The 57,671-nt window shown below is 47.1% G+C and carries 43 protein-coding genes (2 of these 43 running past the window's edge); 8 read left to right on the plus strand and 35 right to left on the minus strand.

The genetic code is table 11. The features are described 5' to 3' along the window. The 7 genes from V6668_RS27070 to uvrB form a co-directional block, all read right to left on the minus strand. On the minus strand, positions 1 to 2,489 hold the 5' portion of the coding sequence (locus V6668_RS27070) for a DEAD/DEAH box helicase (RefSeq protein WP_076319175.1). The gene continues 1,162 nt to the left of window position 1, outside the view; the window shows 2,489 of its 3,651 coding nt (coding positions 1-2,489); it begins with the start codon at positions 2,487 to 2,489; the stop codon falls past the left edge of the window. A gap of 110 nt (positions 2,490 to 2,599) precedes the next feature. After that, positions 2,600 to 5,113 carry a U32 family peptidase gene (locus tag V6668_RS27075; RefSeq protein WP_017692029.1) on the minus strand — a complete coding sequence of 838 codons (2,514 nt, stop codon included), beginning with the start codon at positions 5,111 to 5,113 and terminating at the stop codon, positions 2,600 to 2,602. A 502-nt stretch (positions 5,114 to 5,615) separates the two neighbouring features. Beyond that, positions 5,616 to 7,568 carry a stalk domain-containing protein gene (locus V6668_RS27080; protein ID WP_338707138.1) on the minus strand — a complete coding sequence of 651 codons (1,953 nt, stop codon included), beginning with the start codon at positions 7,566 to 7,568 and terminating at the stop codon, positions 5,616 to 5,618. Beyond that, a complete protein-coding gene (locus tag V6668_RS27085) occupies positions 7,555 to 8,724 on the minus strand; it encodes a S1C family serine protease (RefSeq protein ID WP_036667713.1) in 1,170 nt (389 codons plus the stop codon). Before V6668_RS27085 ends, V6668_RS27080 begins: the two co-directional genes overlap by 14 nt. 462 nt (positions 8,725 to 9,186) lie before the next feature. Continuing rightward, a complete protein-coding gene (locus tag V6668_RS27090) occupies positions 9,187 to 9,399 on the minus strand; it encodes a hypothetical protein (RefSeq protein WP_017692026.1) in 213 nt (70 codons plus the stop codon). A gap of 338 nt (positions 9,400 to 9,737) precedes the next feature. Continuing rightward, on the minus strand, positions 9,738 to 12,596 hold the full coding sequence (uvrA, locus tag V6668_RS27095) for an excinuclease ABC subunit UvrA (protein WP_036667714.1): 2,859 nt from the start codon (positions 12,594 to 12,596) through the stop codon (positions 9,738 to 9,740). A 506-nt stretch (positions 12,597 to 13,102) separates the two neighbouring features. After that, complete coding sequence (gene uvrB / locus V6668_RS27100) at positions 13,103 to 15,094, minus strand: excinuclease ABC subunit UvrB (protein ID WP_338707140.1); 1,992 nt, start codon at positions 15,092 to 15,094, stop codon at positions 13,103 to 13,105. Positions 15,095 to 15,263: 169 nt separating this feature from the next. Between uvrB and V6668_RS27105 the strand changes: the two genes are divergently transcribed. Beyond that, the gene (locus V6668_RS27105; RefSeq protein ID WP_036612388.1) at positions 15,264 to 16,061 is read left to right on the plus strand and encodes a flagellar motor protein; all 798 of its coding nucleotides are present in this window, start codon (positions 15,264 to 15,266) and stop codon (positions 16,059 to 16,061) included. Then, positions 16,045 to 16,887: a flagellar motor protein MotB gene (locus V6668_RS27110; protein WP_338707142.1), complete on the plus strand. Its 843-nt coding sequence runs from the start codon at positions 16,045 to 16,047 to the stop codon at positions 16,885 to 16,887. Before V6668_RS27105 ends, V6668_RS27110 begins: the two co-directional genes overlap by 17 nt. Positions 16,888 to 16,987: 100 nt before the next feature. Here V6668_RS27110 and V6668_RS27115 read toward each other — a convergent pair whose 3' ends face one another. Genes V6668_RS27115 through V6668_RS27125 form a run of 3 tightly spaced genes read right to left on the minus strand, consistent with a single transcriptional unit; the run spans position 16,988 to position 20,303 of the window. Beyond that, the gene (locus tag V6668_RS27115; RefSeq protein WP_338707143.1) at positions 16,988 to 18,166 is read right to left on the minus strand and encodes an ABC transporter permease; all 1,179 of its coding nucleotides are present in this window, start codon (positions 18,164 to 18,166) and stop codon (positions 16,988 to 16,990) included. Continuing rightward, complete coding sequence (locus V6668_RS27120; RefSeq protein WP_338707144.1) at positions 18,159 to 19,355, minus strand: ABC transporter permease; 1,197 nt, start codon at positions 19,353 to 19,355, stop codon at positions 18,159 to 18,161. The genes V6668_RS27115 and V6668_RS27120 overlap by 8 nt, the downstream gene beginning before the upstream one ends. Before the next feature lie 12 nt (positions 19,356 to 19,367). After that, positions 19,368 to 20,303, minus strand: coding sequence for an ABC transporter ATP-binding protein (locus V6668_RS27125; RefSeq protein ID WP_076319181.1), 936 nt, complete (start codon positions 20,301 to 20,303; stop codon positions 19,368 to 19,370). 211 nt (positions 20,304 to 20,514) lie between these two features. Between V6668_RS27125 and V6668_RS27130 the strand changes: the two genes are divergently transcribed. Beyond that, a complete protein-coding gene (locus tag V6668_RS27130; RefSeq protein ID WP_076319182.1) occupies positions 20,515 to 21,726 on the plus strand; it encodes a sensor histidine kinase in 1,212 nt (403 codons plus the stop codon). 21 nt (positions 21,727 to 21,747) lie between these two features. Then, complete coding sequence (locus V6668_RS27135; protein WP_076319183.1) at positions 21,748 to 22,437, plus strand: response regulator transcription factor; 690 nt, start codon at positions 21,748 to 21,750, stop codon at positions 22,435 to 22,437. 94 nt (positions 22,438 to 22,531) lie between these two features. On the opposite strand, the gene V6668_RS27140 is transcribed toward V6668_RS27135, so the two are convergent. From V6668_RS27140 to ftsE, 5 genes are all read right to left on the minus strand, one after another. Then, entirely contained in the window at positions 22,532 to 23,860 is a 1,329-nt protein-coding gene (locus tag V6668_RS27140; RefSeq protein WP_076319184.1) for a PDZ domain-containing protein, read from the minus strand. Positions 23,861 to 23,924: 64 nt separating this feature from the next. Next, positions 23,925 to 25,397 (minus strand): S41 family peptidase, encoded by a 1,473-nt coding sequence (locus V6668_RS27145; protein ID WP_076254092.1) that lies wholly within the window; start codon positions 25,395 to 25,397, stop codon positions 23,925 to 23,927. Positions 25,398 to 25,532: 135 nt separating this feature from the next. Continuing rightward, positions 25,533 to 26,813, minus strand: coding sequence for a murein hydrolase activator EnvC family protein (locus tag V6668_RS27150; protein WP_036612408.1), 1,281 nt, complete (start codon positions 26,811 to 26,813; stop codon positions 25,533 to 25,535). Between the two features lie 187 nt (positions 26,814 to 27,000). Further along, positions 27,001 to 27,918 carry a permease-like cell division protein FtsX gene (gene ftsX, locus V6668_RS27155; RefSeq protein ID WP_047840643.1) on the minus strand — a complete coding sequence of 306 codons (918 nt, stop codon included), beginning with the start codon at positions 27,916 to 27,918 and terminating at the stop codon, positions 27,001 to 27,003. Beyond that, positions 27,908 to 28,594: a cell division ATP-binding protein FtsE gene (ftsE, locus tag V6668_RS27160; RefSeq protein WP_024631580.1), complete on the minus strand. Its 687-nt coding sequence runs from the start codon at positions 28,592 to 28,594 to the stop codon at positions 27,908 to 27,910. The genes ftsX and ftsE overlap by 11 nt, the downstream gene beginning before the upstream one ends. 254 nt (positions 28,595 to 28,848) lie before the next feature. Here ftsE and V6668_RS27165 point away from each other — a divergent pair, with 254 nt between their 5' ends. Continuing rightward, positions 28,849 to 30,282, plus strand: a complete 1,434-nt coding sequence (locus tag V6668_RS27165; protein WP_076319185.1) for a VanW family protein — start codon at positions 28,849 to 28,851, stop codon at positions 30,280 to 30,282. A gap of 231 nt (positions 30,283 to 30,513) precedes the next feature. On the opposite strand, the gene V6668_RS27170 is transcribed toward V6668_RS27165, so the two are convergent. From V6668_RS27170 to V6668_RS27185, 4 genes are all read right to left on the minus strand, one after another. Next, on the minus strand, positions 30,514 to 32,067 hold the full coding sequence (locus V6668_RS27170) for an MDR family MFS transporter (RefSeq protein WP_036667723.1): 1,554 nt from the start codon (positions 32,065 to 32,067) through the stop codon (positions 30,514 to 30,516). Positions 32,068 to 32,139: 72 nt separating this feature from the next. After that, positions 32,140 to 32,823: a hypothetical protein gene (locus V6668_RS27175; protein ID WP_076328758.1), complete on the minus strand. Its 684-nt coding sequence runs from the start codon at positions 32,821 to 32,823 to the stop codon at positions 32,140 to 32,142. A 34-nt stretch (positions 32,824 to 32,857) separates the two neighbouring features. Further along, complete coding sequence (locus tag V6668_RS27180) at positions 32,858 to 33,586, minus strand: polymer-forming cytoskeletal protein (RefSeq protein WP_076328757.1); 729 nt, start codon at positions 33,584 to 33,586, stop codon at positions 32,858 to 32,860. A gap of 14 nt (positions 33,587 to 33,600) precedes the next feature. Next, positions 33,601 to 34,224, minus strand: a complete 624-nt coding sequence (locus V6668_RS27185; RefSeq protein ID WP_074096600.1) for a YhbD family protein — start codon at positions 34,222 to 34,224, stop codon at positions 33,601 to 33,603. A 274-nt stretch (positions 34,225 to 34,498) separates the two neighbouring features. Between V6668_RS27185 and V6668_RS27190 the strand changes: the two genes are divergently transcribed. After that, positions 34,499 to 35,287, plus strand: coding sequence for an alpha/beta hydrolase (locus V6668_RS27190; protein WP_076328756.1), 789 nt, complete (start codon positions 34,499 to 34,501; stop codon positions 35,285 to 35,287). Between the two features lie 206 nt (positions 35,288 to 35,493). On the opposite strand, the gene argH is transcribed toward V6668_RS27190, so the two are convergent. The 7 genes from argH to argC form a co-directional block, all read right to left on the minus strand. Next, positions 35,494 to 36,897 carry an argininosuccinate lyase gene (gene argH / locus V6668_RS27195; protein ID WP_036612430.1) on the minus strand — a complete coding sequence of 468 codons (1,404 nt, stop codon included), beginning with the start codon at positions 36,895 to 36,897 and terminating at the stop codon, positions 35,494 to 35,496. A 107-nt stretch (positions 36,898 to 37,004) separates the two neighbouring features. After that, entirely contained in the window at positions 37,005 to 38,240 is a 1,236-nt protein-coding gene (locus V6668_RS27200) for an argininosuccinate synthase (protein ID WP_017692004.1), read from the minus strand. A 325-nt stretch (positions 38,241 to 38,565) separates the two neighbouring features. Then, on the minus strand, positions 38,566 to 39,531 hold the full coding sequence (gene argF / locus V6668_RS27205; RefSeq protein WP_338707146.1) for an ornithine carbamoyltransferase: 966 nt from the start codon (positions 39,529 to 39,531) through the stop codon (positions 38,566 to 38,568). Positions 39,532 to 39,729: 198 nt separating this feature from the next. Next, positions 39,730 to 40,983, minus strand: a complete 1,254-nt coding sequence (locus tag V6668_RS27210; RefSeq protein WP_169479733.1) for an aspartate aminotransferase family protein — start codon at positions 40,981 to 40,983, stop codon at positions 39,730 to 39,732. A 354-nt stretch (positions 40,984 to 41,337) separates the two neighbouring features. Beyond that, complete coding sequence (gene argB / locus V6668_RS27215; protein ID WP_338707147.1) at positions 41,338 to 42,177, minus strand: acetylglutamate kinase; 840 nt, start codon at positions 42,175 to 42,177, stop codon at positions 41,338 to 41,340. A 336-nt stretch (positions 42,178 to 42,513) separates the two neighbouring features. Continuing rightward, positions 42,514 to 43,752: a bifunctional glutamate N-acetyltransferase/amino-acid acetyltransferase ArgJ gene (gene argJ / locus V6668_RS27220; protein ID WP_076328752.1), complete on the minus strand. Its 1,239-nt coding sequence runs from the start codon at positions 43,750 to 43,752 to the stop codon at positions 42,514 to 42,516. Between the two features lie 130 nt (positions 43,753 to 43,882). Continuing rightward, a complete protein-coding gene (gene argC, locus V6668_RS27225; protein ID WP_076328751.1) occupies positions 43,883 to 44,932 on the minus strand; it encodes an N-acetyl-gamma-glutamyl-phosphate reductase in 1,050 nt (349 codons plus the stop codon). A 330-nt stretch (positions 44,933 to 45,262) separates the two neighbouring features. Between argC and cls the strand changes: the two genes are divergently transcribed. Beyond that, on the plus strand, positions 45,263 to 46,711 hold the full coding sequence (gene cls / locus V6668_RS27230; RefSeq protein ID WP_338707148.1) for a cardiolipin synthase: 1,449 nt from the start codon (positions 45,263 to 45,265) through the stop codon (positions 46,709 to 46,711). A gap of 133 nt (positions 46,712 to 46,844) precedes the next feature. On the opposite strand, the gene V6668_RS27235 is transcribed toward cls, so the two are convergent. From V6668_RS27235 to secA, 3 genes are all read right to left on the minus strand, one after another. Further along, entirely contained in the window at positions 46,845 to 47,753 is a 909-nt protein-coding gene (locus V6668_RS27235; RefSeq protein ID WP_338707149.1) for a YitT family protein, read from the minus strand. A gap of 132 nt (positions 47,754 to 47,885) precedes the next feature. Then, positions 47,886 to 48,999, minus strand: a protein-coding gene (gene prfB / locus V6668_RS27240) for a peptide chain release factor 2 (RefSeq protein ID WP_101313559.1) whose coding sequence is annotated in 2 segments (ribosomal slippage) — positions 47,886 to 48,926 and positions 48,928 to 48,999 — 1,113 coding nt in all. Because the reading frame shifts where the segments join, the coding sequence is not laid out codon by codon here. Positions 49,000 to 49,439: 440 nt separating this feature from the next. Beyond that, the gene (secA, locus tag V6668_RS27245; protein WP_338707150.1) at positions 49,440 to 51,944 is read right to left on the minus strand and encodes a preprotein translocase subunit SecA; all 2,505 of its coding nucleotides are present in this window, start codon (positions 51,942 to 51,944) and stop codon (positions 49,440 to 49,442) included. Positions 51,945 to 52,032: 88 nt separating this feature from the next. Here secA and V6668_RS27250 point away from each other — a divergent pair, with 88 nt between their 5' ends. Next, on the plus strand, positions 52,033 to 52,200 hold the full coding sequence (locus tag V6668_RS27250) for a hypothetical protein (protein WP_338707151.1): 168 nt from the start codon (positions 52,033 to 52,035) through the stop codon (positions 52,198 to 52,200). 532 nt (positions 52,201 to 52,732) lie between these two features. Here the strand turns inward: V6668_RS27250 and hpf are convergent. The 6 genes from hpf to neuB form a co-directional block, all read right to left on the minus strand. Then, positions 52,733 to 53,299: a ribosome hibernation-promoting factor, HPF/YfiA family gene (gene hpf, locus V6668_RS27255; protein ID WP_338707152.1), complete on the minus strand. Its 567-nt coding sequence runs from the start codon at positions 53,297 to 53,299 to the stop codon at positions 52,733 to 52,735. A gap of 421 nt (positions 53,300 to 53,720) precedes the next feature. Further along, the gene (locus V6668_RS27260; protein ID WP_024631599.1) at positions 53,721 to 53,918 is read right to left on the minus strand and encodes a cold shock domain-containing protein; all 198 of its coding nucleotides are present in this window, start codon (positions 53,916 to 53,918) and stop codon (positions 53,721 to 53,723) included. 192 nt (positions 53,919 to 54,110) lie between these two features. Next, positions 54,111 to 55,295, minus strand: coding sequence for a DegT/DnrJ/EryC1/StrS family aminotransferase (locus V6668_RS27265; RefSeq protein ID WP_338707153.1), 1,185 nt, complete (start codon positions 55,293 to 55,295; stop codon positions 54,111 to 54,113). 7 nt (positions 55,296 to 55,302) lie between these two features. Next, positions 55,303 to 55,941, minus strand: a complete 639-nt coding sequence (locus tag V6668_RS27270) for an acetyltransferase (protein ID WP_192135138.1) — start codon at positions 55,939 to 55,941, stop codon at positions 55,303 to 55,305. Positions 55,942 to 55,996: 55 nt separating this feature from the next. Beyond that, the gene (gene neuC / locus V6668_RS27275; protein WP_192135048.1) at positions 55,997 to 57,136 is read right to left on the minus strand and encodes a UDP-N-acetylglucosamine 2-epimerase; all 1,140 of its coding nucleotides are present in this window, start codon (positions 57,134 to 57,136) and stop codon (positions 55,997 to 55,999) included. Beyond that, a protein-coding gene (gene neuB / locus V6668_RS27280; protein WP_338707154.1) for an N-acetylneuraminate synthase crosses the window boundary here: on the minus strand, positions 57,133 to 57,671 show its 3' portion. 490 nt of this gene lie beyond the right edge of the window; only the last 539 of its 1,029 coding nucleotides appear in the window; the start codon falls outside the window, past its right edge; it ends in the stop codon at positions 57,133 to 57,135. The genes neuC and neuB overlap by 4 nt, the downstream gene beginning before the upstream one ends.

A 57,671-nucleotide genomic window follows, 5' to 3' on the forward strand; every position in this document is an offset into this window, starting at 1 on the left:
GCCCAGTTATAGGTTAGCGAGGCAGGCGCCACGACAAGTACCGGGGGATGAATGACCCTCGTTCGGATTGTCAGTCCATCCTGCTGCATCGTGGACCATAGGCCATCCGTATTCTCTGAATCCATCTTATCCAATGGGAGCCCAGTTTCGGAATCAATGTTGGAAGTCGCCAACGTTTCACCGCCCCGTAATGATCCGCTCTCCCGGTATTTATCAACGCCCGTATTGTCCATATTGTAGTCGGGCTTCTCCTGAAGAACCGCTGTGATATAGGCGATACTTTGCAACGTTTTGCCAAGTCCCATATCATCCGCCAGAATGCCGCCAAAACGATAATAAGCGAGGGTACGCAGCCACTGGTATCCACTGTTCTGATAATCCCGCAGGATGGGGGTCAGTGTCTCTGGCAATGCAAAATCCATCCGTTCGGGATCTCGCAGATCATCAAGGAAACGTTTCAGGGAGCCTCCCCACTTCACATGACCGGAAACTTCATCCCTGCCTGGCAATTGTAACGCCCGAACAGCTGGCAGCCGGATATGGCTGCTCTTGATGTCATCTGCTCCAAGTCCCAGTGAATCGGCCATATGAGCGAAACTGTCTGCACCTTCATTTTCAAGCGACAGAAAGATACCGCTCTTGAGACGGAAATACGGTTTCTTTTCCACAATGCGACGCATGAGTTCTTGAAGCTCCTGCTCGTCCACACCTTCCATCTCGAATGAAATCTCAAGCCAGTCCAGTCCTCTCCCCAAATCTGCTCGTACTTTCGGCGGTGTTGGATAGGATTGCACCATGGCCTTCACGGCGTTTGGCATATAGATGTCTACCTGTTTTTCAAGCTCAGGCAACAGATGATACATAACATCATAGATGGCATCTTCCCGTTCGCTCGCCCAGACACTACCATCACGTTCCAGGAAAGAACGATCGAGCCGTTCAATGAGATTCCGTTCTTTGTATCGATCACGCACCAAAATAACCTTTTTCTCTTCTTCATCTATTAAATACTCTGCAAGTGGATTAATAACCATGACCTCATAGTCGAATTCCAGACGCGCTGTAATACGTTCACGATAGAAGTCGATGTACAGCTTCGGTGAAAGTTCCGGTTCCGCGATCTGTTCACGCACCTGTGAATCAATGGACAGATGTCCAAGCGTACGCAGTTCTGGCACGACATGCTGTACGAATTCATCCACCTGCTGAGTCGAAATATCGATGCTTTCCTTGATTCCATACGACGTGAGCGCCCCACTCAAGTCCTCCAGACTTCGCATCTGCATCGGCTCCAACATGTGCAACTGCCCTTCCACCACAGCGGCATCATAAGCAGGGAGAAGAATCAGCTCACGCAGTCCGGAAATTTCAAGCTGATATCCTTCATTCACTCCCTGGGCGATCCGGTAAAATAAAGGAAGTACCCCCTCACCCAGTGTGAGTGGTCCATTGGCAAATCCCGTGCCCTCCATCCGGCTGTCGGCCTGTAGTAGTAATTCCAGCAATGGCTTCCATACGAGCGGAGCAATCAGTATATCCCGTCCGTCCGAAGCTCCCAGATAACCGGAGATGGATTGGCGATAGGCCTCCTCACTCTGTCTCATTCGAATAAGCATCGAGAGAATGGCCTGATCCTGCGGAGTGAAAACATGCATCAATGGATCATAGTGGAACAGTTTGGTAAATGACATGGGCTCGCCCTTCTCGATACAGTTCAGGAATTGCTTCACTTTCTGCACCACATACAGACGTTTGTTACCCACTTTCAATTCAAGAGCAAGTTTCCCACCACCCTTGTGAACCTGTATCAGCTTACATATAAACTGAACCTGCAATTCTTCCCGCAGGGAGGAACGGCTGACAGGGGCAGTGTATTTACGATCATTTCCATGCAGCGGTCTCCGATCCTTGGCAAACATGGACAGAATCTGATCCGCCGTACGGTAAGAAGGTTTATCTGCCGAGCGGCCCCACCCCGAAGCTGAGCTTGGACGACCTGCTTGGGCAAAGTGAACGGGCGGACGCTCTGGAGCATCATTCAGTTGCTCTCGTTGTGAAGCAGACTGTGGTCGCTCCCACATGCTCTCTTCGACCAACGTCCCAACTATGGACTTGGAACCTGAGCTGGAACTGGTATTGGCTCCTTGGCCTGTAGCAGGTTGAAGGGGTTTTCCAGAGGCAATCGTGGCATTACGCTCCTGCTGCTCACCCCATTCGTGAATAGCCAACAGGACAGCAGCGACATGTTTGCAATAGTCATAATGCCTGCCATCACCCGGACAACTGCAGCCTGCTACAACCTCACGCGTTCCATCTATATCCACGGTCACCTGATAGCGCTCCGATCCACGTACCTGAGCTTCATAATGAAGCTTGTCCTCACCGACCACCAGATTGGTCACCCTGCCAGATTGGTTATAATCTTCTCCGCGCTTGAATGCCGTGACCCCGCACAGCAATTTGATATCCATAATTGTGAATGGCGCCACGCTTCTTCGCCTCCTGTATCATGATGTAAAAAAACCCCAAGAGCTCCGTAAAGCAGAGATTGGGGTTGCTTCATGCTTGATTGTAAATGTTGATGTAACATACAATCTGTTTATTTCACCAATTGACCACGTGTAACTCCCAGTTGGTTTGTTGCTTTGAGTGTTTTCCAAACTTGTGTACCACTGATCTCGCCGCGCAGTGCGCGGTTGTACAGATCGATAACTTCGCGTACCTGCTCCGGTGTCTCTTCCAGGAATTCCACACGGTAACGGGATACACCCAGATCCATAAAGTTGGTCAGATACTCGGCACCTGACTGTTCCACTGCATTGTACACGGTATTACGGCAACCTTCATCCACACGTACCGGGTGGGACATGCCAATCCGGTCTTGCAGTGATGCACGCTGTTCCTCACAAGGACGGCCACAGTTCGTGAAGTCCGTACCCTCACTCATGAACGTACAATACACACAGTGCTCGGTGTGGAACATCGGCAGATGCTGATGGATAACCACTTCGGTCTGACTTGTACGGGAGTGACCCAGCAAATCAACCATTTGTTGAATGTTCAGGTCATAGGATGGCGTAATCCAGTCACATCCGGCTTCCAGGAACAATTCTACTGCTTTGTGATTGGCGATGTTCAATGAGAAGTCGCCGATCAATTCCGGGTGCTTCGCATCCGGGTTTTCCATCCGGTGACGCAGGTAGAAGTACAGTGCGCCTGTATTACGTACCAATACCGCATCCGGCTTCAGACGCAAGATGTTGTTGTGATATCCGTTCTCCCCAGGCATGTGAATACGCGGTGTTGCCAGCGCGATCTTGCGACCAGCGGCATGCACAGCTTCCACGGCTGCCGGGAACTGTTTGATAAACTCGAAGTCGGCATAGATCATACCGATTCCTGCTTCAATCGCTGCCTCCACTTGTGGCAGGCTACGGCAGAGTGCGGTCAGTTCTGCTTGACCACGAGCGACTGGTGATGCCGGTTTAACCGAATCGCCGTACACATCTACCGCGCGTTTCACGTAGACGGGCGGTTTAGGACGCTCGCCCGCGAGTTGTTCTACCGCCTGACGACGAATGTTATTCAACTCACGCATCGGGATGATAACGTCACCGTGCAGATTGACGTCCATTCCTTCCAACTGGAACACAGTGCCTCCCAGACGACCGAACTGCTCTTCGAGCAATTCATGTGTCATTGGACGCTTCTGGGCGATGTCCAGTTCCATCTCGGAATCAATACGGACGGTCGTGCCTTTCTGCACGTCTGTCCACCATGTGCTAAGCGGCTGCCCCGGGCTGCCGATGACCTTCACCTTCACTGGGAATACACGGTACGGCTTCTCGGTCTCGAAGCTTTGACGCAGACGTTTGTCCAGCGCCGGGTCATTCGTTTTCCACACTTTGTCGCCAACTTTCACGCGGCGCAGATCTACGTCACTGCGGCCTGGCACAACGTCAACGATCCATCCCTCTTCGGCTTCGCCTTCGAGTTTTACACCTTTGCGACGCACATCGTATACCCGTCCGCCTTCTTCCTTCTGAGTCGGGTCTCCGGCGTCAAATACAATTCCGTCTCCACGTTTCACAGGTGCATCCAGTTTCAGGACCACACCATCGCGCAACACTTGATCTACACGACCGAGGTAGACACCACGGCTTTTCGGGAACGTTCCATCCACCAGTTCTTTGTTGTTTGTACCGCTCAGGAAACCATGTGTGAATCCACGGGAGAAGCTTTGCTGCAATTCGCGAACTTCTTCCTTGCTTGGCGGTGTGTTATCTCCATCAAAATAACGGTCAATCGCTTTACGATATTTGCTTACTACGTTTGCTACGTATTCCGGCGTTTTGAGACGTCCTTCAATTTTGAAAGAAGTTACTCCTGCTTCGATCAGTTCCGGCATCAGGTCAATCGCTGCCAGATCTTTCGGAGACAACAGATAGGCTACATCACCCATCGGTTTGTGCACCCCATCCACCATCAAGTCATATGGAAGACGACAAGCTTGTGCGCACTCCCCGCGGTTCGCCGAACGTCCTCCCCACATTTCGGAAGTAAGACACTGCCCCGAGTAGGATACACACAGCGCACCATGAACAAATACTTCCATTGGAAGTTTTGCCTGCTCACCGATCTTCTGGATCTGCTTCAGGTTGTTCTCCCGTCCCAGAACGACACGTTCCATATCAAACGGCTTCGTAAACTCGACCGCTTCCGGGGACGTAATTGTCATCTGTGTTGAACCGTGAATCGGGAAATCCGGCGAGATCTCGCGGATCATCTTCACCAGACCCAAATCCTGAACAATTACAGCGTCCACACCTGCATCAACACATGCATCAATTAGTTCTTTTGCATCCGTCAATTCATTTTCAAAAATCAATATATTAAAGGTCAAGAACCCTTTTACGCCATAACTGTGCAAAAACGCCATTATCTCCGGCAGCTCGTCCATACGGAAATTGTTCGCTCGTGCCCGTGCATTAAACTTTTCGACTCCGAAGAAAATTGCATCTGCGCCATTAGCTACCGCCGAACGCATACAATCCCAGTCACCAGCCGGTGCCAGAAGTTCAACGTCTTCTCTTCGTATTGTTGCTGTTTTCATGTAGATCCTCCCCATAACCGGCTATCCGCCGGATTTCATCCCTATATCCTTAAACGCCTGAACATACTAAGCCTAAGACTGCACCTTATCGGGTACACCTGCATTGTCACGGTATTACAATATCTATCTATTATGACTGTATTGCCTGAACTCCAAGCTTACAGTCATTCCTATTAATCAGATCAGTAGTCATAACTCCTGAACTAGTATAGTGTACCACTTCTGCACCGACTCTTCTACGTTTTCCTGAAAAAACCGTTTACCATTTTCATTTCCATTAAGATTTACACTAGACACTTCGATTGCAGTACCATCTTCCGATCGCTGTTACCCCCAGATTTTTTTATTTCCTTTTCTAAAGGGGAAAAATCTGGTGATAAACGCGCACGCTTCGCTTCTTCAGATCGGTTCTGCACTCTTCGTTCCAGTGTAAATATTTAATTTATCTTATACAGAAAACAAATAAGCCGAAAGGTCTTTTGACCCTCCGGCTCCACTACAATTATTTAATAAAAGTAAATGAGTTCACTGCTTTTTCCAAGGCTGCCGCCTGAACTTCTGTCTTGTTGGCATCATTCAGCCCACTTGTGATGGTATAGGTTGTTCCGTCCTTTTCAAACACGATCTGACGACCCGCATATGGCACGCCTTTGTCCAGCTCATGATACGTAAAGGAAAATGCAGGCACACCCGCAAACGTCAGCTCTTCACTGCCAAGCAACTTGAAGTTCTTACGGGTTTTGGTGGCTTCGGCATAGGCTTCTCTCAATTGGCTGACCGTCATCTCGATCGACTTGTCTTCGCTCGCCGCAATGGAGAATTCTCCGCCAGTAAAGGTGTACACCACAGGTGAATATTCGAATCGATCACTATACGGCGTCCAGTAACGCGGAATATCTACACTGTATTTATAACGTTTGGACGTACGTGTAAGTGTCTTCGTTTTGTCTGTCAAATAAGGATCTTCATCCAGCTGACCGAAATTATCGGCAACCGTATCAAAATCAATCTCCACACTCTTCATAATCCGTTCAAACCATGCCCGATCTGCACTTTGCTCCTCAGGGAACGTATACTCTGCATAATACCGATACCCATTCTTCTGCAAAAGAACATCGAACTCGGTCTGCCAGCCCCCGCCAAAGTTATAACGGAATTCATTCACCTCAGCAGTTTCTCCCGAGATATCCATCGTATATGAACCAATTGGCTCGTAACTCTCTGGTGTAAATGTCTCGCGCATCCACTTATCCAGTTGGCCGCTCCAGTCTTTTACCGTTGTACCTGCCTTCGCCGAAGTGACACGCCATTGCAGATACGCACCATCCTTGGCTTCATAGATCATCTGATTGTTATCCATCGACCAGCCGGCTGGAATCTTCAATTCAATACCATAGTCATCGTTCCACGCGGAGCGCATGCCATTATCTACGGTGGACAGATCCTTAATCGTTCGATCCGACTCTGCATAGGTTGGCTGGAATGAATTGAGTAGCGCTGCACGTTTGCCTAGATCTTTATAATTCAGGGCTTCGTAATCTGCGAGGTACACATCATATTGACGGCCTTCGCTCAGATACTGACGCATCTCCCATAACATGCCGTCTACATCCTTCACGATAATCCGTGCATAAGGTGTTTTGCCTTTCGACACCGCTTGACGATCCAGCACCGTATCTCCCGATTGTTTGGCCTCCTGGACGAGTTGCTGCAACAAATCATCCGCATCCAGAGCCACATCCTGATCGCTGACATACACTTCAAGATAATAACTGTTGTCCGCAGCGCCAAAAGTCATCATGCGCTCCTGCTCACCGGTCTGGAAAACTATAAGGTCTGCCGGGTAGTTAATGGACCAACCGTAAAAACTGTTGCCGATTCTGGTTTTGCCTTCATCCGGATGAATGCCATCCTCATCATCCACCGAATCATCGGTTTGCAACAGACGAATGACCATTTCTCCGGAGCTGGTTGGAGCTAGCGTCGCCCCAATACCGGCAGCAACCGGACGAAGTGGAACCATAAGTACGCCATTCACCATCTTGGGAGCGATACCCATCTCATGTTTTACACCATCCACCCAGGCAATTGAACTGCCAATCGTTAGAGTCACAGTGTGCGGGCCTTCCTTGATTTTGACAACATCATTTTTCTCCAGCCGGATTTCACTGCCAAATGCTTTCTTGAATACACCGACAGGTACCATCGTTACACCCTTGAACTTGTAAGGTTTGGCTATGGCCTGCTTATCGCCGTTAATGTAGGCGCTCGTGCTACCCGCTTTGACACGCAGTTCACTTGTCGTCAGATCAGATGCCCATACAGGCAGTGCCGCGCCAATGGTCAGCATCCCGGTTAATACACCTGTGCTTAGCACACGTATCCATGACTTTTTCATTCCGTTCTTTCGTCCTCTCTCCATCCGGGCTGATCGCCGGGCTTTATTGTTCTTCATCTGCAAGGAACGCCTCATCTTCCTCGTCTACGATGTCTGCGCGATCAGCAAGCACCAACGTACGGGTGACGATATCGCCATCCGATTGCATCAACAGCTTTACCTTTTGCCCAGGCAGATACTTTTTGAGCAACTCATTGATATCCACTACTGAAGAGACACGTGTGCCCGCGACACTGTAAAGGACATCGCCCTCTTTGATTTTGGCTTTCTTGGCTTCTGGAGACAATACGCCCGTAATCGTTAATGGATCATCTGTAGGCAGGCCCACAATCGCAGACCAACTTTCCTCCAGCTGCAGCCCCAGACTTGCACGTTTTATTTTGCCATATTTAAAAAACTGATCGATGATATATTGAACGGTATCCACGGGAATCGAAAACCCCAAACTCTCTACGCCGACCGCAGAAAATTTCATCGAGTTGATACCAACCACTTCACCCTTCAGGTTAACCAGCGGTCCTCCGCTATTTCCAGGGTTAATGGCCGTGTCGGTCTGAATCAACCGGTAGGTCGCCTCAACACCACGATTCAAGCCGCTAATTACCCCTACCGTTGCCGAGTTGCGCAAAGAAAAGGAAATCGGCGTACCCAAGGCAATCACTGTTTCTCCAACAGTGGTTTGTGAAGCTTTGGCAAAGCTCGCCGGTTTGAGTGATTTGGCATTGATTTTGATTAGCGCCAGATCACTGAGTGCATCACTGTATATTTTCGTAATTTTGTATGTATTGCCATCCGTCGTTACGACAACCGGATTCGTTAATCCGTCGACCACATGTGCATTCGTTACAATCCATCCATTGGACCGGATAATGACACCTGTACCATGTGCAAGATTATAACGGTCGTCTGATGTTGCACCGTCCTGCACTTCGGTAGATTTCCCAATAATGCCTACGACCGAAGGAGATACCTTTTCGATCACTTTGGGAATGGCTTCACTTCCCTTGTACGTGTACGTTCCTGATTTGGCATCATATTGTCCACTTCCACCAACTGCCTTGAGCAGATCCTTGGTGTTCACATAGACTTGACCGTCTACCACTTTCGCTTGCATCGCCGCTTTGGATTCAGCTGCACCGGCCGTTGCCGCTACACTAATCGAGAGTACAGCAGCCATCAGTATGGCTATCCCCTTTTTACCCAACACGCTCATATTCTCACCTGACCCTCTCTATACATCCTTCTTGCGCGACTCGACATCGGATTCATCGCTGAATCTATTCTCTTTTTCTCTCATCTGCAATTCCGGTATCCCTCAATGTATCATACAGAATCTGGATATACAATTGTTTTAAGTCCTATTTTAGTAGAGAAGATAGAATCCTATTCAATCGTTTCAGTATAAATGAAAAAAACACCCTCCATGTCTCCCATGGAAAGTGTTCGTCTGTACCTCTTTTAGAGGTTGTTCAAAAAGTCCGCTTTTGATTACGAAGGATGCCTAGTGGCATCATCAGCATCGAATATAGAATTCAGCCGAAATGTCCGTTGCTCACGTAGTTCTCCCTACGCTCCGCTACTCCATTTCTAGCTTCATCCCATCTTCTCGGTACTGAAAACCGATCTTTTTGAACATGCACTATTGGCTTAAATCCCATTCACTTCAGCAGCATTCCTACTGAGCAAACCAACCCGTTATCATCGCATAGTCTGTCATCAGAAATACCAGTAGGCTGACTACTGCAAATCCGATCGCAAACAGATTCTTCTTCGGTGCCCGAAGAAGCCGAACAACTCCGATGAAAATCAGGATCGTAAATAAGATGACAAAAATATCAAATGCATTAAAATTCGATGTACTCGCCGTGGCAGCTTCTGCAAACAGCATGGATAGACAGACCTCCTTACCATAGTTGAACAGCTAACGCATACCCTAATATCTTCCTCTATGTTATCTGTACCCTGCTTGTAATGCAAGCCCTATCATCCATAAAAATGAAAAAAAGACAATTTGGCCGAATATTCCTGTAACGTTCGTCGCAATGCATATGTAAACACTTTCACCAAATAACCTTAGTCCGAAGGAAACACCGTGCATAACTCAAAATGAAAAACCCTTCTTCTCGGAAGTAGAGCACATCAGATCGTAATCCAACGTCTTTACCTTTTCGAAAAGAAGGGCCAATACTGCCACTTCATATTGATATAACTACTGGTTAGAGGACCTTAGTCTACTAATTGCAGTGCCTTGCTCCGCTCGGTATCCCGCTCCAGAACCGGCTTCAAGTACTTGCCTGTATAGGAAGCTTCCACTTTGATGATATCCTCAGGTGTTCCAGTTGCAACAATGGTTCCTCCACCGCTACCGCCTTCTGGACCCAGATCAACAACATAGTCTGCCGTTTTGATCACATCCAGGTTATGCTCAATCACCAACACCGATTCCCCGGAATCAACCAGACGGTGTAATACGTTCAGCAAACGGTCGATATCATCGACATGCAAACCGGTAGTCGGCTCATCGAGGATGTAGATGGTTTTCCCTGTACTGCGGCGATACAGCTCGGAAGCGAGCTTCACACGCTGGGCTTCACCACCAGACAATGTGGTTGCAGGTTGTCCCAGGTTGATATAACCCAATCCCACATCCATCAGCGTCTGCATTTTGCGATGGATCTTCGGAATGTTCTCGAAGAATTGGGTTGCATCTTCAACCGTCATTTCCAGCACATCGGAAATATTTCTGTTTTTATATTTCACTTCAAGTGTTTCCCGGTTGTATCGTTTGCCTTTGCAGACTTCACAAGGGACATAAACGTCCGGCAAGAAGTGCATCTCGATTTTGATAATACCGTCTCCACGGCAGGCTTCACAACGTCCACCTTTGATATTAAAGCTGAATCGGCCTTTCTTGTATCCACGTACTTTGGCTTCGTTCGTCTGAGCAAACAGATCCCGAATATCATCAAAGACACCTGTGTACGTAGCCGGGTTGGAACGTGGTGTCCGCCCGATTGGCGACTGGTCAATATCGATAACTTTATCGATATGTTCCAGACCACGAATCTCTTTATGTTGACCCGGGCGCACCCGAGCACGGTTCAGATCACGTGCCAGCGTTTTGTAGAGGATCTCATTGATCAATGTGGATTTACCTGAGCCAGACACACCTGTTACCGCAGTAAATACACCTACAGGAATCTTCACATTCAGATTCTTCAGGTTATTTTCTTTGGCTCCGCGTACTTCCAACCAGCGGTCTCCTACACTTCTACGTTCTGCACGAATAGGAATGAATTTGCGACCACTCAGATATTGACCGGTTAATGAGTTCTCATCGTTCATGATCTCCTCCGGTGTACCCTGTGACATAATGGTACCTCCGTGGATACCTGCACCCGGGCCAATATCAATAATATAGTCGGCAGCCATCATCGTGTCCTCATCATGTTCAACCACGATCAATGTGTTACCAATATCCCGCATATGCGCAAGGGTTGAAATCAGGCGGTCATTATCCCGTTGATGCAGACCGATACTTGGCTCATCCAGAATATACAGCACACCCATCAGGCTGGAACCAATCTGTGTAGCCAGTCTGATCCGCTGGGCTTCCCCACCGGACAATGTTCCGGCAGCACGACTCAGTGTAAGGTAATCCAGACCGACATTCACGAGGAAGCCTAGACGGCTGTTGATTTCTTTCAGAATAAGTTTGGCAATCGTCTGCTCTTTCTCACTCAATTCCAATGAATCGAAGAATCGGCCAGCTTCACCAATGGACAAACTAGTCACATACGCCATGTTGTGATCATTAATCGTAACTGCGAGACTTTCCCGTTTCAGACGCTGACCTTTACATGTACCACAAGGCTTCGCACTCATGTAACCCTCAATAAACTCACGGATACCTTCAGATGCTGTATCCCGGTAGCGACGCTCCAGGTTATTCACGATACCTTCAAAGGTAACCAGTGCTTCCTTACGTTGTCCAAAATCATTCTCATAGCGGAAACGGATTTTCTCCGTACCTGTACCCTGCAACAACTTGTTCATCTGCTCAGCTGGCAGATCTTCGACAGGTACATTTTGCGGAATGTTGAAGTGCTCACATACCGACTTCAGGAACTGCGGATAATAGGTGGATGTACCACCTGTCCAAGCATCAAAAGCTCCATCTTCGATGGTCTTAGTCCGATCTGGTACCAGCAGATCAGGGTCAACGATCATTTTGACACCTAACCCATCACAATCCGGGCAAGCCCCGAAAGGACTGTTAAATGAGAACATCCGTGGTGCAAGCTCTTCAATACTGAATCCGCACACCGGGCAGGCAAAGTTGGAACTGAAGCGCAGCTCTTCTTCGCCCATAATGTCCACAAGGAGTTGTCCACCAGACAGATTTAGTGCTGTTTCAATAGAGTCGGCCAGACGCGCCTGTACATCATCTTTAACAACAATCCGGTCAACAACGACTTCAATGGTATGCTTTTTATTTTTCTCCAATTGAATATCTTCTGACAGGTCACGCAGTTCCCCGTTCACCCGTACACGGACAAAGCCCTGCTTGGATACATCAGCAAATACACTTTTGTGCTCACCCTTACGGCCCGAGATAATGGGTGCCAAAATCTGCAACCGGGTACGCTCTGGATATTGCATAATGCGGTCAACCATTTGTTCTACGGTTTGGGAGCTGATCTCCACGCCATGGTCCGGACAATGTGGATGGCCCACACGTGCAAACAACAGACGCAGGTAATCATAAATTTCGGTCACGGTTCCTACTGTGGAACGTGGGTTACGGCTTGTTGTTTTCTGATCTATTGAAATGGCAGGAGATAATCCTTCGATGGAATCCACATCCGGTTTCTCCATCTGTCCCAGAAACTGCCGTGCGTAAGCTGACAATGATTCTACATAACGCCGCTGTCCTTCGGCATAGATCGTGTCAAAAGCCAGCGAGGACTTGCCTGAGCCACTCAGGCCGGTCAATACAACAAAGCGGTCACGTGGGATGGTAATGTCTATATTTTTCAGGTTATGCGCTCGTGCGCCTTTAATGACAATGTTATCGCTCGCCAATAGTATTCATCCTCTCAGTGTGTTAATCCAAACCTTTAAAGGCCTTTCGATCCCTCCCAAACCCTCCCTTCCAAGGGAGGGCCCCAGAGGGCGCAGCCCTCTGGACACCCGAAACAAGCGGTGCAACGGTGAGGGGTCGGGTCTTGCTATGTGAAGGGTTGTCGTGTGCCCGCGGCTCCGTATAAGGTTCCGGCTCATTGCCGGAACCTTATACGGCCGCTCTACTGCGAGGGTGCGCTCTCGGCTTCGCCCTGGTCGCGTCAGGTCGCCATTGCCTTCGGCTCGGCTCCGAGGTCAACACTGGGGCACTCTCGACTCCCAATTGCTTTCCTATAAACCTTTTAACCAATTTCAACATTTCTATCAGTATAGACTTGATTTCAAGATTTCAACATCTCTTATTATCGGTAGATATCAACGATTTCCTTACTCAACAAGAGAACGGCCAATTGGCCGTTCTCTTGTTACAGATCCATCTTAACTGGAGCATATGAATGAGCAGTATCTTATTCAGCGCGAAGTTCCAGCAACGCATCGCGAAGCTCGGCAGCACGCTCAAACTGCAGGTTTTTGGCTGCGTCTTTCATCTCTACCTCTAGGCGCTGAATAAGTGCCTGGCGATCTTTCTTCGACATCTTCTCGGCTGCGCCTGTGAGATAGTCTTTCTTGGATTCGGCAACTTTGGTTGCCTCTATTACATCACGCACTTTTTTACGAATCGTCTGTGGTGTAATCCCATGTTTCTCGTTGTACTCGATCTGGATTGCACGACGACGCTCTGTTTCCTTTATTGCTTTATCCATCGAATCCGTCACTTTGTCACCGTATAGAATAACGCGACCCTCGCTGTTCCGTGCCGCACGACCAATCGTTTGGATCAGTGAGCGTTCGGAACGCAGGAATCCTTCCTTATCGGCATCCAATATAGCGACGAGGGATACTTCCGGCAGATCGAGACCTTCCCGGAGCAAGTTGATTCCGATCAGGACATGGAACACGCCCAACCTTAAATCACGTAAAATCGCCATCCGTTCCAACGTCTTGATCTCAGAGTGCAGATAACGAACCTTGATGCCAACTTCCTTCAGATAATCCGTCAGGTCCTCGGACATCTTCTTCGTTAATGTTGTAATCAACACACGCTCGTCTTTTGCAATCCGGTCGTTAATCTCACCGATCAAGTCATCGATCTGTCCCTTTGTTGGACGCAGTTCGATAATTGGATCAAGCAGACCGGTTGGACGGATAATCTGTTGCACCATCGTATCGGTATGCTCGATCTCATACGGGCCTGGTGTAGCCGATACATAGATGATCTGATCCATCTTGCCTTCGAATTCTTCGAATTTGAGTGGACGATTATCCAGCGCTGATGGCAGACGGAAACCGTGCTCAACCAATACCGTCTTCCGCGCTTGGTCACCATTATACATCGCACGGATCTGTGGCAGAGTCACGTGAGACTCATCAACCACGATCAACATGTCATCCGGGAAGTAATCCATCAGTGTGTATGGGGTATCGCCACGTTCGCGGAAAGTCAGCGGACCGGAATAGTTCTCAATCCCCGAACAGAATCCAACTTCCTTCATCATCTCGATATCGTACCGTGTGCGCTGCTCCAGTCGCTGAGCCTCCAGCAGTTTCCCCTGTTCACGCAACACCTCAAGACGCTCCTCGAGTTCACGCTCAATGTTCACCAGCGCAACCTTCATCGTCTCTTCTTGCGTTACGAAGTGAGACGCCGGGAAGATGGCAATATGTTCACGTTCACCAATCAGTTCTCCGGTTAACACATCAATCTCCGTAATTTTCTCGATCTCATCACCAAACAATTCAACCCGAATTGCATGTTCACCCTTCGAGGCAGGGAAAATCTCAACAACATCCCCACGAACACGGAACGTACCCCGCACAAAGTTAATATCGTTCCGCTGATACTGGATCTCTACCAGACGAGACAAAATCTGATTGCGCGGTTTCTCCATGCCTACCCGAAGTGACAGCAACATGCTTGAATACGAGTGCGGTGAACCCAAACCATAAATGCAGGAAACACTCGCTACAATGATGACGTCCCTGCGCTCAAACAACGAACTTGTCGCTGCGTGCCGCAGTTTGTCGATCTCTTCATTAATACTTGAATCCTTCTCGATATACGTATCGGAGGACGGGATATATGCTTCTGGCTGAAAATAATCGTAATAACTGACGAAATACTCAACCATGTTATTAGGAAAAAAATCTTTGAACTCACTTGCAAGCTGCGCTGCCAACGTTTTATTGTGTGCAATAATCAGCGTCGGACGTTGCAGTTGGGCTATCGTCTGGGCTATCGTAAACGTCTTACCCGTACCCGTTGCACCCAGCAGTGTCTGGTATCTCTTCCCCTCCTGAACACCCTTCACCAATTCTATAATGGCTGCAGGCTGATCACCTTGGGGAGAAAACTCTGACTCGATTTCGAACGTTTTGTCGCTCATTATAATATCGCTCATTGCCGTATCTCACCCTATCGTCTAAAATAATAGTCACTATATATTGTCGAAGTTCCCCGAATTTTCATATGGGAAAACTTATAGTAATAGGAATATTTGTTCCCGTTTAATTATACCTCGTTCGTTTTAGTGATGCAAACGTGAAATGAAGATAGGAGTGGGTTAATTTATGGATATTGCGACACTTATCGGTATTATTGCCGGAATTGCCGCAGTCATTAGCGGTTTTTTGTGGGAAGGCGGCCAATTGTCTGGTCTCCTGCAAAAAACGGCTGCTTTAATTGTATTCGGTGGAACGATTGCTGCTGTGGTTGCCAGTTTCCCGGCGCATCGCCTTCGTACGATTCCAGCTGCCCTGCGTATGGCTTTTGGACGTAACAATAATGATTCAGGCTTGTGGGTTGAAGAACTGGTGGAGATGTCTTCAATCGCACGCCGCTCAGGTGTACTTGCATTGGAACGCAAGGTTATGGATCATCCGCATCCATTTTTGCAAGACGGTATCCAGATGGTTGTTGATGGTACCGATCAGGATGTGGTTCGCCAGATCCTGGAGATGGAGATTGATTCCATTGAACAAAAACATGAGGGTTACGCCAAAATATTTGAATCCGCTGGTGGGTACGCTCCAACCATGGGGATCATCGGAACCGTGATGGGACTTATTCAGGTACTTGGCAGTTTGACCGATCCAACCGGACTCGGACCTGCCATTGCTGTTGCCTTTACCGCAACCCTGTATGGGGTCGCCAGTGCCAATCTTATCTTTTTGCCCATTGCCTCTAAGATCAAATCCAGAGGTGCCGATGAAGTACAGACCATGGAAATGCTTCTCGAAGGTGTACTTGCCATTCAGAACGGTGAGAATCCTCAGCTTGTACGCAAAAGACTGGAGTCCTTCACCCTTACGCATCGTCAGCATATACGCCCCCTAGCAAAGGAGGGATTGGATGAGTCGGCGCAGTAAACGGCGCGGAAAACGTGAAACTATCGATCATCGGGATCGCTGGATGATTACTTATGCCGATCTCATAACTCTGCTTTTGATCTTTTTTGTCATCATGTATGCCATGAGCAATCTGGATTCCGGTAAATATGACGTCGTTACTCAATCGTTACAAAATACATTTAATGCGTCCGACTCAATCCTTGAGCTTGGTGAGGGACTCGGTGAGAAACCCGGTCAAACGATTACAGAGACTCCACCATCCGAGGTGCAGGGTGAAGATCCTTCAGATGGTGAAGGAAACCCTTCCGATTCCGGGACTGCAACACCAGATAATGACAACAAGCCCCTCACAGAACGGGAAGAACAGTTCAGATCACAGGAGCAGGAATTGCAAAATCTGTTCAATGTGATTACCCAATATATCGAGGATAATAAACTGGAAAATCAGATTTTTGTTGCGGACAAGCCACAGGGCCTATCCATTACACTTAGTGACCGCTTCCTGTTTGATCAGGGACAGGCCGCTCTAAAGGACGGTGCAGCACCAACGCTAAGTAAACTTGCCAGCCTGTTCCGTGATCTGAACACCGTTGTCAGCATTGAGGGTCACACCGATAATGTTCCTGTGGGAGCAAACTCCGCCTATACCGATAACTGGCAGCTTTCCGGGGAACGTGCACTGTCTGTATTACGATTTTTTCTGGATACAGAGAAACTTAACCCGGACGGATTCCAGTATGCCGGATATGCGGATACTCGCCCAACGGGTGACAACACCACAGCGGCCGGAAGACAAAAGAACCGTCGGGTTGAAATAACGGTCCTGCGTCAACTCCAACCTTAATCATCAATATCTCACATAATGCATCATTCCTTATGCAAAGAAAGCACGCTCTAACTGAATTCAATTCAGCAGAGCGTGCTTTCTTTTATGTCGTATTACCTTATGCCTCTACTCCTGGCTGGCTAGGGCGTAGAATCGCAGAGCCAACAGTCAGTAAAATGGTAGCCATGCCAAACAAAATCAATAGTGGCAATGTGATATCCGACAATGTACCGCCAGCAGAGATCGTCTCCACTGCCTGAATGGCCCATTTCTGTGGAACAAAGTTGGCGAGCTTTTGCATATAATCCGGCATCAACGAGATCGGCCAGAAACAACCACCTATCATGCAGGTTGGCATAATGACAAGTGAATTCAGCATGTTGGCATTTTTGGGATTACGGATTAAACCTGCCACGGTACTCGCGATCCCCATGGAAACCAGCATGAATGCGGCCAAGATGATGAAATGAATGCCAAAAGGAATACCGGCATCATAATGCAGTAGCCACCTGCTGACTCCCAAAACGAGAACAATCTGAATCATGCCAATGACAAAGCTACCGAGGAAGTTACCAAGCGCAATCTCATATGCACGGACGGGTGCCGTATATACTCTGGCCATCGTACGTTTCCTGCGATCTTCCATTATCATAGCCACTGCACTGGTCAACAGCCCCATCATAAACATGATTGTAAATCCAGTCACATTGTTCAGGCCTGGCTTGGGATAGATCTGCAGATCGGTGACTTCACCAGCGACTTGATGTTTTCCTATCTCCTGTAAAAGCCGTTCAAATGGCTTCTGTGTACTCGATAGTATATCTGTCTCACTTGAGACAGGACCTGTTGCCACCTTAACAGCTGAAGCAGATTGTAACAATCCGCTCGTCAAACCTTCAACTGCTGCTCGTAGGGTATAGGAACTTTCACTCATACGCAGTTCCACCAATTGAATTTCGGTTGGCTTTCCTTGTAACAGATCCTCCGTATAATGTGCCGGAATGATGATGCCAGAACTTCCTTTTTGCTGAGCGATGGCTTCCTTCACTTCTGCTTCGTTTGTCATCGGTTTGAGCAGATACTCCTCCTTGTCAGCAAGTTCATGAATCATCCATGTCCCCGCCACCCCTCCATCCTCATTCACATAGGGAATAACAGTACGTGCAATCTGCTCGCTTCCAAAAAGAGCAACCGCTCCTGTAACCACCAGGCAAGGCAGAAGCAGAAACGTAATGAAGCCCATTTTACGGCCAAGTGTACGTCTAATCATCAACCAGGCGATGTGTAGACTATTCATATCGGTATCCTGCCTTTCTATAGATCAATCCTGAGATGAGCAGTAATACAGCGCATACTACGCCTAACATTAGAATGTTATACAGGATCTCAGCTACAGGTGCATCCAGCATCATTCTCAGAAAACTTTGGAGCGCCCAGTGGTTAACCGTAAATTGGCTAAGCCGTTGTACAAAATCAATCGGAATGGGCATGAACCCACCGCTGATGAATGTCATGGCAACGATGATACCTTGTAAGGTTGCACTGGCCGATGCTGTGCTTTTGCATACCAATGCCACGATTACGCCAAGAGTCATGGATGCCAATGTGATGCATACACAAGTCAGCACAATATACCAAGGATGGGTTCCCCAATCCACACCGTAGAGCCAATATGTCATAAGGATGATCGTTGTTGCTTGTAAGAAAGCGAGCAGACTATTACCTGCAATTTTGCCAGCGAAAATAACTCCATTACCTATAGGCGCAGCCTGAAGGCGAATTAACGTTTTGTTATCACGCTCTCCAAAAAGGCTGGTACTGGTTGTCATGCCTGAGTACAACATGAACATTGCCAGCATGGAAGCTGCATAGTATTGGGAGGCACTATACGCCGTACCTGTCTTACCGGGATTAGTGACAGCAATGGAGGTTGAATTCGCCGTACCAGACTCCGAAGCAGAGGACATGGCAGCAATTACTTCCGGACCGAGCACTTTGGTAATCGCCATCTGTCGATTCCATTCATCCGTAAAACGTGTGAACAAAGTTTCACCCAAGGTATTAAGTGTGTTGTCCTTTCCTCGTATCCACTGTAACCTGGCCTCTTTCCCCATCATCACGTTTTGCTCAAAATCCGAAGGAATCATTACAGCAAAGTCCAGCTTGTCGGTACGCAGCGAATGAACGGCCTCTTCTTCAGTTGTAAAGTTCTGCACCTTGACCATCTCAGCCACTTCCGGGGATTCAACGAATGAATCCAGTGCTTGATTAACCGTACTTGATCCTCCACCAGATTCAGTACTCAAATGGATGATTCCCACACGTACAGTATCTGGAATAACATCATCCGCCGTACCCATCGTACTGGAAAGTGCCGTGCCCAATATAAAAATCAGTAACAACGGCAAAATAAACAGGTTTAACACCACAGATCGAATCTTAAGAATACGCCTTAATTCAAAGATGCAAATATGCCATATATTCATCTATTGTTCCCCCTAGTCCCGAAGCGTACGCCCGGTCAGATTGAGGAACAATGTTTCCAGATCTGGCTCTTCGACCTTGAGCGACTGAATGGCTACTTCATGTTTGCTGCAAATGAAGAGCAGATCCTGCAGATCCTGCTGTGCCGAAGGCAGCGTAATGGTCAGTGTATTCTCTGAAACGTCTACCATCCGTACGCGGGGGTGAAGTTTCAGTTCTTCCACGACGTCGGGACCGATACCGGAAGTGGAAAGCACTACTTTTTCCTCCGATGCTACCCGTTCTCTCAGCTCTGCTTCAGTCCCATAGGCAATGATTCGTCCCTGATCCATAATCGCAACCCGGTGACTAATCGCCGCCACTTCCTCCATGTAATGACTTGTATATATGATCGTTGAACCCATCTTGTTGAGTGTCCGTACCGATTCAAGAATATGATTCCGAGATTGCGGATCAATCCCAACTGTAGGTTCATCCATAATAATGAGATCCGGGCGATGTGTAATCGCACATGCGATGTTTAACCTGCGTTTCATACCGCCAGAGAAAGTCGAGGGGGCATCTTTTGCTTTATCCTGCAACCCTACAAATTCAAGGGACTCCTGCACTCTTTCCTTAAGCAATTTTCCACGCAGTCCATACAGTCTGGCAAAAAAGGTCACATTCTCCGCAGCAGACATGGTTTCGTATAAAGCCAGATCCTGCGGAACGAGTCCGATCTTGCGCTTTACTTCAAGCGGTCGCTCCTTGACCGAGATCCCATCTAATCTGATCTCACCCTGATCCATATTAAGGAGCCCTGCAATCATGCTAATGGTGGTACTTTTTCCTGCTCCATTGGGACCAAGCAATCCAAAAATCTCGCCTTTGCCAACACTAAGGTTCAAATGATCCACGGACAGCTTGCTGCCGTATCGTTTTACTACATGATCTACTTCAAGTATGCCCATCCCTTTTACGCCCCTTTTCCGTTTCGGCCTTCGCCGCTGGATTTCATAATTTTATTGTAACGGATCGCAATCTGTAGCGAAGGTACAAAAAGTCATGAATCGAAGGTGACTTAAGTCATCTCCTGATTCGAATGTTGCTTATGGTATAATCAAGGGCGCATTACCAAGAGATTTTCTACTCCACTTTTTATATAAAGGATGTCACAACCATATGCCGATGCGGTTTCTGCAATACGGATTAATTATCGTTCCAGCAGTACTGTACCTATTGATGCTGCCCTTGGAAAACGAAGCCGTCTACACCCTGTATATCATCATTGCGCTTGGACTCTCCGTGTGGAAAGATTTTAACCGTTCAAGTACACAGCAATGGCTGTTGCTTCTGGCCGAAATACTCTGGAGCTGCTGGCTGATTGCTTCGTATGGACCATTTATGTTTTTCCTCTCTCTATCCGTGCTCTACGTGTATATATACAGACTGGAGGGAAGTCGCAGATGGTTGATGTTTGCAATTCAGCTTGTCGCTAACAATCTCGCTTTGCATTGGCATTATTTTGACCCACAGGCACCGCAGCCAGGGTTAACCACACTAAATACAACCGCCACTACATTACTCTCCCCAGAGACAACTGCGATGGTTCTTGGCAACCTGCTTCTGCTCATCACAGCGGCTCTGTCCTGGCAGGGATCAAGAACGGCGAGCAGCCGCGGACAACTGGAACAAGTCTATGACGAACTTCGCAGCAAACATTACGAGCTACAAGAAACTCGTGCGCAGCTGCTGTTATTTACAAAGCAACTTGAAGGAGTGGCTCAGGCAGAGGAACGTACCCGTATCTCCAGACAGCTTCATGATGATATCGGGCATCGACTGATCCGCACCAAAATGATGTCGGAAGCCGCCCTGCTGACCCTTCCCCTGAATATGGAACAAGGAACGGAAATGGTGAGACAGATTCGCGATCAATTGGCCGATAGTATGGATGATATGCGCAGCACACTACACAAACTGCAACCTAATTCCTATGCATCCGAAGCCTACGCCCTGGATCGTCTCCTAGAGGAAGTGGGCAGAGATACCGGCGTGAAGACAAATTATGAAGTTCATGGCCCATCCCATGTGCTGTATCCCAGCATACAAATTGTTTTGTTCAAAAATGCCAAAGAAGCCTTGACCAATGCCCTGCGACACGGAAATGCTTCTTCAATCACAGTAGAGCTGGTATTTGGGGATCAGGAAGTCCGTATGAGTGTAAGTAATGATGGCAAAATCAATCCTCATTCTTCCAAGCGAAACGGCATAGGACAGGAAGGGATGCTTCTGCGCACACAAATGGTGGGAGGAGTCCTGGAGATTCAATCGGCTTATCCGTATACAGTGATTACACGCATTCCAATAACGAACCAGATGGATATACTCTGAAAAAAGGAAGTGAATATTCTCATGTCCGAACGTAATGATGTGAACAACAAGAATGATTCAGGCCAGCTCCCACTTATTCGGCTGATTCTCGCAGACGATGATTACTTCATTCGTGAGAGCCTGAAAGTGTTGCTTGGACTGGACTCTGGCATTTTCGTTACAGGCACGGCCTCAAATGGGCAGGAAGCGTTGGAATTGCTTGAATCAGGGACGTCTGCGGACGTGGTTTTAATGGATATTCGGATGCCGGAATGTGACGGAGTTGAAGGTACCAAACGCATCAAGTCACGTTTTCCTGAAATCCAGGTGCTCATGCTAACTACTTTTGACGACGATGAGTATATTATTCAAGCATTACAGAATGGAGCAAGCGGTTATTTGCTCAAAAACGTCCCCCCCGAACGGATAATTCAAGGCATCAAGACCGTACATAACGGCGATATGTTAATCCATCCGGATATAGCCCGCAAATTGGCAGGCCTTCTTCGTCCTGCTGCGATTCCCCTGACACAGAACCCAATCGAAGCCTATGGACTGACTCGTATGGAGCTGGCGGTTGCCGAGGCCATATCGGAGGGGTTGTCCAATAAGGAAATTGCCGCCAAACTGTTCCTCAGTGAAGGCACCGTCAAAAACTATGTCACGGATATTCTCGGTAAGTTGAGCTTGCGTGATCGGACCCAAATCGCCATCTTTATGTTAAAACAGTAACAAAAAAGGTATTTCCCTTGCCTGTGACGGCGCTCGGAAATACCTTTTTCATTGCTTGATTTATGCAACATACTTCATCACGTATGCTTAGTTGTTACATCTCTATGGACCCTTTATCACTGCCCACAGGGGCTGGCGGTAACGCCAAGAGAGCTTCGTCCCTTTGTGGTTTTTTCAGACGGGCAAACAATTTGAGGTTGATGATATGGAACAACGTCAGTGGACGTAACCGAATCGCCCAAACCTCGTGATTGTCCGGTGCCATAATGACCCCAAGCTGATGATGCTCCCCTTCATAGATCGCTCGTTGCATGAACTTGCTTTCACCCTGGTGATTGCGAACCTCTAGTTTGCAAAAAGCCGGGTTCATCCGCAGGGCACGATGTAACTCTTCCGGTGAATGAACCAACTTACCATTCACCTTGTACAATGTCTCACCTGCTTCAATCCCCAAATCTGCAGCAGGACTCTCCGGAATAACAGCCAATACCTTCAACCCATGCTGCGGATGGACAAATACCGGACTGCGGTTTTGCTCTTCAAACGCGCTGTACCATACCAGAAATTCATGTCCAATAAATGCAATCAGCGCAGCAACCACCATGAGTGGAGACCACCATGCAGCAAGCAAACTGAACACAAGCAAAGTTGCCCCGTATATCATCAACCGCTTGGATGAGATCTGTACCTTTTGTCCCGGAAGCATACTCTGCGTTATCTCACCAAATCCGAGCATAATCGGCAACGCAACCAGCATGTAACTATGACCTGCATTCATCAGTGGATTCCATGCCAGCTCCGCGCCACCTCCTGTGACTGGAACAAGAATCAGTAGAGGAATGGCCCAGAACTGCTGCAGTTGATATCCCCCAACCAGTTTCCCGCGTTTTCCCTCGAAGAGAAGTGGTGATGCCATCGATACCCCCTGCATGCGTACCAACAAGGCTTCACCCATATGTAGAAGGGCAGCCAGGACAAGCAGTGCAGGCATATCCAGGGTACGTAGCGTTTCCGTGATAGTGCCCATCCAACCCGATGGTTGCCAACCTGAAGCCAGATTCAAACCAAATTGCAACACACCCAGTAACCCGGCCGCATAAGCAAAGCACAGATACCGGATACGGAATAAGGATAGAATTAATGTTGCAGCCCATATGCATATCAGGCTTCCCAGTGTAAGATGTGCACCGAGGAATAGGGACACAATCGAGACGATGGTACCAATGAGTATGCCTCCGAGCACCGCCCGAATCGTCTGTGTTATCGAGCTTTGCAAACGAACATGGAACAATTTACGCTCCTGCAGTAATTGACGATGATAGATCAGCGCAATCAGGATCACCGCAATATAATAAAACGGCTGAATAAACAACTGCAACAAAGCTTCCCCTAATGTAGTTAACCACGGCCATACCCATTCCATTGTGGTCGGTCACCCCTCTCTTTCAGCCGGTTCAGAAAAAAAGAAGGCTGAAAATCAGCCTTCTTTATGGCTTCGACACAGCGGACGAAATATCCTTCGAGACATTTTCGATCGCGCGTTTCAGCTGTGCATCATATTGAGGATTAGCAATACGTTCAATCAGAGCCGCTTCCAGTGATTCAGCGGTTTTCTCGTCAATCTGGCCTGTAGCCTGAATGCCTTTTTGCTTCTGGAATGCCTTGACCGCTTCTTCCGTCTTCTGGTCGTAGTATCCATCCACACGATCCGGTTTGAAATCGAGTCCTCTCAGCATCGTCTGCGCACTTTTCACATCCGAGCTATTGCTGTCATATTTCAGTGGTAACTTCTCTTTGTTAATCGGTGCCACCGAGAAATAATCCGGCTGGTCTACCGCAATATCCGGTTTGATTCCTTTTTCATGAATCCAGTCTCCGTTCGGAGTGAGCCACTTGGCAATGGTGATCTTCAGCAAGCTGCCGTCACCCATCTGCTTGTCATAACTCGTCTGTACGGTTCCTTTACCAAAGGAGTTTTCACCAATCAACTTAGCACCTGCTGATTGTTGTAATGCACCGGCCAAAATCTCCGACGCACTCGCACTGCCTTTGTTCATCAGGACTGTGACTGGGTAAGCTTTGGCTGATCCATTGGACTTGCTTTGTTCCTTTTTGCCGTTCTTGTCTTCAACTTGCACAATAACCTTGCCTTTAGGAACAAACTGTTCAGCAATATCAATAACAACTTGCAATACACCGCCTGGGTCATTCCGTACGTCGATGACCAGACCTTTCATGTTCTGCTTCTCAAGCTTCGCCAACTCTTCCTTGAAGCGATCACCTGTATTCAAAGAGAATTGAGTAATGGCAATAACGCCAATTCCGCCATCCTCCATGTGAGCATATACGGTCTCCAGATCAATATCATCACGTACAATCACAAAATCAATCAGCTCGGAAGATCCAGCACGTTTAACTTGTACCTTCGCTTCACTGCCCTTGGGACCTCTGATTTTGTTAACAGCCTTGTTCAGTTCCAAACCTTGCAAGGATTCGCCGTTGACCGACATAATCATGTCTTTTGCACGAATACCCGCTTTCTCGGCAGGAGATCCTTTGATTGGGGAAACAACAACAACGTTTCCATCCTGTGAGGATACCTCTGCGCCAATACCGGTAAATGAACCTTCGATCGACTCTTCAAACTGAGCAGCTGTTTCCTGCCCCATATAGTTGGAGTACGGATCACCAAGGGATTCCATCATGCCGTTGATCGCACCGTCAATCAATTTGGTCTGATCCACATCTTTATAATAGTTGCTTGAGATCAAATCCATCGCGGTTTCAATCTTCTTCAAATCGTTCTTCTGCTGTGTATTACCGGTTACACTGGCCAGCAAACCTTCGCCCGGTGTGGCCTGGCTCGCTATTCCCGGATACGTCATTAATACCAGGGTTAGTAAACTACCGCCAAGGAGACCCACAATGACAAGCAGTAGCGCCGATCTTTTCTTCATCATCCGTTTGTCACCGCCTTTAGTTTTGAAGCGTGTCAGATTCCATTGTTGCCAGAATCCATTCCCTAAACATGCCAGCTTAGTATATGTCTAGCTTGTACGGAATATGTTTTTTCCATTCGAACGATGGAGCAATAATTACAAATAGTTCATCGGATTTACAGCGGTACCGTTGTCTCTCACTTCAAAGTGCAAGTGAGGTCCAGTAGAGTTCCCTGTATTTCCTGACTCCGCAATGGTATCCCCTTTGCTTACTGTATCTCCCTTGCTGACTTTGAATCCACCTTCGCGCAAGTGACCATATAACGTCCATAGTCCACCGCCGTGGTCCACAATAACCGTATAACCATAACCGCTATACCATTCAGCCATGATCACGATTCCGCCAGAAGCAGCATGAACCGAAGTTCCCTGAGGAACAGCAAAATCGACACCGGCATGCATTTTACCCACTACGCCCGTAATCGGATGGGTACGGGGGCCGAATCCAGAAGAAATACGTCCTCCAGATACCGGTCTTGAGAAGATACCATTACCGGATGAATACGTGACCTCACTGCTACTATCCGAACTCACTCTAGTAGGCGCCTTGGCTGCAGCTTTCGCCCGAGCCGCTGCTGCGGCTTTTGCTTTGGCTGCGGCAGCCGCCTGCTGTTCACGCAATTTATTTTTCTCTTGAAGAAGTGCCGAACGTTTGCTGGCAATCTGCATTAATACATCTTCCTGCTCTTGTGTCAGCTCTTCTGACTCTTCAATTTTAGCATCATATGAAGCGAGAAGCACTTGCTTTTCCGCTTCTTTTTCATTCAATTGGGACTTACGCTGTTTCTTCTGTGCATACAGGCTCTTGGCTTCCGCATATTGCACATCCAATTCTGCCTTTTTGTCCACGACAAGTTGCTTGTCCGCTTTGTGCTCATCCAGCAGATGCTGATCCTGATCCACAATCGTTTTGAGTGAATCCGCACGGGTCAGGAAGTCAGTGAAGCTAGTAGAGGACAACAATACATCCAGATAGGATACAGCACCGTCCGTATACATCAGGCGCACGCGTGACTCCAACAATTTTTCCCTTGCAACAATGCGTTCTTCTGCCGCTTGCAGATCTTTTTTCGTTGTACGAAGATCTTCCTCCGTGTTCTCGATCTGCAAGGATACACTCGCCAGTTCATCACTAACGACATTGATCTGTTCCATAACAACCTTCAGATAAGCGTTGGTTTTGTTCTTGTAATGCTGTGCTTCCTTTTTGTTGGAAGCCGCTTTTTTTTGCTCCTGCTTGGCAGAAGCCGCCTTGCTCTCCAGTTGCTGAATCTGTTGGTCAATATCGCTGATGCTACTCTTGGCATATCCGTCAGAAGGTTGAAGCGTCAAACTGGCCAATAACGTAAAGGCCAGCAGCGAAGCGGTTTTTTTCAAAATGATGATCCCCCATCCTATGATTTCACAAGAAAGCAACCTGCACAGGTGGTGAACAGCATGTTCTTTGCTTTCTTCAATCTTAAAAGACTCCGTCTTTCCTACATATCGTCAAACAGCGTCCATTAATGAACCTGCTTTACCATTCTTTTCGACATATTCTGCAATTCGATCGTTGAAAACAAAATTAAACGTTGAGTGATTTCCGAATGGACAGTGTACTTCCCAAAATACCTACCAGCACACCAAGTCCGATCAACAGTGTTCCAAACAGCCCCCAGATTTCGCCGAGCGGAATCAAGTTAAGCATCTGCATGAAGACATCCTGACCAATCGTCTTCATCAACTGGCTGTACCCAACAAACAACACACCAACCGTAATGACCGAGCCAATAAATCCAATGAGTGCACCTTCAATAAAGAAAGGCCAGCGAATAAAGGTATTTGTTGCGCCAACCAGCTTCATAATTCCGATCTCCCGGCGACGTGCCAGAATCGTTACGCGAATCGTATTCGAGATCAGGAACATGGACATGAGACCCAGTCCCCCGACAAAAATAAATCCGATATTACGAACAAGCTTCGTAAATTTGAACAACACTTCCACCGTTTCCTTGCCGTAATTCACTTTCATGATCGGCTTCTCCGGGTGTTTTTCGTTCAAAGCTTCGATTTTTTGCGCCACAAAAGTGACGGTTTCCGGTTCAATGACCTCAACTTCAATGGTCTCCGGCAGTGGGTTGTTGTCCACATCGAAACCGCTAAGCACGTTATCTGCACTCTCTCCAAGACGCTCACGGAACTCCTTGAGTCCTTCTTCCTTGGAAACAAAACGAATCTCACTTACTTCAGGCATCGCGCTGATTTCTTTCTCCAGTGTGTTACGCAGGTTCTCGTCCACATTCAGTTCGAGGAACGTGCTGATCTCCACTTGGCTATCAACCTGATTCGCCATGGAGTTCACATTGAGCACCAGTAACATAAACACACCAAGAATCAATAGCGACACAATGATGGACATGATGGAGGCCACGGACATCCAGCCGTTGCGGAATACGTTTTTGAATCCCTCCCGCAGATGGCGCAAGAGAGTACTAAAATTCATAACCGTATTCCCCTCTCATCTGATCCCGTACAATCTGTCCACGTTCAATCGCGATTACCCGTTTACGCATCGTATTCACGATATCTTTGTTGTGGGTTGCCATAACAATGGTTGTTCCCCGGAAATTAATCTCATCCAGCAGTTGCATAATGCCCCACGACGTCTCCGGATCGAGGTTACCTGTAGGTTCATCCGCGATAATAACCGACGGGTTATTGACGATAGCCCGTGCAATAGCAATACGCTGCTGTTCTCCACCCGAGAGCTGTGAAGGTTCACGATTTGCCTTACTCCGCAGTCCCACCAAGTCGAGCACTTCCATCACCCGTTTTTTGATATGACGCTTCGGCGCTTCAATAACTTCCATCGCAAATGCCACATTCTCAAATGCTGTCATCCGTGGCAACAGACGAAAATCCTGGAACACAACGCCGATGTTACGACGCACATAAGGAATCTTTCTTGGCTTCAACTTACCAATATTAAATCCGTTAATGGATATTTGTCCTTTGGTCGGAACTTCTTCTCTGTACATCAATTTCATAAATGTCGATTTACCTGCTCCGGACGGACCGACGATATAAACAAATTCATTGCGGTCGATCTTCACCGACACCCCTTGTAATGCGTGGGTCCCATTGGCGTAGGTCTTCCACACGTCCTGCATTTCTATCACATCATCACTTCCTGCTCGCATAGTTAGCCATTATCATTTCGACACAATCCCGGCATTTCCTTTAAAAAGACCTGAATTTCATCAGGGAAAAATCCACTTCGTTCCTGTTTCAATGGTGAAGCATGGATGCATATGAAGTTTATTGTAACAAATTTGTTACCTATTGAGTACCCGAAAGTTTTCCTGCATTGGATCATATATATAGAAAGTGTTACAAAGTCGGGAACAACCGAAGTATAAAGGAGCGTACGGTTATGAAAAAAATACATTTGACGGTCATTGTTCTATTCTCCATCCTCTTGATCGGCTCCGCGTCTTATGGATTGTTGTACATGTACGTGAATCAACCTGCCCTGCCCAAAAACGTTCATGTTGGCGAGATGCTGGTGGAGGGGAAGAATCGTAAGAACGTATTGCATGAATTGGATGAACAGATCCAAAAGCTGGAGGACTGGCCTGTCACCTTTGAAGTGACTGAACCCAACCCCCAGACGATGTCGTATACCGCAGCTCAGGTGGGGGTGAGTTACAACGTTAACAGCTTGGAGTCCGCAATACAGCAGCTGGAGGAAGGTAACCTGTGGGAACGCGCTTATGCACGTTATCATTTTCCGAAAGAGTTCTCTCTCGATATGACCTATAACTCAAGACCACTCCAAGGACATCTCAGCCCTGCCTGGGAAAAAGAAACCTTTGGTACACCTGCGGACGCTGTTCGCCGCATTACCACAAGTGACAAAGTCCAGTATATCCCGGAAAAGGGCGTCCGCCGCATTGATTGGGATACACTCACAAGTATCATTCAGACGAAGCTGCACAGGGATTTCAGTGTACTGAACCGGGATGAGAAACCCGCCCCATTGCTGATCCAGGTACCACTGTATACGCTGAAACCCGAAGTAACTCTTGATTCGCTGCGCCGGGAAGGCATTGACCGAAAGATCATCCAGTTCTCCACGGGTCTGGGCAATAGTAGTGAAGGCCGGATACATAATGTCAGTGCAGCAGCGGAAGCGATTAACGGCATGATCTTGCCACCAGATGCCACATTTGATTATGAGAAGGTCGTCCGTCAAGCTGAAAAGGAGTATGGGTTTCGTGAGGCCCCGGTCATTGTTAATGGAAGACTCACCCCCGGAATTGGCGGGGGAATCTGCCAGGTATCCAGTACGGTGTATAATGCAGCGCTGTTGACGGGTCTTGATATTATTGAGCGCCGCAACCATTCCCTGCCGGTCAAATATTTGCCCAAAGGACTGGATGCCACCTTTGCCTCGGGAGCCATCAATTTTCGCTTCAAGAATAATACTGGAAAATCCTTACTCATTCATGCAGAGGTGAAGAATCACCAATTGATGGTGAAATTTTTCGGCACCTTCCCCGAGAATGTCAGCTATGCACTTGAATCTCGCACCATTGAAACATTAAGTGTTCCGGTAAAGTATGTGTCCAGTACGGTACTGCCTGATGGTGCACAGCAGGTGCTGCAAGACGGACAGCCTGGATATATTGTGGAGACGGTAAGAACCAAGAGGCTGGACGGTAAAGTGGTCGAATCCAAAACGATTACAAGGGACACGTACAAAGCTCAGAATCGCCTGATTGCCCGCTCCGGTCATAGCAGCCTGCCTGACCCACAAGGGCCTTCTGTGGTCGAGGACGGGATTAGCGATACGAAACAGCCTTAATTTTTTTTCAAAGCAACCGACAACTTACAGATCACGGAATGGTACAAACAAGGTCCTGCCGTAATTCATGGATAAACATAAGCTGATCACACGAAAACAAAAAGACACACTTCACGTCCCTTTTGGGGATAAGCGAGAAGTGTGTCTCTACATTTTCAAGAAAAGTTATTCGAGTTTTACCAAGCTGAGATTAGCTTTACTACCGTAACTTACGGTTTACTGCATTACGGTTTAGTGACCGCCGGTGTATTCGCCTTGCTCTTCGCCTACAACCATCTTCTCTCTTCCCATGAAGAAGGAAGCGACCAACGCGAGTGCAGCCGGAATGACAGCCCAGGCAAATAACTGCACGATGGAAGAAGACAAGGCATGTGTGATGGTATCCAGCACCTGAGGCGGAATCGCCTGTCTGAGTTCTGGTGAGAGTAACGCATGCGGATCGGTCAGGTCCACTCCCTGCGGCACGCCACCCGCTGAAGCACCGCCTGCTTCCGCAGCTGAACCAGCGAGAGCATCGTTCATTTTACGCGTAAATACCTGGCTCTGTACGATACCAAAGATCGTAATGCCCATCGTCATGCCGAGGGACCGCAAAAAGTTAAGTGTGGAGCTTGCTGCTCCGCGCCTTTGCGGTTCAAATGCGTTCATGGCTGCATTGCTAAGTACAGAGAACGACGCACCGACACCCAGACCAACCATCACCATGTAGATACGTATCGTCCAAAGGGAAGAATTCTCATCCAGTGTGGTCAGCAATCCAAGTCCAATGACAAGTAAAGCTAACGTAGGGATCATGATATTACGATACTTGATTTTGGTCATCAGCACCCCGCCCAAGGATGCCGTCACAACGGACCCAAGCATCATGGGTAGCAGCACAAGACCGGAGTTGGTCGCTTTACCACCAAGTACCCCCTGTATGAAGATCGGAATGTACACGGATGCTGTAATGAACGCCGCACCACTGAACATACCAATAACGTTACTGGACCAGTAGACCCGGTTGCGGAACATGCTGAAGGAGATGATTGGTTCTTTGGCTTTTGTCTCTGCAAAAAGGAAGAGCAGGGCTAATGCTATAAATCCGGCAAACAAGCCAAGAATCTGCCACGAATCCCAGGCAAATGTTTTGCCACCCAGTTCCAGACCAAAGATCAGGCACACAACAGCACCGATCAGTGTTACAGCACCCAGCCAGTCGATCTGTTGGGATTGATGCTGATGGGATTCTTTATAGAAGAACGCAATAAACACAAATGCAATCAAGCCTAGCGGCAGGTTGATATAGAATACCCATTCCCATGTCGCATACTGGGTAATGTAAGCACCGAGCAGAGGTCCGAATACGCTGGAGAGGCCAAAGACGGCTCCAAACAATCCACCCAATTTACCACGAGATTCTGGTGCAACGACATCAAACATGATCGTAAAGGCAATCGGTACCAGGGCCCCCGCGCCAATACCTTGAATCGCTCTGTACATCGTCAATTCCACAATAGACGTTGCCGTTCCGCACAGCGCTGAGCCAAGCATAAACACAATAATACCAAATACAAAAAACTTCTTCCGTCCATACATATCGGATAACTTACCGAAGATCGGCATCCCTGCCATCTCAGCCACCATGTACGCGGAGGTAACCCAGACGAACTTGTCGAGCCCACCCAGCTTCCCGACAATATCCCCCATAGCTGTTGCCACGATGGTATTATCCATCGAAGCCATTAGTATGCTGAGCAGTAACCCTGCCAGCACCAATCCAATACTGTTTTTACGTGCAGCCATTGTACTCAATCTCTCCATTCACGCTCTATTCATATGACTGCATTAGTATATCCGAAAAGAAGTCTGCGTTAATCAGTCCAAGGACCGATTGCTTTGCAGCAAAACTTCCGATTGCGGATGAATTTGCAGAGATGAACGGTATTCCACTGTACCAATCAGGCAGCCAGGACCAATTTTTATTTTATCGCCACGGACAATCTCGGCCTCCGTATTCTCTAATTCAATGTCATCACCTTCGATAATCTGTGCCTTGAGAATTGATTTATTCCCCGTAAACAAGTCATTCAAACGGCCACTCTTCACCGAGATGATGGAACCACCCATTTCCTTGACCTCGGATGGACCCATGATTTTGAGCGTCATGTGTTCAGCGCTGAGCATTCCCGCTATCGTCAAACGCCCGTTCAGCTTGATATTTTCCGCCTGACAATCCCCTGACAGATGAAGTTCACCTACCACTTTTATATGCTCAGCTTTGGTATGCAGGCCAGATGCCTGGATTCCAACCTCACCATCGTTGCTGGTCTCTCGCTCTTTTAGAGTCAGGGTTCCGGTAATTTTAATATCTGTGGATTCAAGCGATCCGTATATGACCGATGTACCCGTACATTTGAATCGATCACAAGATAGATTGTCGTTAAAGGACGCGTCCCCTACAACCTTGATCTTGCCGTACACGCCACCAGAAGAACTGCCATCACCAACGATGCTGATATCCATTTTTTTGTCCAATGAACGCCCAGGATTGTTATTCATGTCGATCCCATCCCTTTCTCTCCATATCCAAACTTTAAATTCGCTGACTGCTGCCCACCTTGGCATCCTGATCTACCTCAAGTTCACCTGAATACTCAACCAGTCTGATGTTACAGCCGCGACCGATAAAAATGTTACTCCCCCGAACAATGTCAGCTTCGGTATCTTCCAGCACAATCTCATCACCCTCAATTAAGGATGTCTTAAATGAAGGGGTCCCGCCCAAACCAATACTTTTCCAAAAGCCATTCTGTTGTTCTTTGCGACGAATATCGATACGCTCTCCGCCAATCTCTTTAGCCGAAGAAGATGTATACAGCCTGATCTCCACTGTTCCCGCATTCAGTAATCCGCTGATCTTAATATTGCCCCGTACATTCAGGGACTCACATTGGACATCCCCTTCAATATCGATCACACCGCCAATATCAATTCGTTCCCCATCTACTCTTCCACGTACGGTACACTTTCCGTTCACTTCAAGTTCAGGGCTATGGAGATCTCCGTTAATCGTCGTCATGCCATCCACCCGAACACGAGAACTGGTCAGAGGTCCATTCAACGTGCACATGCCGTTAATCGCTGCACTCTCGGAGGTCAAAGCGCCGTGCATCTTCAATGTTCCATTCACTTCCATAGAGGTGCAGTCCAGGTTGCCGTTCACCTTAGCCATGCCATCAATAGATACACGGTGAAAATTCCCGCCTGCCGTTTGACTTATGCCCGCCACATTCAGATCATTCCGCTTATTCCGCTCTTCCATAGATGATCCTCTCCTTATCCTAATTTGAGTTTTAATTCTTCCATAAATGTTCCCATCGGCTGCCTAAGAACCACTTTCACACCATTGTCAAAATAAAACTCCGTTCCTGCTGTTACCAGCATGAATGAAGGAACACCCATCTTACGAATAAGCACGAGTTCGCTGGGTTTGCCTGTAAAACGATAATAATGTTCGGACATCACTTCGATCAGCAACGCACCCTCTTGCCGAGTAATATCTCCGCTCATTAACAGCTTATCAAGGACGTAGAGCATCATAATCTGCTCCAAAGCATACAGCGATTGTTCTCGACCTGCTTCTTTTAACAGATCCAGCGATATTTGTGAAACAATGTTTCGCTCTAACAATTGCTCTGCAGACATCTCCACTTCACCCAACGTAGGTGAAAACACGTCTGCCAGCTCATCCAGCGATAATCCGTCTTTCATATTGAGAATCTTGTCAATGCGCAGTAAAATCTGTTGTTTGGGAAAAAAAGTCTCTTGTCCGGTGTAGGACGACTTCCGAATGAACCATTCTTCCGGAATGAGATTTTTCCGCTTCCAACGGTATAACTGGCCGTATGAGATTCCTGTCAGGTCCAACAATTCTTTCTTGGAGATCAAATCATCCGTCATATATGGTCCCCCTTTTTATTGAAATGAGTGTAACATAACATTGTTACGTTGTAAACCAGATTGAAAAATCAATGATCAGATTACAGATTTCCACTTTAACCACTGGTGTGAAATTCTTTGTTTTCTACTGTAGATCTTGTTATTGCAATGGAAGCGTAATGCGTATAACCTGTTACATATAAACACTTTGGAGGCTCAGGCATCCGATTTCCATCCCATCGTCTCATGTCAGAACACGTGGTTAACGAACTTATGAAAGGGGTTTCTTATACTCATGGCACTTATTAAATGTGATTTTTACTCGGATACGCTCGGGCTTAGCACCAGCATGCATGTCATTCTGCCGCAACAAACCCACAATCAGATCGGTATGGAGAATGTGACTGGCAAAGGACTGCACCCAACCCTGTACCTGCTGCACGGTCTGTCTGATGATGATTCCATCTGGCTGCGCCGGACTTCCATCGAACGTTATGTGGCCAACCTCGGGATCGCCGTTGTTATGCCACAGGTTCACCGCAGCTTCTATACAGATATGGTAGAAGGCGGACGTTATTGGAGCTTTATCAGTGAAGAACTCCCGGCACTTGCTCGTTCTTTCTTCCCGCTCTCAGACCAACGGGAGGACAATTTCGTTGCCGGATTATCCATGGGTGGCTATGGGGCGTTCAAGCTGGCCCTTCGTAAACCAGATCAATATGCTGCAGCTGCCAGTTTGTCTGGAGCACTCGATATGTCTGCACATATGGATAGAAACGCATCCTCAGCATTGCAACAGACGGAGTTACAACGTATTTTCGGACCAGAGGTGGCGGGTACAGAGAACGATCTGATTCATCTGTTAAAAGAAAGCCAATCTAGCGAAAGTCCTCGACCTTTGCTCTACCAATGCTGCGGAACGGAAGATTTCCTGTATGAGGATAATCAAACCTTCCGTCAAGCCTGTGAACAGACGAACTTCGAACTGACATACGAGGAAGGGCCTGGTGAACATGAGTGGGGCTACTGGGATGCCAAGATTCAGGATGTATTGAAATGGTTGCCTTTACAAAAGCGCGATTAGTGGAGAATTACAATGGAGCTACCGCGATTAACTAAACTGGTACTCCGATAGTAGAACAACCTACCTTCCGTTCGCGGTTGAGTTCAATATATCTAGAGCACATCGCTGTACAACACAAAGAAGCAGGCCGTTGAGAACAAAGTTCTCTGGCCTGCTTCTTTGTTGTACTGTTGTATCTGTAAGGGTACCTTATAGTAGCGGTGGTATTAACCGCGGTTCGTAATCCATTGCTCGGTGATCTCCAGTACCTTCTCACTGCGTCCAATCGCTTCAGCGACTTGACCCGAAGCAGTTCCGCCGTAAACATTACGAGCGTTAACTACCGCTTCCGGTTGCAGCACATCATAGATCCGGTCATCAAACAGTGGTGAGAACTGACGGAATTCATCAATCGTCAGATCCAGCAAATACTTGCTGTTCTGGATGCAGTACAGTACCGTTTTACCAATCACTTCATGCGCCTGACGGAAAGGCAAGCCTTCGCCCACGAGGAAGTCGGCAATATCCGTAGCGTTGGAGAAATCCTGGTTGACCGCTTGACGCATGCGATCCTTGTTCACTGTCATTGTCGCGATCATTGGAGCAAACAGTTGCAGTGCACCCTCCAGCGTCGCTACTGTATCAAACATGCCTTCTTTGTCTTCCTGCATGTCTTTGTTGTATGCCAGCGGAAGAGATTTCAGTACTGTCAGCAAACCGATCAGGTTACCGTACACACGTCCTGTTTTACCACGAACGAGTTCAGGAACGTCTGGGTTTTTCTTCTGAGGCATAATGCTGCTGCCTGTACAGAACGCATCGTCCAGTTCAACGAATCCAAACTCTGTGCTGCTCCACAGGACCAACTCTTCACTCAGACGGGACAAGTGAGTCATGATCAGCGAAGCGGCTGCCAGGAACTCAACGATAAAGTCACGGTCGCTTACTGCGTCCAGACTGTTCTCGTAAACCCCATCAAAGCCCAGTTGTTCCGCCACAAAATGACGGTCAATCGGGAATGTTGTGCCCGCGAGCGCACCTGCGCCCAGTGGCAGGATGTTAATGCGTTTGTAGCTGTCCATTAGACGCTCGGCATCCCGTTGGAACATGGATACATACGCCATCAGGTGATGAGCGAACAGGATCGGCTGTGCCCGTTGAAGATGCGTATAACCCGGTACAATCGTATCGAGGTTATCTTTCGCTTGTCCAATCAGTGCTTCCTGCAAGGAATGCAGCATGCCTACAAATCCAACCACGCGTTCGCGCAGGTATAGGTGCATATCCGTTGCTACCTGGTCATTCCGGCTACGGCCTGTATGTAATTTGCCGCCTACAGGGCCAATCGTCTCGATCAGGTTTTTCTCAATATTCATGTGGATGTCTTCATCCGATACGGAGAATTCCACTTCGCCCGCACGGATTTTGTGCAGAACGGTGATCAATCCTTCTTTGATGGTCTCTACATCTTCCGCTGGCAGAATGCCGCATTTGCCCAGCATCGTTACATGAGCCAGACTTCCTTGAATATCTTCCTCAGCCAAAGCCTTGTCAAAATTGATCGATGCCGTATATTCCTCAACCAAATGATTGGTTTGTTTTGTAAAACGTCCTCCCCACAGCTTGCTCACGGTGAGTACTCCCCTTTCGCTCATGGACAAAGCCGCTCCTGCCAGATGTGCAAGAACGGCCTGCCTTGTCATTTATATTGATATAGCTCTATAGATGCAGGTTGAAATTAGTTTTTGTTTTGCTCCACGCCGGAGTTTACTTTCAAACGCAGTGCATTCAGGCGGATAAAGCCTGTTGCATCACCTTGATCGTAGGCTTGCGTTGGATCAGCTTCCATCGTTGCGATGTCCGGATTGTAGAGGCTGACAGGACTTTTCACGCCTGCGCCGATGATGTTGCCTTTATACAGTTTCACACGAACTGTACCTGTAACGTTCTTCTGGCTTTCAGTCACCAGTGCTTGCAGCGCCAGACGTTCCGGTGCGAACCAGAAGCCGTTGTAAACGAGTGTGCTGTAACGTGTGATCAGGCTATCACGCAGGTTCATCACTTCACGGTCCATCGTGATGGACTCCATTTTGCGATGTGCGGTGAACAAGATTGTTCCACCTGGTGTTTCGTATACGCCACGGCTCTTCATACCAACAAAACGGTTCTCAACCATATCTACACGGCCAATACCATGTTTGCCACCCAGCTCGTTCAGTTGCTCCATCACTTGCAGTGGGCTCAAGCGCTCACCGTTCAGTGCAACACAGTCACCTTGTTCGAATTCCAGTTCAACATATTCCGCTTGATCTGGTGCATCTTCAGGTGCACTGCTCAGCAGGAACATGTCTTTGTTCTCGTCCGCGCTTGGATCGAACCAAGGATCTTCGAGCACACCGCTCTCATAGCTGATATGCAGCAAGTTACGGTCTGTGGAGTATGGTTTAGCCGCAGAAGCGGTTACCGGAATACCATGTTTCTCAGCGTACGCGATCATCTCGGCACGTCCCGGGAATTGGTTACGGAATTCTTCCAGACGCCAAGGTGCAATTACGTTAATGTCTGGTGTCAGTGCAGCCGCGTTCAACTCAAACCGAACTTGGTCATTTCCTTTACCTGTAGCGCCGTGAGCGATGGCTGTAGCACCTTCTGCACGAGCGATGTCCACCATACGTTTAGCGATCAGTGGACGAGCAATACTTGTGCCAAGCAGGTATTGTCCTTCATAGAGGGCACCTGCCTGGAACATCGGATAAATGAAATCTTTTGCGAATTCATCGCGTAGATCGTCGATGTATACTTTGGAAGCGCCTGTTGCCAGTGCTTTTTCCTCCAAACCGTCCAATTCATCCTTTTGTCCAATATCCGCTGTGAAAGCGATAATCTCTGCATCATATGTTTCTTTCAACCATTTCAAAATTACAGATGTGTCCAACCCGCCTGAATATGCGAGTACAATTTTTTCCTTAGCCATGTTCGATGGTCCTCCCCAAGATCAGTTAAGTTAAACAGAGCCTTCATACACTGAATCCTACGAGCCAGAAAATCCTTCCGATCACTGTTATCCCCAGATTTTTTTCATCCCTTTATGACAAAGGGTAAAATCCGGGGATAGCCTATGCTTCCGATGCAGCTTTCTTTCAAAAAGCTTTCAGGTGCACGCTTCGCTTCTTCAGGCTTTTTCTGTCTCTCCGTGTTTGTGTATGCTTCTTATTTAATTAACTTTTTAAAGTACATTATAGATGAATCTATCATCGCGAAATCTGCGCCTAAAATCAACCCATAAAGGCAAATAGCATCTATTCGCTCATTAATGCAGCCATTAAGGCTTTCTGTGCATGCAAGCGATTCTCCGCCTGATCAAAGATCAGGGAGTTCGGTCCGTCAATTACACCGGCACTCACTTCTTCGCCGCGGTGTGCTGGCAGACAATGCAAGAACATGTAGTCCGCCTTCGCGCCTTTCATCAGTTCCTCGTCCACTTGATATGCCGCAAATGCCTGCTCCCGAATCTTCTGCTCTTCTTCAAAGCCCATGCTCGCCCATACATCCGTATACACGATATCTGCATCTTTCGCAGCTTCCTGTGCACTGTAGGTTACAGTCACTTCAGAACCGCTCTCCTGTGCGATAATGCGTGCCTGCTCCACAACTGCGCTATCCGGCTCATAACCTTCTGGCGTTGCTACAGCAACATGCATACCCATCTTCGCTGCACCGAGCATCAGGGAGTGTGCCATGTTGTTGCCATCTCCGATGTAGGCCATTTTCAGACCTGCCAGCTTGCCTTTGTGCTCCAGCACCGTTTGGAAGTCTGCCAGTACCTGACAAGGATGCGCTGCATCGCTCAGGCCGTTAATAACTGGAACATCCGCATGCTCTGCCAGTTCAGTTACATTATGGTGTCCAAAGGTACGGATCATGATGCCGTCCAGGTAACGGGACAATACTTTGGCTGTATCATGTGTTGTTTCCCCGCGACCCAGCTGGATATCATTTTTGCTCAGGAAGAGCGCGTGTCCGCCCAATTGGAACATACCCACTTCAAAGGATACACGCGTACGTGTGGATGATTTTTCAAAAATAAGTCCGATCGTTTTGCCTTTCAACGGTTGAAAAGGTACACCGCTTTTTTGTTTGCCTTTAATCTCAATTGCGAGATCAAGCAGATAACGAATTTCCTCTGCTGTGTAGTCCGTGAATTCGATAAAATCCCGGCCTCTCAGATCAATCTTCTGAATCTTTTCCGTCTGTTGTGCTGTCATGTATAATGTCCTCCTTATTTCCGGTTCCCTGCACCCGCATGGGCAGAAGAGAGAGCACATTGACACTTTGTCTTGGTGCTTCTCAAGTTTATTCTTTTCCGCCTTCTGCAAGTTCACCGCGCGGCTACAGGGATTCATCATCTCGTTCTGCTTCGAGGCCGGGAATGGCCCCGAGACAGAAAGGTTATCATTTTTATGTTAGGCTTTCGCCGCTACGTGCTCTTCGATCAATGTGGCTACCAAGGATACCGCCTCGTCAATCTCTTCTTTGCTCACATACAGGTTTGGAAGCAAACGAATCACATTAGGTCCTGCAGAGACGAACAAAATACCGCGTTTTTGCCCAGCAAGCACAATATCACCTACCGGCTCAGCACATTCGATGCCGACCAACAATCCCAAGCCACGAACTTCCTTCACAAAGGAATTACCCGCTAAACGATTCCGCAGGGAGCTCATCAGGTATTCACCCATCTCCGCTGCACGCTCTGGCAAGCGATCTTCCAGCATCGTTTCAATTGTTGCTATCACAACGGATGAAGCAAGTGGTGTTCCGCCAAATGTTGTCGCATGGCTACCTGGCGTGAACGCATCCCGCAGGAAACCTTTACCCAGCATTGCGCCTACAGGGAAACCACTGCCGATACCTTTGGCAACGGTGAACACGTCTGGCTCAATGCCATAATGTTCGTGTGCGAATAGTTTGCCTGTACGTCCCATTCCGGTCTGTACTTCATCAACAATGAGCAACAACCCATGCTCGTCACACAATTTCCGTACATGTTTGACGAATTCCGGCTCAACCGGATATACACCACCCTCGGCCTGAACCATTTCCAGCATAATAGCTGCTGTGTTGGGTCCAATTGCCGCTTCAAGGGCAGGGATATCATGCAAAGGTACAGTTACAAATCCGGCTGGCAATGGCAAAAATCCTTCTTTCACCTTATCCTGTCCGGTTGCTGTCAGTGTAGCGAGTGTCCGTCCATGGAAGGACTGAGCAAATGTGATCACTTCATAGCGATCTGTACCCTTCACCTTCTGGTGATAACGACGTGCTACTTTAATAGCTGCTTCGTTCGCTTCGGCTCCACTGTTACAGAAAAACACTGCGTCAGCACATGTATTGGCTGTCAGCAATGCTGCTGCTTTCTCCTGGCCCGGAATCTGGAACAGGTTGGACACATGCCACAACTCATCAATCTGAGCTTTCAGCTTGGCTCCAACTTTCTCCGGTGCATGGCCCAGGCTAGTTACAGCGAGTCCGCACATGAAATCGAGATAACGGTTGCCCTGGTCATCCCACAACCAGCTGCCTTTACCTTTGACCAGACTGATTGGATAACGTGCATACGTTTGGAAAAGCGAGCTTTCCGTCTGTGCCGCTGCACCTGTTGCTGTTGCGCCCGCTACCGCTGTGCCAGAACCTGGCTGTTCGTTGCCTTTTGCCATGACCCTATCACTCCTTATTGGTTGGTACACGCCTAAGGTGAATAAACATAACACTAGACCACTTCGATTGCAGTCCATCTTCCGAACGTATGCATACTTCCACTTCGATGACAGAACAACCTTCTGATCGCTGTTATCCCCGGATTTCTTTGATAAATTTTCTGAAGGTTGAAATCCGGGGATAAAGGCGCACGCTTCGCTTCTTCAGGTTATTTCTGTCCTCTCCGTTCTTGCGTCTTTTCTTCAGATTGGCTCTGCACTCTTCCGTTATCGCGTTATGCCCATTCACAAAAAAATCGTGCACATATTTTTTTATTTAAATAAGACTATTAAGACCCTAGCGTATCAAGCAAATTATTGCATACGGATGATTCTTGTTCCGATGATTTCTCCGCTGAGCACTCGGCTCAGGATTTGGGGTTCGCTGCCGTCTACGATGACGACCTCACGTACTTGGCCATGAATACATGCAATTGCTGCACGTACTTTGGGAATCATACCGCCATAGATTTCTCCGGTCTGGATCATGTCCTCAATCTCTTGTACAGATACGGATGGCAGTACTTTTTTCTCGCCGCCTACGTTCTTCATGATGCCTGGAACGTCGGTCACGACAATCATCCGACTTACGCCGAGATGAGACGCCACTGCACCGGCAGCTGTATCTGCATTTATGTTATAGCGTTGTCCAGTTGCATCTACGCCAACTGGTGCGATAACTGGCATGTATCCCATGTTCACGATGCCTTGGATAATCTCTGCGTTCACACCAGTGACATCGCCTACCCAACCGATCTCTGCGTGGTTTGTAACAGGTTTAGCCTGAATCAGACCACCGTCCACGCCAGACAAGCCTAGTGCACGACCGCCCACACGCTGAATCAGGCGCACGATCTGCTTGTTGATACTGCCTGCAAGCACCATCTCCACTACGTCCAGCACAGGTTCAGTCGTTTTGCGTAGGCCATTAACGAATTCGGTTTCGATACTAAGCTTCGCCAGGTTATCCGAGATCGCAGGACCTCCACCATGCACGATTACCGGTTGCGTGCCCTGAGACTGCAAATCACGCAGATCCGCAAAGAAAGACTCGGGCAATGCTGCCAGCGTGCTGCCTCCACATTTCATGACAAACATCTGTTTCTCTGTGCTCGCTTCCGTTGCGGTACTCTCGTTTGGCATTGTTGAATTCATGAGGGCAAGCTCCTATCATAGTAAAAATTATATTCAAAAAAATATAACACTTTTATAAGGTCATAAAGGCTGGTAGGAGTCCATTCCGAATTCGGATTGTTCTTTCGATCGCTGTTGTCTCTAGGTTTCTTGAATTATCCCTATATAGGGGAACACCCGGAGACAAAGGCGACCGCTCCGCTTCTGCAGAATCAATTCCGTCTTCTCCATTACTATCGCTATATGTCCAACACCAAACAACAAGTTTAAATTTCATTGATAATTTTTGAAACATCTCACGAAACAGCTTCACAATAGAAGACAGCTGTTTCGTAAAACCTTTACCCCAAAGGTTTATTACGTGCGGTATGCGGCGTTAATTCGGACGTAGTCATACGTCAGGTCGCAGCCCCAGGCTGTAGCCGTCCCTTCGCCGTGGTGCAGATCCACCACAATGCGAACTGTATCAGTCTGCAAATAGGCCAAGGCCGCTTCTTCGTCAAACACGACCGGGCGGGACTGTGCGAGTACGGAGATATCTCCCAAACGAATATCTACCGTATCCGGGTTCACCGGCTGTCCTGCACGCCCTACGGCTGCAATAATCCGTCCCCAGTTGGCGTCAGCGCCGAACATGGCTGATTTCACCAGACTGGACCCGATGACGGTTTTGGCAATTGCTTGCGCGGATTCATCACTTACCGCACCTGTAACTTCTACCTCGACCAGTTTGGTTGCTCCTTCACCATCGCGAGCAATGGCTTTGGCCAGCACTTGGCATACATAGGTGAATCCAGCTGCAAAAGCGTCCCAATCCGGGTGCTCCATCGTCAGCTCTTCATTGCCTGCATAACCACTGGACATCGCTACCAGCATGTCGTTTGTACTTGTATCCCCATCAACGGTAATCATGTTAAATGTATGATTGGTTGCCTGGCGCAGCAAGCGCTGCAACGCTTCTGCACCAATGACCGCGTCAGAGGTCATGAAAGCGAGCATTGTCGCCATATTCGGATGAATCATACCCGAGCCTTTGGCGGCTCCCGCAATCGTAACCGTCTTACCGTTAACTATAACGGAGACGCAAGCTTCCTTTTTTACCAAATCGGTTGTCAGAATCGCTTGTGAAAATTGCTCCGCCTCATTCGACTCCTTGCCCATATGCGCTGGAAGACCAGTAATGCCTGAATGTACAGCATCCATTTTGAGCAATTCACCAATGACACCTGTGGATGCCACAGCCACGTCTTCTTCTGCCACACCCAACTCACGAGCAGCCGCCGAACGCATCGCATAAGCATCTTCTTCCCCTTGTTGCCCTGTACATGCATTGGCATTACCACTGTTAACGATAACAGCCTGAAGGCGTCCGTTGCTCAAGCTTTCGCGCGTTACTTTGAGTGGTGCCGCCTGAAACACGTTCGTCGTGTATACAGCAGCAGCTGTAGCCGGTACATCACAACGGATCGCTCCAATGTCATTACGAGATGTCTTTTTCAATCCGCAGTGAAGTCCACCAGCAGTGAATCCCCCAGGGGTTACAATTGTTCCGTTCTCAACCACGGTAAAAGTCTGTTGCTCCACATTCGTTCCCATATCATATCCCCCGTATGCGTTCAGCTATATGCTGATGATCCGCCTGCTTAACCCGATCCGTTCTCCCTAAGTGACTCCGAGAAAGCACTTTACACCGAATGTCCCAGTGCTCCTCCTGAATTCCAATCCCTTATGGATATACCGGTGTCATGTTCAGCCCGAGGTTCTCCTCCCATCCCATCATCAGGTTCATATTTTGAATCGCTTGCCCGGAAGCACCCTTCACCAGGTTGTCGATGACCGAAATAATCGTTAAACGCCCTGTGCGAGAATCCACCGCAAATCCGATATCACAATAGTTGGATCCGTACACTTCCTTGGTCGAAGGCCAGATGCCCGGTTCACGTACACGTACAAAAGGTCGGTTCTCATAATATTTGCGGTACAAATCCACGATCTCCCGGTCGCTGTGTTCCCCAACGAGGTTTGCATACATCGTACTCATAATTCCACGTGTCATTGGCACCAGATGTGTTGTAAAGGTAACCGTTACAGGCGTTCCCGTTATACTGCCAAGCACTTGTTCGATCTCGGGAATATGTTGATGTTTATTCAGTTTGTAGGCTTTGAGATTCTCATTCATCTCTGCATAATGATTTGTCAGACTTGTTCCACGTCCCGCTCCGGATACGCCTGATTTAGCATCAATTATAATAGTAGAAGGATCAATCCAGCCTGCCTCTACAGCAGGGATCAGTCCAAGAAGTGTAGCCGTTGGATAACAACCTGGGTTGGATATAAAATTCTGTCCCTTCACTTCTTCGCCATACACCTCAGCCATGCCGTATACTGCTTGTTCCAGCAAATCAGCTGAAGGCGCCGGATGTTTGTACCACTCTTCGTACACTGTTCCATCCTTAAGTCTGAAATCGCCAGACAGGTCAATCACCTTAAGTCCTGCTGCCAGCAGGCTTGGTACGAGCTTAGCACTTACGCCGGACGGGGTCGCTGTGAATACCAGATCCGCACGACTCGCAATTTCAGCCGGATCTACACCGTCGAGTGGCCTGTGAATCACGCCCGTCAAATGCGGAAATCCATCTGCGATGGACTCACCACTGCTCGATGATGAGATCACCGATGTGATTTCAACCAGCGGATGGTTCTGGAAAAAACGAATCAGCTCCACCCCGCCGTAGCCGGTGGAACCGACGATTGCTACTTTTAATTTGTTATTCACTCTCGCTCCCCCAATCTCGATGTATGCGCTACTTGTGCTATGTCCTTGTCTGAAGGATACTTGAACACAGCAATTCCGTCGCTTATATGCATATTTGTGTATTATTATACGACTCTGGTTATATAAATACAACACTCTATCATCAATTTCACATGGATTTCCATCCAATCCGAACATATCTTTTTTTCTCATCCGGGACGAATAGGTATACATCTGTTAAAATACGTATTAGTAGGAAACATTACAATCAGGGTCTCATTCATAACTAACCTGCTACCAAGGACATATGAATAGATTCATGATGGTCATTATGAGACGTGGGGGACTATAGTGCATATCGAATCCATTTTACTTATTGTACTCCTTGGCCTGAATATTATTTTTGCGGCAGCAGTCGTTTTCTTCGAACGGAAGGATGCCAGCGCTTCATGGGCTTGGCTGCTCGTCTTGAACTTTATTCCGGTGTTTGGGTTTGTACTTTATCTTTTAACCGGTCAGAACCTGACCCGATACCGGCTTTTCCAGTGGAAGGAACGTAAGAAGCTCGGGCTAGAGGAACGTATTGAAGCCCAGCTCACGCAGTTGCACGATAACCGCACACCTTTCCGCAACCAAGCAACCGAGACTAGCCAGGACATGATCTATATGAACCTGAAGCAGAACGGTGCTCTGGTGACGGAAGATAATGCGGTCGAGATCATTACGGATGGAACAGATAAATTCCAGCGGCTCTTGGATGACATCGAAGCGGCTCAGGATCATGTGCACGTACAATACTACATTTATAGAGGCGACCGTCTGGGCAAAAGAATTCGAGATGCACTCATCCGCAAAGCGCGGGAAGGCATCAAAGTTCGTTTGCTGTATGACGCGCTCGGATCACGGCGGGTATCAAAACGTTTTTTCAAAGAATTGCGCGAAGCAGGCGGTTTGGTTGAAGTCTTTTTCCCCTCCAAATTCAGTCTGATCAACTTGCGTATGAACTACCGGAACCACCGTAAGATTGTCATCATTGATGGTAACCTGGGGTACACAGGCGGGTTTAACGTTGGAGATGAGTATCTTGGCTTGAACTCCAAATTCGGTTACTGGCGTGACACACATCTGCGTATTCAGGGGAATGCCGTTCATGCGCTGCAGACCCGTTTTCTCCTAGATTGGAATGAAGCGTCCAAGCAACACGACACACCTTATGTTCCGGCGCATTTCCCTCATATTGAGGGCACAGGAAAGATTGCCATGCAGATTGTCTCCAGTGGACCTGATGCAGAGACCGAGCATATCAAGAACAGTTACCTTAAGATGATTAACGGGGCCAAACATTCGATTCTGATTCAAACTCCTTATTTTATCCCGGATGCCAGTGTATTCGAAGCTATTCGTCTCGCGTGTCTGTCCGGCATTGATGTTCGCATCATGATTCCAAATAAACCCGACCATGCCTTTGTATATTGGGCTACGTTATCTTATATTGGTGAGTTGTTGAAAGTGGGCGCCAAAGTATTTATATATGATAATGGCTTCATTCATGCCAAAACACTTATCATTGACAGTTTGGTTGCATCCGTGGGAACCGCCAATATTGACTACCGCAGTTTCCGGTTAAACTTTGAGGTTAACGCCTTTATGTATGATGAAGCGATTGCGACAGCACTTGTACAAACCTTTGAGCACGACCTGCATGTATCGCGGGAAATGACGCTCGATGAATACCAAAAACGCAGTTTCATTATCCGCTTCAAAGAAGCCATTTCCCGTCTGCTATCTCCGATTTTGTAGCGGTCAATATTTATAGTAAAAAAACAGGCACATCCTCTCCCGTCATTTCGGAGAAAAGATGTACCTGTTTTTTTCTTGTCTTGAACTTCCAAACGTATGAGCCTACGGGCTCAATCACTAGTTTTCAACCCTTTCACACATGTTCTCCCCGCTTAAAACCTTCGCCAAGCACTTCGTGCGCGTTACTGATAATGACAAAAGCTCCCGGGTCCACAGACCGGATCAATGCCTTGAGTCTTGGCACTTCATTTTGCCCAACCACTACCATCAGTACGGTTCGTTGGTCGTCGGTGTAACCGCCTTTTGCCTCCAGCTTTGTTAATCCGCGATCCAAGTCATCCAGAATCACTTTGCTAATCGCTTCGGTCTGGTTGGAGATAATATAAGCCACCTTTGAAAAGCCCAGCCCCATCTCAACAGCATCGATCACTTTACCAGTAACATACAACCCAATCAGCGCATAGAGGGACTGCTCCAACGACAATACAAAAGCAGCCATAATAATAACCGTAGCATCCATGATGACTACACACAGCGAGTAACTCAATCCACTGTATTTCTGTACGATTCTGGCAAGAATGCTCATGCCACCTGTTGATCCTCTACCTCGGTATACAATTCCAATCCCTAAACCAACACCAATCCCACCATACAGTGAACCAAGTAGCGGATTCGTTGTTGGAATGGTCCAATCCTTCGTGAGATAAACTAACAGTGGCAGGACAATACTGCCCAATACCGAGCGAACACCATACTGCTTGCCAATGAGCAGGAAACCCGCAATCAAAAGTGGGATATTAATTGCCCATTGGGTATATGCCGGCTCCCAATTAAGCCATTCCTTGCCCAGAATTGATAACCCGGACACCCCACCCGAAGCGATCTGATTTGGTAATAAAAATAAATTAAAGGCCACTGCAATTAAAAACGAACCTACAATGATAGATACCGTATCCACGACGTTTCTCCATGGACCATTGAGTGGAATGAGGCTAGTTATCCTCTTTTTGCGATTATTGTGAAGTTGTGATCGTTGTTGCATGTTCTCGCGCTCTCCTTTTATGTGACTGATCAGTTGTTCGCTCATTTTTTCTATCCTATAAAATTATTCAAAAAAAAGCTCCCGTATACACCAGCATACGCCTACACGTATGGGTCCATACAGGAACTTATATTAATCGGTTTCTACTTTAATCTGGCTACGCAAATAACCATCGATGAATGCATCGAGGTCGCCGTCCATTACTGCCCCTGTATTTCCAGTCTCTACGCTTGTACGGTGATCCTTTACCATACTATAGGGATGGAACACATAGGAGCGAATCTGGCTACCCCATGAAATATCCGACTGATCTCCTCGGATTTCATCCAGCTGTTGTTTTTGCTCTTCAATTTTACGCTCATACAATTTCGAACGAAGCATCTTCATCGCCCGCTCACGGTTCTTGATCTGTGAACGTTCATTCTGACACGTTACAACTACACCTGTCGGAAGGTGGGTAATCCGCACGGCTGAGTCGGTGGTATTGATATGCTGTCCACCCGCGCCACTCGCACGGTAGGTATCAATCTTGAGATCCTCTGTTCGAATGTCCAATTCAATCGTATCATCAATCTCAGGAACCACATCACATGATACGAAGGACGTATGTCTACGGCCCGATGAGTCAAAAGGAGAGATCCGCACCAGTCGGTGTACACCCTTCTCGGCTTTCAGATAACCATAAGCATTGTGCCCCTTGATCGATAGCGTGACGCTCTTGATCCCCGCCTCATCTCCTGGCAGATAATCCAGCACCTCAACCTTGAAGCCACGCTTCTCGGACCAACGTGTGTACATCCGCAGTAACATTTGTCCCCAGTCCTGTGACTCGGTACCACCTGCGCCCGGATGAAGCTCTAGAATGGCATCCATCTTATCATACGGCTGGTTCAGGAGCAGCTGAAGTTCGAACTCTGCCACCTTGCTCACGATCGCTGTGACGCTTCTACCGATCTCTGCAGCGAGGTCTTCGTCGCCTTCCTCGTCAGCCAGTTCTACCATCATCACCGCATCATCATAATCCTGTTGGAGTTTGGTGTATTGATCCACAGATCCCTTCACCGCATTTAGCTCAGCGATTACGGATTGCGCCTTGTCACTGTCATCCCAGAAATCGGGGGCAGACATCTTCACTTCGAAGTTGCCAATCATCTCTTGCTTCAGATCTAAGTCAAAGAGACCCCCTAAGGTTGGTTAGTTTCTTGCCTATTTCACGCAGGTCATGCTTCACGTTTGGATCGATCATGTGCAATTCCTCTTTTCATTAAGATAAGCTCCCCGCATCCAGGGCATTCCTCCAGATCAAGTATCCGATGCGTTACCCTGGTGTTGAGACTACTGTTGTATCAGTATATCTCTTCCCCGTGATCATGGTCATATTATTATAACTATGCACCATTAATCGGTTTTGCATCCTTCACTTCATCCTATGGAATACCCGGCTGCAAGGAGCCATTCATGTCATGCTATCTAAGTTGACCTCATTCATGTTACACCTGTTACTCCGATTACAGCAGCATCTTCTGATCGCTCTTATCCCCAGATTTTCTTGATTCCCTCTTACAAGGGAAAAATCCGGGGATAAAGGCGAACGCTCCGCTTCTTCAGATTGCTTCTGCACTCTCCATTATGGTGTAAAATCAAGGTTCAACTTATTACACTATAGTGTATATAAAAACCATCGCTCTACTCTTGACCGTGGCAGTGTTTGAATTTCTTGCCACTACCGCATGGACATGGATCGTTACGTCCGATTTGGTCAGAAACCTTTACTGGACGTTTCTCAGCAGGTTCACCACTTGTCGAGATCTGACTTTCCTCAACAACCGCTTGACGCTCCTGATTGCTCTCGATCTGTGCTCTCATCACATAAGTCGCTACTTCTTCTTGAATCGAAGCGATCATTTGATGGAACATCTCGAAGCCTTCGAACTGGTACTCACGCAGTGGATCTGTACCGCCGTAGGCACGAAGGTGGATACCTTGACGCAATTGATCCATTGCATCAATATGATCCATCCACTTGCTGTCTACTGCACGGAGCACAACCACTTTCTCGAACTCACGAACCATCTCTTCGCCAATTCGCTCTTCACGTGCATTGTACTTGTTCTGAACTTTCGTGAACAGGAACTCGATGATCTCTTCTGCTTCCTTACCCCACAGATCATCTTTAGTTATGGAACCATCGTCCAGCAATTTGCTGTTCATGTAATCAGCAACTTCCTGCAGCTCCCAGTTCTCTGGAATATCATCACTGCAATGTGCTTCAACGATACGTTCAATGGAAGGTTTGATCATATCCATAACGATTTGTTTGATATTTTCGGACTCCAGTACCTCACGGCGCTGTTTATATATAATTTCACGTTGTTGGTTCATAACATCATCATATTGCAGAACGACTTTACGCACGTCAAAGTTGTTACCTTCAACACGCTTCTGCGCTGATTCTACTGCACGGGTAATCATCCGGCTCTCGATCGGTTGGTCTTCTTCAAAACCAAGGCGCTCCATCATGTTCAATACATTGTCTGCACCGAAACGTCTCATCAATTCATCGCCCAGTGACAGGTAGAATTGTGTTGAACCCGGGTCACCTTGACGTCCCGCACGACCACGCAGCTGATTATCAATCCGGCGTGATTCGTGACGCTCAGTACCGATGATATGAAGGCCGCCTACTTCAGCTACACCTTCACCCAAGATAATGTCCGTACCCCGTCCAGCCATGTTGGTTGCAATCGTTACTGCACCCGCTTGTCCAGCTCCTGTGATGATCTCTGCTTCTTCCGCGTGGTACTTGGCGTTCAGTACCTGGTGTTTGACACCACGGCGCTTAAGCATGTCAGACAGGCGTTCAGAGTTCTCAATGGACACTGTACCTACCAGAATCGGCTGATTCTTGCTGTGACGCGCCACGATCTCTTCTACAACGGCATTGAACTTGCCATCGATGCTCTTGTACACGACATCTGCCATGTCATCCCGTTTGTTTGGGCGGTTGGTTGGAATTTGCAGTACTTCGAGACCGTAGATTTTTTTAAACTCTTCTTCCTCGGTTTTCGCTGTACCCGTCATACCCGCAAGTTTACGGTACATCCGGAAATAGTTCTGGAAGGTAATCGTAGCAAGCGTCATGCTCTCGTTTTGTACTTCAATGCCTTCTTTGGCTTCAATCGCCTGGTGCAATCCATCACTGTAACGACGTCCAGACATCAGACGACCTGTGAATTCATCGACGATCATGACTTCCTCATCACTGACCACATAATCCACGTCACGACGCATGATTGCATTAGCTTTCAAGCCCTGTACAATGTGATGGTTGAGAGTTACATTGGCATGATCATACAAGTTCTCGATACCAAATGCTTTCTCTGCTTTTGCCACGCCCGCCTCAGTCAACGCTACGGATTTCACCTTAATGTCTACCGTAAAGTCTTCTTCCGGCACCAAACGTTTCACAAAACGATCTGCTGCATAGTACATATCCGTCGACTTCTGAGCTTGTCCAGAGATAATGAGTGGCGTACGCGCCTCATCGACCAAGATGGAGTCTACTTCATCAATGATACAGAAGAACAATGGACGTTGTACCATTTGCTCTTTGTAAAGCACCATGTTGTCACGCAGATAGTCAAAACCAAACTCATTGTTCGTTCCGTACGTAATATCACATGCATATGCATGTTGTTTCAACGCATGGTCCATACCGCTGAGGTTAACCCCAACCGTCATGCCCATGAACTCATAGATTTGTCCCATTTCCTGGCTATCCCGTTGTGCCAAATAGTCATTGACTGTGACCACGTGTACACCTTTGGACATTAACGCGTTCAGATATACCGGAAGTGTTCCTACCAGCGTTTTACCTTCACCCGTTTTCATCTCGGAAATACGGCCTTCATGCAGAGCGATACCGCCCAGCATCTGTACATCGTAGTGACGTTTGCCCAGTACACGACGTGATGCCTCACGTACAGTTGCAAATGCCTCTGGAAGAAGCTCATCTGTTGTTTCTCCCTTTTCAATACGAGCACGGTATTCGTCCGTTTTACCTTTCAGTTGTTCATCAGACAACGCCTGAAATTGTGGTTCCAGTTTATTGATCACATCGACCGTCTTCATCAGACGTTTAACATCACGTTCATTCATGTCGCCGAAGATCTTTTTGACAAGTCCTAGCATGGTATACCCCTTTCGTGCAAAACAGAATAGACCCCCTGTTGCCGCCACGCGACACCATCGGATGGATGTTGCATCCACTTGCCCGGGGGTGACAAACAATATAAAAAGTAATATGGATGAATCAACTCCAGGCTTGCCAAGGGTTCCTCATGAAGCTGATTCGGTATTCAAACGGATTCGGTTATTAAAAAGTAGCCGAAGCCCGAGCCTTGCGAATCATGTTCATGGTGCTGTGCCTGTCATTGATTATGATTAGCGATCATTCGTTGACAATTCCTCATCAGGACAATGATTCTCTTTGCATAAATTGTAACAGTTTGTAAGAGCCGCCGCAACACGCCACGGCACACTTCTTTGAACTTCTGAGACATATCAAACCGAGTTTAAGTGCAAAAAATCATAGTCGTTAGCGGAAGCGTCCGATTGTCATGTTTCGTTTTGCAGGATAGACAGCTCTGTCAACGAATTTTGATGGTAAATTTGGATGGAAATCTCAATATCCAGTTCTCGAATGTAGGTATACGAATATTTTCGTAAGCATCGGAATCTGGTGATAAACTTGTACCAATTATGATTATTCTTACTATCTATTAGACGCAGCAGCATAGGGAATAGTTTCACCATTTTATTTCCAAAGGTGATTTCCCAGCTTCTCTACGCACAAAAGAGCCCCATCCCCTAAGGGATGGAAGCTCTTGTTAAGTCCAATCCAGGAAACTACAGTCCCTGTCTTCATTATTATTAGATATTCATACGCATGTCCGTTCCGATGATCCTGTACGTTAAGATTAACCTTGTTCGATCAATCCGTACTTACCATCGTTCCGTTTGTAAACAACGCTAACTTCTTCACTGTCAATGTTGGAGAATACAAAGAAATTGTGACCAACCATGTTCATTTGGAGGATGGCCTCTTCCACGTCCATTGGTTTCAACATAAAGCGTTTCGTCCGTACGACTTCAAAATCATCGTCATCCGTGTCCGTATCCAGTTCAGCTGTAGTAGCTACAGTACCTGTTGGATCTTCAACGAAGAGTGTTTTCAGGCTACCTTCCTGGCGGAACTTACGGTTAATTTTTGTTTTGTGTTTGCGGATCTGACGTTCCAGCTTGTCCACCACGGAGTCAATGGATGCGTACATATCGTCGCTCTCATCCTCGGCGCGGAGCACAATGCCTTTCAAAGGGATCGTCACCTCTACCGTATGCAAACCTCTCGTCGTGCTCAATGTAACAGCACCGTCAGAGTTAAGGGGTGCATCGAAATACTTCTCGAGTCTACTCAACTTTTTGTCGACATAATCCTTCAAAGCATCAGTAACCTCGATTTGTTGACCTCGAATACTTAAATTCATAGGGCACTCCTCCTTTTTCCTTTGCCACTTCATTATAACACGAATGTAAGCGCCATGTAAAAACTCCCGGTGACCGAATAATGACATCTGTTCAAGCCACATCTGCCAACGTAGGCATAACGCCATATTTCGCGATATTTCATCATATTCAGCCATAATCGAATATTTACTTGGTATGAATTATTAGGCGCTTGATGATGTATTTAACCGTTTTTGGGCCAGCTCAATCTAATATGTAAAATGAACTTCAATCTATCTATTGAATCTATTAAATTCAATAGAAAAATGTTACTCGGATGATTCTCAAATCTCTAATCTATTGAAACAAAAAAAGACCCCGGAAAGTACCGGAGTCTGATGCTAGCGATAATTCAATTTGGTAACCATCTAACCATATATGTAGGTCGGATTGTCCGGATGATTATAATTTGATTACGTTAGCTGCTTGCGGTCCACGCGCGCCTTCGACGATGTCGAATTCTACGGATTGACCTTCTTCCAAAGTTTTGAATCCTTCGGATTGAATTGCGGAGAAATGTACGAATACGTCGCCGCCGTCTTCAGTCTCAATGAAACCGTAACCTTTTTCTGCGTTGAACCATTTTACTTTACCTTGCATGCACTAACATTCCCTTCGTCATCAAATGAAGTGAAGCTTTCGGCCTTAACCTCTGCCCACAATTCAGATAATACCATCCAAAGTTATCCATTGTCAATTGGAAACGTAAATGTTTTCTTGGAATTTTTTGTAGATTAATTGGGGATTTTGGGGAATGGTTAGATCTCTAAAATGTTAGGTTTGGAGAATCATTCACGAACCTTTCACAGAGAAACTGTCGTACTCGGTTTGAAAACCCGTCATCTTTTTAATTTGATCTATAACCAAGTATTGATTTTCCTCTCCCATATTGGTATCAGAAGGCAGACAAATCCCATGGTTAAATAACATTTTACTCACATCTTCATTATCGTAATGACAGTAATAATCGGTCCCCTCAAAAATCGGCTGCAGATGAAGTGGCTTCCACACAGGACGGGACTCAATATTGTTTTCTTCCAAATGATTAATGATTGATTCAATATTATCGTTTTGTTTATCGTTATAGACCAAAGCTGTTGTTAACCAACGCGTTGAATTTCCATAACTAGCTTCTGGCATAAAATTAAAACTACCACTATCAGAGAGACTTCTAAAGTATCGGTCAAAAATCGTTCTTTTCTGTTCAATTCGCTGGTTTAGTACTTGAAGCTGGCCACGTCCAATACCTGCGAGCACATTGCTCAACCGATAATTGTAACCAATCTGACTATGTTGATAATGCTTAGCTATGTCCCTTGCTTGAGTAGCATAATATTTTGCTTTATTCAAGCTCTCAACATCATCTGAAACAAGCATTCCACCACCTGAGGTGGTTATGATTTTATTACCGTTAAACGAGTACACGCCAAACTTACCAATCGTTCCGCTCATTCGCCCCTTATATGTAGCTCCAAGCGATTCAGCAGCATCTTCAATAATAGGCACACCGTACCCATCGCATATTTTTTTTAGTGAATCGTAGTCTGCGCTTTGCCCATACAAGTTCACTATAATGACCGCTCTTGGTTTTTGACCTTTATCTGCATAAACCTTCATGGCACGCTCCAGAGCCAGTGGAGACATATTCCAGCTACCAGGTTCAGAATCAATAAATACAGGCGTTGCTTTCTGGTATAAGATTGGATTGGCACTGGCAACAAAGGTCAAAGAAGAACAAAAAACAATGTCTCCTGCTTGTACATTAAGCAGAACTAAAGCCAAGTGGATAGCAGCTGTTCCGGAACTTAAAGCAACGGCTCCTGCACTACCAACATAATCAGCCAGTTCCTGTTCAAAAGCATCTACGTTGGGTCCGAGCGGTGCAACCCAGTTACTCGTAAATGCTTCATTGATATATCGTTGTTCCAACCCGCTCATATGGGGAGAGGCCAAATAAATACGATTACGCTCTGACATGTGCTTTTCATCCCTTGCTTTTGAAATATTTATTGATTTTCGCTGGGCACCCTACAGCCAATACTTGCTCAGGAAGACTTTGAATAACAGCAGCTCCTGCACCCACAATAGTCCCTCTACCAACCTTAACTTGTGGAACTATACTCGCACCAACCCCAACATGAGCAGAATAACCGATCTCCACACCACCAGCCAGATGAACACCAGGTGACAAGTGGACGAAATCACCTATAAGACAATCGTGATCAACCGTAGCAGCCGTATTCACAATAACATGTCTACCTATGTGAGCATCAGCATTAATTACTGTATTAGCCATAATAACGGCTCCATCGCCTATGACAACATTAGATCCTATAATCGCAGTTGAGTGTATCGCTTTTCCAAATTGAACATTGCTCTGTTCAAAAATGTTAGCTAGTTTGACTCTTGTAGCATTATGCCCAATTGCTATGATATAGAGGCTTTGTGGATACTTAAGGTTAATCTTTTCTAGCCGGTCTAATCCACCGAGCAACGGGATTCCCCTCCAATCAGTCCCTCTCATATGATCATCCATAACTCCAATGATTTTTTCACCACATGAATGTAGGTTATCCAACACTACCTTTCCGTGACCACCCGCACCAAAGATAATATAGCCCAGAAAAAGACCTCCTTATTCATGCTAAAATACAAATACCACGGAGTGCCATTCACAATTAATACGTAATTGTTTTCTGAATCAGTTGTTCAGACCAACTAATATTCTTGAGAATATTGACGATGAGACTGCTTGTATTCTCTTTAGCATATACATTTTTTGTTTCAGAGATATCCTTCTGAAAGTCTGGTGATATTGCTTTTTCCAGTGCCATTTGAAGCTCAATATCGTCCTCTTGAATGTCAATCACGTTAGAAGAACGTTCTCTGTGCCCTTGTCGAACACCAATGTTAATAACTGGTTTATTAAATGAGGCGGCTTCAATGATTCCTGAGGATGAGTTCCCTACTAAAATCTCTGCATGCTTCAGCATCACCAGATAATCCAACGGCTCAAAATTGGTTATAAGATGCACACCAAGATTTCCAACAAACTGATTATAAATATCAACTAGTGCATCTGATCCTGCATCTGAGTTGGGCATAATACATATAATCTCGTATCCCTGGTTCAACAACACCTGCAGCATCCTAGCCAACATCTGCAAATTTGTTGATTGGGTAGTGACAGGATGATATGCAAATAAAACATATTTACTTTTTAGGTGAATATTGTATTTATTTGCGGTTTGCTCATAGTTAGGAAGTACAGTATTCATTATCGTTTCGATTCTGGGGGCGCCTACGACTTGAATTCTCCATGGATCCTCACCGAGTCTAATTAATCTTTCTTCACTCTTTTCGGTAGCGACCAGATGTATATGTGCCAATTTACTGATCGCGTGGCGAACGGATTCATCAATAGTGCCTGTCACTTCCCCCCCGTGCAGGTGGACGAGGGGAATATTAGTATGAGAAGCCACGATAGCTGCTGCAAGCATTTCTCCCCGATCTCCCAGCACTACAACCACATCTGGCTGAATGGTTTCCAACGCTTGAGTCATTCCGATAATAGCCAATCCTATAGAACGAGACATGTTGGCATGTGAGGAGCCTTGCAGCAGACAATCCACCTGTGCTGAGATTTGAAATCCATCTTGTCTTATCTGTTCCACGGTATTACCAAACTGTGGAGACAAATGCATGCCCGTTACTAAAAGATGCAGATCAAGGGTTTCTTCTGCATTAATCGCTTTTAAAACAGGATAATAAATGCCATAGTCGGCTCGAGTTCCGGTAACCACTACAATTTTTTTCATCGAAAATCTTCCCATGATAATAATTGATCTTCAACAATATCCTTGGTGAGTTTCTTACCAATAAATTCAGTATAAAATTTAGGTTCAATTCCTGTTCCAGGACGCTTAATATGAATATCTTTTTCTTGAAGTGTATCACCAGCTTGTAATGATCGGCCTGCAACAAGACTTTTCCTTGCAACTGCCTTAGTGTTTTCTTCAGATGGCATACAACGCTTAATTCCATTACCCAGTACCTTTTCCACTCTTCGAATGGCCTCGATCATAGTAGAGAACTCTGATGGTTCCAAAGATGCTAGGTGATCCGGGCCAGGAAGGCTACGATCCAATGTAAAGTGCTTTTCTATAATCTTTGCACCCATTGCTACAGCAGCAACAGCCACTTCAATACCATCTGTATGGTCGGAGTAACCAATGATTCTGCCAAATTCATCCGCCATTGCTTTCATTGCAAGTAGGTTAACGTCCTCTAAAGGAGCAGGGTAATCTGATGTACAATGGAGCAAAGAAACATTACTTTTTGTAAAAATTTTTA

Origin of the sequence: Paenibacillus amylolyticus, assembly GCF_036894225.1 — a bacterium.
Taxonomy (GTDB): Bacteria; Bacillota; Bacilli; order Paenibacillales; family Paenibacillaceae; genus Paenibacillus; species Paenibacillus amylolyticus.

Excerpts from the sequence above, each read along its gene's own strand:
- V6668_RS27075 (WP_017692029.1), bottom strand. The coding sequence starts at position 5,113 with ATGAAAACAGCAACAATACGAAGAGAAGACGTTGAACTTCTGGCACCG.
- V6668_RS27080 (WP_338707138.1), bottom strand. The coding sequence starts at position 7,568 with ATGAAGAACAATAAAGCCCGGCGATCAGCCCGGATGGAGAGAGGACGA.
- V6668_RS27085 (WP_036667713.1), bottom strand. The coding sequence starts at position 8,724 with ATGAGCGTGTTGGGTAAAAAGGGGATAGCCATACTGATGGCTGCTGTA.
- V6668_RS27090 (WP_017692026.1), bottom strand. The coding sequence starts at position 9,399 with ATGCTGTTTGCAGAAGCTGCCACGGCGAGTACATCGAATTTTAATGCA.
- uvrB (WP_338707140.1), bottom strand. The coding sequence starts at position 15,094 with ATGAGCGATATTATAATGAGCGACAAAACGTTCGAAATCGAGTCAGAG.
- V6668_RS27105 (WP_036612388.1), top strand. The coding sequence starts at position 15,264 with ATGGATATTGCGACACTTATCGGTATTATTGCCGGAATTGCCGCAGTC.
- V6668_RS27110 (WP_338707142.1), top strand. The coding sequence starts at position 16,045 with ATGAGTCGGCGCAGTAAACGGCGCGGAAAACGTGAAACTATCGATCAT.
- V6668_RS27115 (WP_338707143.1), bottom strand. The coding sequence starts at position 18,166 with ATGAATAGTCTACACATCGCCTGGTTGATGATTAGACGTACACTTGGC.
- V6668_RS27120 (WP_338707144.1), bottom strand. The coding sequence starts at position 19,355 with ATGAATATATGGCATATTTGCATCTTTGAATTAAGGCGTATTCTTAAG.
- V6668_RS27125 (WP_076319181.1), bottom strand. The coding sequence starts at position 20,303 with ATGGGCATACTTGAAGTAGATCATGTAGTAAAACGATACGGCAGCAAG.
- V6668_RS27130 (WP_076319182.1), top strand. The coding sequence starts at position 20,515 with ATGCCGATGCGGTTTCTGCAATACGGATTAATTATCGTTCCAGCAGTA.
- V6668_RS27135 (WP_076319183.1), top strand. The coding sequence starts at position 21,748 with ATGTCCGAACGTAATGATGTGAACAACAAGAATGATTCAGGCCAGCTC.
- V6668_RS27140 (WP_076319184.1), bottom strand. The coding sequence starts at position 23,860 with ATGGAATGGGTATGGCCGTGGTTAACTACATTAGGGGAAGCTTTGTTG.
- V6668_RS27145 (WP_076254092.1), bottom strand. The coding sequence starts at position 25,397 with ATGATGAAGAAAAGATCGGCGCTACTGCTTGTCATTGTGGGTCTCCTT.
- ftsX (WP_047840643.1), bottom strand. The coding sequence starts at position 27,918 with ATGAATTTTAGTACTCTCTTGCGCCATCTGCGGGAGGGATTCAAAAAC.
- V6668_RS27165 (WP_076319185.1), top strand. The coding sequence starts at position 28,849 with ATGAAAAAAATACATTTGACGGTCATTGTTCTATTCTCCATCCTCTTG.
- V6668_RS27170 (WP_036667723.1), bottom strand. The coding sequence starts at position 32,067 with ATGGCTGCACGTAAAAACAGTATTGGATTGGTGCTGGCAGGGTTACTG.
- V6668_RS27175 (WP_076328758.1), bottom strand. The coding sequence starts at position 32,823 with ATGAATAACAATCCTGGGCGTTCATTGGACAAAAAAATGGATATCAGC.
- V6668_RS27180 (WP_076328757.1), bottom strand. The coding sequence starts at position 33,586 with ATGGAAGAGCGGAATAAGCGGAATGATCTGAATGTGGCGGGCATAAGT.
- V6668_RS27185 (WP_074096600.1), bottom strand. The coding sequence starts at position 34,224 with ATGACGGATGATTTGATCTCCAAGAAAGAATTGTTGGACCTGACAGGA.
- V6668_RS27190 (WP_076328756.1), top strand. The coding sequence starts at position 34,499 with ATGGCACTTATTAAATGTGATTTTTACTCGGATACGCTCGGGCTTAGC.
- V6668_RS27200 (WP_017692004.1), bottom strand. The coding sequence starts at position 38,240 with ATGGCTAAGGAAAAAATTGTACTCGCATATTCAGGCGGGTTGGACACA.
- argF (WP_338707146.1), bottom strand. The coding sequence starts at position 39,531 with ATGACAGCACAACAGACGGAAAAGATTCAGAAGATTGATCTGAGAGGC.
- V6668_RS27210 (WP_169479733.1), bottom strand. The coding sequence starts at position 40,983 with ATGGCAAAAGGCAACGAACAGCCAGGTTCTGGCACAGCGGTAGCGGGC.
- argB (WP_338707147.1), bottom strand. The coding sequence starts at position 42,177 with ATGAATTCAACAATGCCAAACGAGAGTACCGCAACGGAAGCGAGCACA.
- argJ (WP_076328752.1), bottom strand. The coding sequence starts at position 43,752 with ATGGGAACGAATGTGGAGCAACAGACTTTTACCGTGGTTGAGAACGGA.
- V6668_RS27235 (WP_338707149.1), bottom strand. The coding sequence starts at position 47,753 with ATGCAACAACGATCACAACTTCACAATAATCGCAAAAAGAGGATAACT.
- secA (WP_338707150.1), bottom strand. The coding sequence starts at position 51,944 with ATGCTAGGACTTGTCAAAAAGATCTTCGGCGACATGAATGAACGTGAT.
- hpf (WP_338707152.1), bottom strand. The coding sequence starts at position 53,299 with ATGAATTTAAGTATTCGAGGTCAACAAATCGAGGTTACTGATGCTTTG.
- V6668_RS27260 (WP_024631599.1), bottom strand. The coding sequence starts at position 53,918 with ATGCAAGGTAAAGTAAAATGGTTCAACGCAGAAAAAGGTTACGGTTTC.
- V6668_RS27265 (WP_338707153.1), bottom strand. The coding sequence starts at position 55,295 with ATGTCAGAGCGTAATCGTATTTATTTGGCCTCTCCCCATATGAGCGGG.
- neuC (WP_192135048.1), bottom strand. The coding sequence starts at position 57,136 with ATGAAAAAAATTGTAGTGGTTACCGGAACTCGAGCCGACTATGGCATT.